This window comes from Streptomyces auratus (assembly GCF_050433025.1).
Lineage (GTDB): Bacteria > Actinomycetota > Actinomycetes > Streptomycetales > Streptomycetaceae > Streptomyces > Streptomyces sioyaensis.
Genome location: NZ_JBNGCB010000003.1, coordinates 1,536,829 through 1,594,499, shown reverse-complemented (window position 1 = coordinate 1,594,499; position 57,671 = coordinate 1,536,829). Strand labels below are relative to the sequence as shown.

The 57,671-nt window shown below is 68.4% G+C and carries 37 protein-coding genes, 1 tRNA gene and 3 rRNA genes (2 of these 41 only partly in view); 12 read left to right on the top strand and 29 right to left on the bottom strand.

Annotation, left to right across the window (positions count from 1 at the left end; genetic code table 11):
• The 3 genes from BKA18_RS26665 to BKA18_RS26655 form a co-directional block, all read right to left on the bottom strand.
• Positions 1 to 1,445 carry the 5' portion of a DNA translocase FtsK gene (locus BKA18_RS26665; protein WP_366046804.1) on the bottom strand. The gene continues 1,333 nt to the left of window position 1, outside the view, so only the first 1,445 of its 2,778 coding nucleotides appear in the window; its start codon is at positions 1,443 to 1,445; the stop codon falls past the left edge of the window.
• 92 nt (positions 1,446 to 1,537) lie between these two features.
• Entirely contained in the window at positions 1,538 to 2,197 is a 660-nt protein-coding gene (locus BKA18_RS26660; protein WP_006602731.1) for a response regulator, read from the bottom strand.
• 255 nt (positions 2,198 to 2,452) lie between these two features.
• Positions 2,453 to 7,975, bottom strand: a complete 5,523-nt coding sequence (locus tag BKA18_RS26655; RefSeq protein WP_366046803.1) for a HAMP domain-containing protein — start codon at positions 7,973 to 7,975, stop codon at positions 2,453 to 2,455.
• A gap of 306 nt (positions 7,976 to 8,281) precedes the next feature.
• On the opposite strand from BKA18_RS26655, the gene BKA18_RS26650 reads away from it, so the two are divergent.
• On the top strand, positions 8,282 to 10,912 hold the full coding sequence (locus BKA18_RS26650) for a SpoIIE family protein phosphatase (RefSeq protein ID WP_429638664.1): 2,631 nt from the start codon (positions 8,282 to 8,284) through the stop codon (positions 10,910 to 10,912).
• Between the two features lie 204 nt (positions 10,913 to 11,116).
• On the opposite strand, the gene BKA18_RS26645 is transcribed toward BKA18_RS26650, so the two are convergent.
• The 8 genes from BKA18_RS26645 to thyX all read right to left on the bottom strand — a co-directional run bounded on the left by BKA18_RS26645 (position 11,117) and on the right by thyX (position 21,444).
• Positions 11,117 to 11,192, bottom strand: a tRNA-Thr gene (locus tag BKA18_RS26645).
• Positions 11,193 to 11,255: 63 nt separating this feature from the next.
• Positions 11,256 to 11,933, bottom strand: coding sequence for a DegT/DnrJ/EryC1/StrS family aminotransferase (locus BKA18_RS26640; protein ID WP_366046801.1), 678 nt, complete (start codon positions 11,931 to 11,933; stop codon positions 11,256 to 11,258).
• Positions 11,934 to 12,049: 116 nt separating this feature from the next.
• Positions 12,050 to 12,166, bottom strand: a 5S ribosomal RNA gene (gene rrf, locus BKA18_RS26635).
• Between the two features lie 73 nt (positions 12,167 to 12,239).
• Positions 12,240 to 15,361: ribosomal RNA gene (locus tag BKA18_RS26630) — 23S ribosomal RNA — on the bottom strand.
• Between the two features lie 300 nt (positions 15,362 to 15,661).
• Positions 15,662 to 17,188 (bottom strand): 16S ribosomal RNA (locus tag BKA18_RS26625).
• The 16S, 23S and 5S rRNA genes sit together here, the layout of an rRNA operon.
• 602 nt (positions 17,189 to 17,790) lie before the next feature.
• A complete protein-coding gene (locus BKA18_RS26620) occupies positions 17,791 to 19,476 on the bottom strand; it encodes a ribonuclease J (RefSeq protein WP_235448089.1) in 1,686 nt (561 codons plus the stop codon).
• Between the two features lie 112 nt (positions 19,477 to 19,588).
• The gene (dapA, locus tag BKA18_RS26615; protein ID WP_093485450.1) at positions 19,589 to 20,488 is read right to left on the bottom strand and encodes a 4-hydroxy-tetrahydrodipicolinate synthase; all 900 of its coding nucleotides are present in this window, start codon (positions 20,486 to 20,488) and stop codon (positions 19,589 to 19,591) included.
• Between the two features lie 197 nt (positions 20,489 to 20,685).
• The gene (thyX, locus tag BKA18_RS26610; protein WP_366047322.1) at positions 20,686 to 21,444 is read right to left on the bottom strand and encodes an FAD-dependent thymidylate synthase; all 759 of its coding nucleotides are present in this window, start codon (positions 21,442 to 21,444) and stop codon (positions 20,686 to 20,688) included.
• Between the two features lie 232 nt (positions 21,445 to 21,676).
• On the opposite strand from thyX, the gene BKA18_RS26605 reads away from it, so the two are divergent.
• Together BKA18_RS26605 and BKA18_RS26600 are read left to right on the top strand one after the other, a co-directional pair.
• Entirely contained in the window at positions 21,677 to 21,913 is a 237-nt protein-coding gene (locus tag BKA18_RS26605; RefSeq protein ID WP_006602738.1) for a hypothetical protein, read from the top strand.
• Positions 21,914 to 22,013: 100 nt separating this feature from the next.
• Complete coding sequence (locus tag BKA18_RS26600; RefSeq protein WP_366047323.1) at positions 22,014 to 22,565, top strand: PH domain-containing protein; 552 nt, start codon at positions 22,014 to 22,016, stop codon at positions 22,563 to 22,565.
• A gap of 124 nt (positions 22,566 to 22,689) precedes the next feature.
• Here BKA18_RS26600 and BKA18_RS26595 read toward each other — a convergent pair whose 3' ends face one another.
• The 6 genes from BKA18_RS26595 to eccD form a co-directional block, all read right to left on the bottom strand.
• Positions 22,690 to 23,148: a hypothetical protein gene (locus BKA18_RS26595; protein ID WP_366047324.1), complete on the bottom strand. Its 459-nt coding sequence runs from the start codon at positions 23,146 to 23,148 to the stop codon at positions 22,690 to 22,692.
• 5 nt (positions 23,149 to 23,153) lie between these two features.
• A complete protein-coding gene (gene dapB / locus BKA18_RS26590; RefSeq protein ID WP_006602741.1) occupies positions 23,154 to 23,906 on the bottom strand; it encodes a 4-hydroxy-tetrahydrodipicolinate reductase in 753 nt (250 codons plus the stop codon).
• A gap of 37 nt (positions 23,907 to 23,943) precedes the next feature.
• Positions 23,944 to 25,323, bottom strand: a complete 1,380-nt coding sequence (locus BKA18_RS26585; RefSeq protein ID WP_366047325.1) for a M16 family metallopeptidase — start codon at positions 25,321 to 25,323, stop codon at positions 23,944 to 23,946.
• A complete protein-coding gene (locus BKA18_RS26580) occupies positions 25,320 to 27,551 on the bottom strand; it encodes a polyribonucleotide nucleotidyltransferase (RefSeq protein WP_006602743.1) in 2,232 nt (743 codons plus the stop codon). Before BKA18_RS26580 ends, BKA18_RS26585 begins: the two co-directional genes overlap by 4 nt.
• 294 nt (positions 27,552 to 27,845) lie before the next feature.
• Positions 27,846 to 28,133 (bottom strand): 30S ribosomal protein S15, encoded by a 288-nt coding sequence (gene rpsO, locus BKA18_RS26575; RefSeq protein ID WP_006602744.1) that lies wholly within the window; start codon positions 28,131 to 28,133, stop codon positions 27,846 to 27,848.
• A gap of 157 nt (positions 28,134 to 28,290) precedes the next feature.
• Positions 28,291 to 29,754 carry a type VII secretion integral membrane protein EccD gene (eccD, locus tag BKA18_RS26570; protein WP_040898202.1) on the bottom strand — a complete coding sequence of 488 codons (1,464 nt, stop codon included), beginning with the start codon at positions 29,752 to 29,754 and terminating at the stop codon, positions 28,291 to 28,293.
• 255 nt (positions 29,755 to 30,009) lie between these two features.
• Here eccD and eccCa point away from each other — a divergent pair, with 255 nt between their 5' ends.
• On the top strand, positions 30,010 to 33,969 hold the full coding sequence (gene eccCa, locus BKA18_RS26565; protein WP_366047326.1) for a type VII secretion protein EccCa: 3,960 nt from the start codon (positions 30,010 to 30,012) through the stop codon (positions 33,967 to 33,969).
• A 148-nt stretch (positions 33,970 to 34,117) separates the two neighbouring features.
• Here the strand turns inward: eccCa and BKA18_RS26560 are convergent, their stop codons facing one another.
• Both BKA18_RS26560 and BKA18_RS26555 read right to left on the bottom strand, forming a co-directional pair.
• Complete coding sequence (locus tag BKA18_RS26560) at positions 34,118 to 34,852, bottom strand: WXG100 family type VII secretion target (RefSeq protein ID WP_366047327.1); 735 nt, start codon at positions 34,850 to 34,852, stop codon at positions 34,118 to 34,120.
• Positions 34,849 to 35,157: a hypothetical protein gene (locus BKA18_RS26555; protein ID WP_366047328.1), complete on the bottom strand. Its 309-nt coding sequence runs from the start codon at positions 35,155 to 35,157 to the stop codon at positions 34,849 to 34,851. The genes BKA18_RS26560 and BKA18_RS26555 overlap by 4 nt, the downstream gene beginning before the upstream one ends.
• A gap of 246 nt (positions 35,158 to 35,403) precedes the next feature.
• On the opposite strand from BKA18_RS26555, the gene BKA18_RS26550 reads away from it, so the two are divergent.
• The 3 genes from BKA18_RS26550 to BKA18_RS26540 all read left to right on the top strand — a co-directional run bounded on the left by BKA18_RS26550 (position 35,404) and on the right by BKA18_RS26540 (position 39,477).
• Positions 35,404 to 35,811: a hypothetical protein gene (locus tag BKA18_RS26550; RefSeq protein WP_006602749.1), complete on the top strand. Its 408-nt coding sequence runs from the start codon at positions 35,404 to 35,406 to the stop codon at positions 35,809 to 35,811.
• Positions 35,812 to 36,187: 376 nt separating this feature from the next.
• Positions 36,188 to 38,386, top strand: coding sequence for an ATP-binding protein (locus tag BKA18_RS26545; protein WP_366047330.1), 2,199 nt, complete (start codon positions 36,188 to 36,190; stop codon positions 38,384 to 38,386).
• Entirely contained in the window at positions 38,383 to 39,477 is a 1,095-nt protein-coding gene (locus tag BKA18_RS26540) for an SUKH-4 family immunity protein (protein ID WP_366047331.1), read from the top strand. Before BKA18_RS26545 ends, BKA18_RS26540 begins: the two co-directional genes overlap by 4 nt.
• Before the next feature lie 64 nt (positions 39,478 to 39,541).
• Here BKA18_RS26540 and BKA18_RS26535 read toward each other — a convergent pair whose 3' ends face one another.
• Positions 39,542 to 39,841, bottom strand: a complete 300-nt coding sequence (locus BKA18_RS26535) for a hypothetical protein (protein WP_093489242.1) — start codon at positions 39,839 to 39,841, stop codon at positions 39,542 to 39,544.
• Between the two features lie 374 nt (positions 39,842 to 40,215).
• On the opposite strand from BKA18_RS26535, the gene BKA18_RS26530 reads away from it, so the two are divergent.
• Together BKA18_RS26530 and BKA18_RS26525 are read left to right on the top strand one after the other, a co-directional pair.
• Positions 40,216 to 40,545, top strand: a complete 330-nt coding sequence (locus BKA18_RS26530; protein WP_366047332.1) for a WXG100 family type VII secretion target — start codon at positions 40,216 to 40,218, stop codon at positions 40,543 to 40,545.
• A gap of 143 nt (positions 40,546 to 40,688) precedes the next feature.
• Positions 40,689 to 41,693 (top strand): WXG100-like domain-containing protein, encoded by a 1,005-nt coding sequence (locus BKA18_RS26525; RefSeq protein ID WP_366047333.1) that lies wholly within the window; start codon positions 40,689 to 40,691, stop codon positions 41,691 to 41,693.
• A gap of 622 nt (positions 41,694 to 42,315) precedes the next feature.
• On the opposite strand, the gene BKA18_RS26520 is transcribed toward BKA18_RS26525, so the two are convergent.
• The 7 genes from BKA18_RS26520 to BKA18_RS26490 form a co-directional block, all read right to left on the bottom strand.
• Entirely contained in the window at positions 42,316 to 43,662 is a 1,347-nt protein-coding gene (locus tag BKA18_RS26520) for a S8 family serine peptidase (RefSeq protein WP_366047334.1), read from the bottom strand.
• A gap of 97 nt (positions 43,663 to 43,759) precedes the next feature.
• Entirely contained in the window at positions 43,760 to 45,382 is a 1,623-nt protein-coding gene (locus tag BKA18_RS26515) for a hypothetical protein (protein ID WP_366047335.1), read from the bottom strand.
• Between the two features lie 61 nt (positions 45,383 to 45,443).
• The gene (locus BKA18_RS26510) at positions 45,444 to 45,761 is read right to left on the bottom strand and encodes a hypothetical protein (RefSeq protein WP_366047336.1); all 318 of its coding nucleotides are present in this window, start codon (positions 45,759 to 45,761) and stop codon (positions 45,444 to 45,446) included.
• A 2-nt stretch (positions 45,762 to 45,763) separates the two neighbouring features.
• Positions 45,764 to 47,020: a type VII secretion-associated serine protease mycosin gene (gene mycP / locus BKA18_RS26505; RefSeq protein ID WP_366047337.1), complete on the bottom strand. Its 1,257-nt coding sequence runs from the start codon at positions 47,018 to 47,020 to the stop codon at positions 45,764 to 45,766.
• A 220-nt stretch (positions 47,021 to 47,240) separates the two neighbouring features.
• Entirely contained in the window at positions 47,241 to 47,534 is a 294-nt protein-coding gene (locus tag BKA18_RS26500; RefSeq protein WP_006602760.1) for a WXG100 family type VII secretion target, read from the bottom strand.
• Positions 47,535 to 47,656: 122 nt separating this feature from the next.
• Positions 47,657 to 47,980, bottom strand: a complete 324-nt coding sequence (locus tag BKA18_RS26495) for a WXG100 family type VII secretion target (RefSeq protein ID WP_006602761.1) — start codon at positions 47,978 to 47,980, stop codon at positions 47,657 to 47,659.
• A 343-nt stretch (positions 47,981 to 48,323) separates the two neighbouring features.
• Positions 48,324 to 49,970, bottom strand: a complete 1,647-nt coding sequence (locus BKA18_RS26490) for a type VII secretion protein EccB (protein ID WP_366047338.1) — start codon at positions 49,968 to 49,970, stop codon at positions 48,324 to 48,326.
• 343 nt (positions 49,971 to 50,313) lie between these two features.
• Between BKA18_RS26490 and eccE the strand changes: the two genes are divergently transcribed.
• The 3 genes from eccE (at position 50,314) to BKA18_RS26475 (ending at position 55,461) form a co-directional block, all read left to right on the top strand.
• The gene (eccE, locus tag BKA18_RS26485; RefSeq protein WP_366047339.1) at positions 50,314 to 51,540 is read left to right on the top strand and encodes a type VII secretion protein EccE; all 1,227 of its coding nucleotides are present in this window, start codon (positions 50,314 to 50,316) and stop codon (positions 51,538 to 51,540) included.
• Positions 51,540 to 52,379 (top strand): hypothetical protein, encoded by an 840-nt coding sequence (locus BKA18_RS26480; RefSeq protein ID WP_366047340.1) that lies wholly within the window; start codon positions 51,540 to 51,542, stop codon positions 52,377 to 52,379. Before eccE ends, BKA18_RS26480 begins: the two co-directional genes overlap by 1 nt.
• Before the next feature lie 328 nt (positions 52,380 to 52,707).
• Positions 52,708 to 55,461, top strand: a complete 2,754-nt coding sequence (locus tag BKA18_RS26475; protein WP_366047341.1) for an SCO5717 family growth-regulating ATPase — start codon at positions 52,708 to 52,710, stop codon at positions 55,459 to 55,461.
• Between the two features lie 358 nt (positions 55,462 to 55,819).
• Here the strand turns inward: BKA18_RS26475 and BKA18_RS26470 are convergent, their stop codons facing one another.
• Both BKA18_RS26470 and BKA18_RS26465 read right to left on the bottom strand, forming a co-directional pair.
• Positions 55,820 to 56,767, bottom strand: coding sequence for a bifunctional riboflavin kinase/FAD synthetase (locus BKA18_RS26470; protein WP_366047342.1), 948 nt, complete (start codon positions 56,765 to 56,767; stop codon positions 55,820 to 55,822).
• 193 nt (positions 56,768 to 56,960) lie between these two features.
• A protein-coding gene (locus BKA18_RS26465; RefSeq protein WP_366047343.1) for a hypothetical protein crosses the window boundary here: on the bottom strand, positions 56,961 to 57,671 show its 3' portion. Its footprint extends 3,096 nt past the window's final position; the window shows 711 of its 3,807 coding nt (coding positions 3,097–3,807); its start codon lies beyond the right edge, outside the window; it ends in the stop codon at positions 56,961 to 56,963.

Sequence of the window (57,671 nt, the reverse complement as noted above, 5' to 3'; positions counted from 1 at the left end):
AAGCCGGTGACCGCGGCGTCGACCTTGAACTCCTGGAAGACGGTCGTCAGCGAGGTCACTATGGCGTCGTTCGCGGCGCTGCGGGTCTTGCCGGGGCCGCCGCGCGCGAGCAGGTCCAGCGAGGGCAGCGAATACGTGATGTCACCGGCCAGCTGGAGCTGCTCGGCGCGCGCCGGCAGCGCGCCGGACGGCTCGGGCGGGGCCTTGGTGAAGTCCGGGACCGCGGGCGTGTCCTCGGTCGCGGCTGCCTTCGGTGCCGCACCGCGGGCCGGCGGCACCGTCCCGCTCTCCCCCGCGGTGTCCTCGCCGTCCCGGCCGCGGATCTCCCCGGAGACGCTGCTGCTGAGGCCGGCGACGAGCGGTGAGGGCTGGACACCGTGCAGCACCGCGCCGTCCAGCGCCGCGGCGGCCGCGGCGGCGACATCCACCGCGTCCATCGGCCGGTCCTCGGCGGGCTGGGCGGAGGCCCGGCGCGGACGGCGCCGCTTGGCCAGGGCCGCTTCCTCTATTGCGTCCGGGTCGGATGCGGCCGCCGCGGGGCCGCCGCGGCGCCCTCCGCGCGCCGGCTGCTCGCGCCACTCGTCGGCGTAGTCCTCGTACTCCCCGGCCTCGTAGCCGTCCGCCTCGGCGTCCGCCGGGTGCACCACGCCCAGCCTGATGCCGAGTGCACGCAGCCGCTGCGGGATGGCGTTCACCGGCGTCGCGGTGACGACCAGCAGCCCGAAGAGGGTCAGCAGCGCCAGCAGCGCCACAGCCAGGGTCTGTCCGACGGTGAAGATCAGCGGCTTGGACGCCACCCACCCGAGATAGCCGCCGGCGTCCTGTATGGCGGCCAGGCCGTCGTCCCGGCCCGGCGATCCGCAGGCCATCGCGACCTGCCCCAGGACGCCGACGACCAGCGCGGACAGCCCGATGACGATCCGGCCGTTGGCCTCCGGCCGCTCGGGATAGCGGATGAGACGGAGGGCGATGCCGGCGAGCAGTATCGGCACGACCAGGTCGAGCCGGCCGAACGCACCGGTCACCAGCAGTTCGACGAGATCGCCGACCGGACCGCTGAGGTTGGACCAGGTTCCGGCCGCGATGACCAGCGCCAGCCCGAGCAGCAGCAGCGCCAGCCCGTCCTTGCGGTGCGCCGGGTCGAGGTTCTTCGCGCCGCGGCCCATGCCGCGGAACATCGCCCCGATGGTGTGCGCGAGGCCCAGCCAGCAGGCACGGGCGAGGCGGTAGATACCGCCGGTGGGTGACGGCGCCGGCTTGGCCGCGGACTTCTTGGCGGGCGCTCTTTTGGCCGGAGCCTTCTTCGCGGCGGTCTTCTTCGCCGGCGGCTTCGCGGGCGACTTCTTCGCAGCGGTCTTCTTGGCGGCGCCCGCGGTCCGTCCGGCGCGCTGCTTCGAGGGGCCCGCCGAACTCTGGGTTCCCTTGCCGGACGTACGTGAGGCCATGGCGACGAGATTACAGGCGAACACGGGCATGATACGAGCGCACGGCGCTTCACCCGAACGTGTCGCGCGCCCGTCTCATGAAGGGGCGTCAATCACCCCGCGACGCTGCCCGCCCCCGGCTCCAGGGCGTCCAGCGCCCTGCGCAGACCGGTCAGTTTGCGCTCCAGATGCGCCGCGGTGGCCACCGCCGCCGCGTCCGCCGTCTCGTCCAGCTGCTTGGACAGCGCCTCGGCCTGTTCCTCGACCGCGGCCAGCCGCGCGGAGAGCTCCGCGAGCAGCCCCGCCGACTCCTTCGCCTCGTCGGCGCTCGGCCGGCCGCCCTCCAGCTGCAGCCTCAGCAGGGAGGCCTGCTCCCGCAGTTGGCAGTTCTTCATGTAGAGCTCGACGAACACCGAGACCTTGGCGCGCAGCACCCACGGGTCGAACGGCTTGGAGATGTAGTCCACCGCGCCTGCCGCGTAACCGCGGAAGGTGTGGTGCGGGCCGTGGTTGATGGCCGTGAGGAAGATGATCGGGATGTCGCGGGTGCGCTCCCGCCGCTTGATGTGTGCGGCGGTCTCGAAACCGTCCATCCCCGGCATCTGCACATCGAGCAGAATCACCGCGAAATCGTCCGTGAGCAGTGCTTTGAGCGCTTCCTCCCCGGACGATGCCCGCACCAGTGTCTGATCGAGCGCAGAGAGGATCGCCTCCAGCGCCAGCAGATTCTCCGGCCGGTCATCGACCAGGAGGATCTTGGCCTTCTGCACCATGGCCCGTCCTCCTCGCCCCGGCATGGAACCGGACGCCGCCCCAGGGGACGACTCCGTCATGCCGCCCGTCCTTGTGCCGGTCATGGTAGCTGCACCCCGTCTGTCGCCACACCCTGTCACCGCGATGTCACTGTGCACATAGCAGAAACGCAGACAGGGACCAGAAGGTTCCCCGAATCCCAGGCTTCCACACGTCCACGGCAACACTGAGTCAGCACGCGATGATCCTCTTTCGCCTCCATACTGGACGCTCCGTCACTCCGCGCGCATCCATTGCTCCATGACCGACAACAGATGATCGGTATCCACCGGCTTGGTCACATAGTCGGAGGCCCCGGAGTCGATGCTCTTCTCCCGGTCGCCCTTCATCGCCTTCGCGGTCAGCGCGATGATGGGAAGCCCGGCGAACTGCGGCATCCGGCGGATCGCCGCCGTCGTCGCATAACCATCCATCTCCGGCATCATGATGTCCATCAGGACCAGGACGATGTCGTCGTGCTGCTCCAGCACCTCGATGCCCTCGCGCCCGTTCTCCGCATACAGCACCGAAAGACCGTGCTGCTCCAGGACGCTGGTGAGGGCGAAGACGTTCCGGATGTCGTCGTCGACGATCAGCACCTTCTCACCGTGGAAGCCGCCCTGGAAGGCCGGGTCCACCAGGTCCTGGCCGTTGCCGAGCCAGGGCTCCTCGGCCGGCTGCGGCGCGGCGGGCTGCGGCGGCGCCGGAGGCGTCACGGGCGCCGGCGAAACCGGAGCCGGAGTCGCCGGGCGGCCCGGCAGCTCGAAGCGGCGCTGGGGGCCCGAAACCGCCCGGCGGCGGCGCCGGTTGAGACTGCTGCCGGAGCCCTGCTCGAACTCCTGCTGCTCCTCGGCCTCCTGCCGTCCGACCTCCGTCTCGCGGGCCTCCGCGTCCATCGCGATCCCGCCGGCCACCAGCTGCGGGTAGCCCTGCGGCGGCAGCCCGCCCGGGTTGTGCGGCAGGTAGAGCGTGAAGGTGGAACCGCGGTTGGGCTCGCTCGCGGCATGGATCTCGCCGCCCAGCAGCCGGGCGATCTCCCGGCTGATGGACAGGCCCAGGCCCGTACCGCCGTACTTGCGGCTGGTGGTGCCGTCGGCCTGTTTGAACGCCTCGAAGATGACCCGCATCTTGCTGGACGCGATGCCGATGCCGGTGTCGGTGACCGAGAAGGCGATCATGTCCGCATCCGGGTCGCGCAGGGAACCGTGCTCCAGCAGCTGTTCCCTGATGGCCACCGGGACGTCCGCACCGGCCGGCCGGATCACCAGCTCGACGGCGCCGCTGTCGGTGAACTTCACCGCGTTGGACAGCAGATTGCGCAGCACCTGCAGCAGCCGCTGCTCGTCGGTGTGCAGCGTGGCCGGCAGCTCCGGGGAGACCCGTACGGAGAAGTCGAGTCCCTTCTCGGCGGTCAGCGGCCGGAACGTGGCCTCCACGTAGTCGACGAGCTGGACCAGCGCGATCCGCGTCGGGCTGACGTCCATCTTGCCGGCCTCGACCTTGGACAGGTCCAGGATGTCGTTGATCAGCTGGAGCAGGTCGCTGCCGGCGCCATGGATGGTTTCGGCGAATTCGACCTGCTTGGGGGAGAGATTCCCCTCGGCGTTGTCGGCCAGCAACTTGGCCAGAATCAGCAGGGAGTTCAGCGGCGTCCGCAGCTCGTGCGACATGTTCGCCAGGAACTCCGACTTGTAGCGCATCGAGACCGCCAGCTGCTCGGCGCGCTCCTCAAGGACCTGCCGGGCCTCCTCGATCTCGGTGTTCTTCACCTCGATGTCGCGGTTCTGCGCCCGTAGCTGCTCGGCCTTCTCCTCCAGCTCCGAGTTGGACAGCTCCAGCGCCTTCTGCCGGCTCTCCAGCTCGCCCGACCGCTCCTTGAGCTGCTCGGTCAGCTCCTGCGACTGCTTGAGCAGCACCTCGGTCTTGGTGTTGACCGAGATGGTGTTGACGCTGGTCGCGATCATCTCGGCGATCTGGCTGAGGAAGTCCTTCTGGATCTGGGTGAACGGCTGGAAGGACGCCAGCTCGATCACGCCGAGCACCTTGTCCTCGAACAGCACCGGCAGCACGATCACATTGGCCGGCGGCGCCTCGCCCAGCCCGGAGGCGATCTTGAGATAGCCGGACGGAACGTTCTCCACCAGGATGGTGCGCCCCTCCTCCGCGGCCGTGCCGATCAGCGTCTCCCCTGGCTTGAAGGTCGTCGGCATCCCGCCCATGGCATAGCCGTACGAGCCCATCAGCCGCAGCTCGTACGCGCCGGCCTCGCCGCCGTCCGCGCCGATCTCCCGGCTGTCGGGCTGCGCCGCGAGGAAGAACGCCCCGTGCTGCGCGGAGACCGCGGGCGAGAGCTCGCTCATGATGAGCGTGGCGACGTCCTTGAGGTCGCGCCGGCCCTGCATCAGGCCGGAGATCCGCGCCAGGTTGCCCTTGAGCCAGTCCTGTTCCTCGTTGGCGAGGGTGGTCTCCCGGAGCGTGGAGATCATGGTGTTGACGTTGTCCTGGAGCTCCAGGATCTCGCCGGCCGCGTCCACGTCGATGCGGACGTTGTGATCGCCGAGGGTGACCGCCGCGGCGACCGCGGCGATGGCGCGCACCTGACGGGTCAGGTTGCCGGCCATCTCGTTCACCGACTCGGTCAGGTCCCGCCAGGTGCCGGCCACGCCCCGCACCTGCGCCTGACCGCCCAACTGGCCTTCCGTGCCCACCTCGCGGGCCACTCTGGTGACCTGCTCCGCGAAGGACGACAGCTGGTCGACCATGGTGTTGATGGTGGTCTTCAGCGCGAGGATCTCGCCCCGCGCATCGATGTCGATCTTCTTGGTCAGATCGCCCTTGGCGATGGCGGTGGTGACCATGGCGATGTTGCGGACCTGGCCGGTCAGGTTGTTGGCCATCGAGTTCACGGACTCGGTGAGGTCCTTCCACGTACCGGCGACGCCGGGGACGCGGGCCTGGCCGCCCAGGATGCCGTCGGTGCCCACCTCACGGGCCACTCGCGTGACCTCGTCGGCGAACGACGACAGCGTCGTGACCATCGTGTTGACCGTGTCGGCGAGCTGCGCGACCTCGCCGCGCGCCTCGACCGTGACCTTCTTGGTCAGGTCTCCGTTGGCGACCGCCGCCGAGACCTGGGAGATGTTGCGCACCTGGATGGTCAGGTTGTTGGCCATCAGGTTGACGTTGTCGCTGAGGTCCAGCCAGATACCGGTGGCTCCCGGCACCCGCGCCTGACCGCCCAACTGGCCCTCGGTGCCCACCTCGCGGGCCACCCGGGTCACCTGCTCGGCGAACGACGACAGCTGGTCGACCATCGTGTTGACGGTCGTGACCAGTTCGAGGATCTCGCCCTTGGCATCGACGGTGATCTTCTTGGACAGGTCACCGCGGGCCACCGCGGTGGTCACCTCGGCGATGTTGCGCACCTGCGAAGTCAGGTTGTTCGCCATGAAGTTGACGGACTGGGTGAGGTCCTTCCACGTACCGCTGACGCCCTGCACCTCGGCCTGGCCGCCCAGGATGCCCTCGGTGCCCACCTCGCGGGCGACCCGGGTGACCTGCTCCGCGAACGAGGAGAGCTGGTCGACCATGGTGTTCAGGGTGTTCTTCAGCTCCAGGATCTCGCCCCGGGCGTCCACGTCGATCTTCTGCGACAGGTCACCGCGCGCCACCGCCGTGGCGACCTGCGCGATATTGCGGACCTGGGCCGTCAGGTTGCCGGCCATGCCGTTCACCGAGTCGGTCAGATCGCGCCAGACGCCTGCGACGCCCGGCACCTGCGCCTGACCGCCCAGCCTGCCGTCCGTACCGACCTCCCGGGCGACCCGGGTGACCTGCTCGGCGAAGGCGGAGAGCTGGTCGACCATCGTGTTGATGGTGTTCTTCAGCTCCAGGATCTCGCCGCGCGCATCGACGTCGATCTTCTGGGACAGGTCGCCTCGCGCGACCGCCGTCGTCACCTGGGCGATCTGCCGCACCTGCGACGTCAGGTTCCCCGCCATGAAGTTGACGGAGTCGGTCAACTCCTTCCAGGTGCCGCTGACGCCGTCCACCCGGGCCTGGCCGCCCAGCCGGCCCTCGGTGCCCACGTCCCTGGCCATCCGCGTGACCTGGTCGGCGAACGAGGACAGCTGGTCCACCATGGTGTTCACGGTGTTCTTCAGCTGGAGCATCTCGCCGGAGACATCGACGGTCACCTTCTGCGAGAGGTCACCGTTGGCCACCGCGGTCGTCACCTGGGCGATGTTGCGCACCTGCCCGGTCAGGTTGCGGAAGGCGGTGTTGACGGAGTCCGTCAGGTCCTTCCACGTCCCCGCAGCGCCCGGGACCGCCGCCTGGCCACCCAGCTCGCCCTCGACGCCGATCTCCCGTGCCACGCGCGTCACTTCGGCACCGAACGAGGAGAGCTGACCCACCATCGTATTGACGGTGTTCTTCAACTCCAGCATTTCACCGGCCACATCGACGGTGACCGTCTGGGACAGGTCACCGTTGGCGACCGCCGTCGTCACCTGGGCGATGTCCCGCACCTGCGCGGTGAGGTTGCGGAAAGCGGTGTTGACGGAGTCGGTGAGGTCCTTCCACGTGCCCGCCGCGCCCGGCACCTGCGCCTGACCGCCGAGCTGGCCCTCCGCGCCGACCTCGTTCGCCACCCGCGTCACTTCGTCCGCGAAGGTCCGCAGCGTCTCGGTCATGGTGTTGATGGTGTCGGCCAGCTGCGCGACCTCACCGCGTGCACTGACCGTGACCTTCTGCGACAGATCGCCGTTCGCGACGGCGGTGGTGACCTGGGCGATCCCGCGCACCTGCGCGGTGAGGTTGCCGGCCATGAGATTGACCGAATCCGTCAGGTCCTTCCACACCCCGGCGACGCCGGGGACCTGCGCCTGACCACCGAGTTCGCCCTCGGTGCCCACCTCGCGGGCGACGCGCGTCACCTCGGAGGCGAAGGAGGAGAGCTGGTCGACCATCGTGTTGACGGTGTTCTTCAGCTCCAGCATCTCGCCGGCGACATGCACGGTCACCTTGCGCGACAGATCACCCTTGGCCACCGCGGTGGTGACGAGAGCAATGTCACGTACCTGCGCCGTCAGCCGGGACGCCATGGTGTTGACGGATTCCGTGAGGTCCTTCCACGAACCCGACATTCCGCGCACCCGGGCCTGACCGCCGAGCTTGCCCTCCGTACCGACCTCACTGGCCACTCTCGTGACCTCGTCGGTGAAGGCGGAGAGCTGGTCCACCAGCCCGTTGACCGTGCGGCCGACCTTCAGGAATTCACCGCGAAGAGGATGCTCCGAAGAGCTGTCCGAACTGCGCGAGCGCAGATCCATCCGCTGTTCCAGGTCGCCCTCGGACACCGCCGAGAGCACCCGTCCCACCTCGGAGACGGGCCGTACGAGGTCGTCGACCAGGGCATTCGAGGCGTCGATGGCCGCCGCCCAGGAGCCCTCGGCGGCGCCGACCTCCAGCCGTTCCGTGAGCTTTCCCTCACGTCCGACGACCCGGCGCACCCGCGCCAGCTCGCCCGTGAGGTGCAGATTGCGGTCCGCAACCTCGTTGAAGACCGCCGCGATCTCCGACATGACGCCGTCGCCGGAAACCGTGAGCCGCTTGCGGAAGTTCCCGTCCCGCATGGCGACCAACGCGACCAACAGCCGATTCAGCGCAGCCGTATCCACCTCGGTCGTCCCGTTGCTCCGGGATCGTCCGCCTTTCGCGCGCGTGCTTGCGCCCCGCGCCGCTGCGCCAGACTCCACCGTGTCCCTCCCGCAGGGTCGACCGTTCTACCCGGGCTTTCTCTTGATACGTGCCCAGTGTTTCACCATGGCCCAACCAGGCCATAACAGTTCGGCAGCATCGCACACCCTCCCAGGGCACGATTAGGGCGGAAACACACGTGACCGGCATCCTCGGGTGCGGCGAAGGTAAGTAACCTGGCATACGGCTGTCCACCCGGCCCGGCCATGGCGCCCGGCCGGTGGCACAAGCACAACAGGTATTCTATTCGGAGGGGCGCCGCGACCATGGGGGAGCAGATCACCGACACACGCATGAGGAGACCAGTGATCACCGCGCGGGCCGCCGCAACCTTCGAGCCGGTCGGGCGCTCGGTCGCCACTGCCCGTGCATTCGTCCGCGACACCCTCCAGGGCTGGGGCTGCGCCGACATCGTCGACGACGCCGTGGTCCTGACCAGCGAGCTGGTCACCAATGCCGTGGTGCACGCCGGCACCGCCGCCGACGTGCTGTGTCTGCGCAATGACGCAGGGGTACGGGTCTCCGTCGCCGACCGCTACCCCGAGCGCGAGATCCCGCTCCAGAACGCCGGCCAGATCGTCGTCCACCCGGACCGCGAGGGCGGCCGCGGCCTGCTGCTGTGCGGCGCGCTGGCCGCCCGCTGGGGCGTCGAGTACACCGCCGCACAAAAACACGTGTGGTTCCAGCTCGACCTCCCCGAGCGCCCCGCCGGCACCCGCTCCGCCGGCCCGGCCCTGCCGGTGGACGCCCTCCCGGTCGCCGAGACCCGCGTCCGCGTCGCGGTGATCCAGATCGACCGCGGCGGCTGCATCAGCTTCTGGAACGAGGACGCCCAGGACCTCTTCGCCTACGACCCCGAGCAGGTCATCGGCAAACCGCTCACCGACTTCGCCGCCTGGCCGCACACCCCCGGCACCGGCACCGGCATCGTCGAGGCGCTCCAGCTCTCCCGCTGGGAGGGCTCCTACGGCATAAGGGGCGCCGACGGCCGGGTCGTCCCCGTCTACGCCTCCCACCTGCGCGTCCGCGACGCCGACGGCGAGGCCTCCACGGTCTGCCTCCTGGTGCGCGACCACGAGCGCGCCATCCTGCAGAGCCCCCAGCGCACCCCCGCGCCGGACTCCGCCACCCAGGCCGCCCAGGCGGAGGGACGCCCCTCCGACCCCTTCGAGGTCTTCATCGGCTCCCCGGCCCCCGACGACCTCGACGGCCTGCTCCAGCGCACCGTCGAGCGCGCCCGCGACATGCTCGACGGCGACGCCGCCTACCTCCTCCTGGCCACCGACGACGAGACCGAGCTGGAGGTGCGCGCCTCCACGGGCCTGCCCTCCGCCCGCCAGCGGTTCGCCCGCGTCCCCGTCGAGGCCGGATCCGGACGCTACGGCTCCGCCCGGATGCCCGCCGTCCACGAGGACCTCACCGCCGTCCCCGGCGCCGTACCGCTCCTCAGCGGCACGGGCATGCGCTCGGTCGTCACCGTCCCGCTGAAGGTCGAGGGGCGGCTCACCGGCTCCCTGGGCGTCGCCGCGGAGGGCGCCGGCCGGTACACGAACGAAGAGGCGCTACGGCTCCAGTTCGCCGCCGACCGGATCGCCCTCGCCGTCGAACGCGCCCGCCTGACCGAGCTGGAAAAGCTGCGCCGCGGCTCCCTCTCCTTCCTCGTCGAGGCCTCCGACCTGCTGGCCGGCACCCTCGACCGCGACCAGACGCTGGCCCTGATGGCCCAGATGACGGTCCCCACCCTCGCCACCTGGTGCGCCGTCTACACCGTCGCCGACCAGACCTCCGAGCCCGAGCTGTCCTACGTCCTGCACGAGGACGAGGACCGCATCGACGGCCTCAAGACCCTGCTGATGAAGGTCGACCCGCCCGAGCCGGTCCCCACCCCCGGGGCGCGCGTCTGGAGCGCCCCCAGCGACGCCGCACACGACGCCGCGCTGCGGACCTCGATGCGCAGCCTGGGCCTGGGCAACTCCGCCCGCCCCTCCACGGGCCCCGGCGCCACCCTCGCCACCGCCTCCGCCGTCGGCGGGGAGACCGTCGTGCTGCCGCTCGTCGCCCGCAACCGCGTCATCGGCATGCTCACCCTCGGCAAGCCCACCGAGGAGCACTTCCGCCAGGAGATCCTCGAACTCGCCGAGGACCTCTCCCGCCGGGCCGCCCTCGCCCTGGACAACGCCCGCCTCTACTCCGAGCGCACGGCCATCAGCCAGTCCCTCCAGCGCAGCCTGCTGCCCCCGGAGCTGCCCGACATCGCCGGCGTGGAGGTCGAGGTCATCTACCGCGCGGCCGGCGAGGGCAACGAGGTCGGCGGCGACTTCTACGACCTCTTCCCGATCCGCGACGGTGCCTACGGCTTCGCCATCGGCGACGTCTGCGGCACGGGCCCGGAGGCGGCAGCCGTCACCGGCCTCGCCCGCCACGCCCTCCGGCTCCTCGCCCGCGAGGGCTTCGGCGGCCCCGCCGTCCTGGAGCGGCTGAACACCGCCATCCTCGACGAGGGCGCCCGCAGCCGCTTTCTGACGCTCCTTTACGGCGAACTCTGGCCGCAGGACGACGGGAGTGCCCTGCTCAAGGTCGTCTGCGCCGGCCATCCGCTGCCGCTCCGGCTGCGCCCGGACGGCTCGGTCGAACCGGCCGCCGAACCCCAGCCCCTGCTGGGCGTCATGGACGACCTCGAACTCTACGAACAGACCGTCACCCTCGACCCCGGCGACGTCCTGCTGTGCGTCACCGACGGCGTCACCGAACGCCGCGAGGGCACCCGCATGCTCGGCGACGACGGCCTCACCGACGTCCTGACCAGCTGTACGGGCCTGACGGCCGGCGCCGTCGCCGCCCGCGTGCTGCGCGCCGTGGAACGCTTCGCCGCCGAGCCCGCCTCCGACGACATGGCCATCCTCGCCATGCGCGTCCCCGAACTCCAGGCGGGCTGACCACACCGGGACAGCGGCCGCGCGGGCCGGCAGCACCACCCGCCGGCCGCCCATGAAGCAGCGCCCAAGGCCGACTTCACCACCAGACGCCCAGGGCTCGGCATATCCAGCACACACCGAATCCCCGCACAATCAACACGCACCACCCAACACCGCATCCGAATACGACTAAGGCCCCCGCCATTTGGCGGGGGCCTTGTCCTCTGGAGCCCCAATACGGAATCGAACCGTAGACCTTCTCCTTACCATGGAGACGCTCTGCCGACTGAGCTATTGGGGCGCGGCAACGGAAAAGATATTACCCCAACTCCGCGACAGATTCGAACCGTCGACCACCACTGGCCTAAAAGGCCGGCTGCAGCAATCCGCCCAGCGCATTGCAGGCGCTCACCATCTTGTGCAGCTCCCGCCGCGTCATCCCCGGATGCACCGGCAGCGCCAGCGTCTCGTCCACCGCCCGCTCGGTCTGCGGCAGAAACACGTCCCGCCGCAGCCCCGGCATCCGGTACACCGGAGCCAGTACGGGCACCTTGCAACCCACGCCCTTGGCCCGCAACGCCCGCGCGAAGGCATCCCGGTCCGGCCGCCCGTTGCCCGGCACCCGCACCACATACTGCTCGTACGTGTGCCCCGCCGCCGGCGTCGGCGTCCAGACCCCGCGCAGCCTGCCGTCCAGGTAAGAGGCCTGCACCCGGCGCAGCTCCACGCCGTCGGCACGGGCCCCGGGCTCATCGTCCACCAGCACCAACAGGCCGTGACGCTGCCCCACTTCACGGATCCAGCCGGCGTCCGCCTGCCGCCCGAACCGGTTGATCGCCACGACGGCGACAGTCCGCCCGGTCACCACGTCGGCCACTGCGGCCGGGTCGAGGCAGTAGCTGTCGCCGTCCACATCGGCGAAGACCGGTACCGCGCCCAACTCCACCACGGCCCGAGCCACTTCTGCGTTCCCGTAGGCCGGCACCACGACCTCGTCACCAGCACGTACGCCGGCCGACTTGAGCGTTCCCACTGTCCGCATACAACGGATCCTGGTCAGCTGAGATGAACGTCGAGTTACGCTCATCACCCGAACATCAGAACAAAAAAGCTCCGGTCCCTGAACCACGAAGGTTCAGGGACCGGAGCTGAATGATTGTTCGGCGGCGTCCTACTCTCCCACAGGGTCCCCCCTGCAGTACCATCGGCGCTGAAAGGCTTAGCTTCCGGGTTCGGAATGTAACCGGGCGTTTCCCTAACGCTATGACCACCGAAACACTATGAAGATGACAACCCGGCAATGACACAGGTCGTTACTTCAGAACCTACACAGTGGACGCGAGCAACTGAGGACAAGCCCTCGGCCTATTAGTACCAGTCAACTCCACACCTTACGGCGCTTCCATATCTGGCCTATCAACCCAGTCGTCTACTGGGAGCCTTAACCCCTCAAGGGGGTGGGAGTCCTCATCTCGAAGCAGGCTTCCCGCTTAGATGCTTTCAGCGGTTATCCTTTCCGAACGTAGCCAACCAGCCATGCCCTTGGCAGGACAACTGGCACACCAGAGGTTCGTCCGTCCCGGTCCTCTCGTACTAGGGACAGCCCTTCTCAAGACTCCTACGCGCACAGCGGATAGGGACCGAACTGTCTCACGACGTTCTAAACCCAGCTCGCGTACCGCTTTAATGGGCGAACAGCCCAACCCTTGGGACCGACTCCAGCCCCAGGATGCGACGAGCCGACATCGAGGTGCCAAACCATCCCGTCGATATGGACTCTTGGGGAAGATCAGCCTGTTATCCCCGGGGTACCTTTTATCCGTTGAGCGACGGCGCTTCCACAAGCCACCGCCGGATCACTAGTCCCTACTTTCGTACCTGCTCGACCCGTCAGTCTCACAGTCAAGCTCCCTTGTGCACTTACACTCAACACCTGATTGCCAACCAGGCTGAGGGAACCTTTGGGCGCCTCCGTTACTCTTTAGGAGGCAACCGCCCCAGTTAAACTACCCACCAGACACTGTCCCTGATCCGGATCACGGACCCAGGTTAGACATCCAGCACGACCAGAGTGGTATTTCAACAATGACTCCACAACCACTGGCGTGGCCGCTTCAAAGTCTCCCACCTATCCTACACAAGCCGAACCGAACACCAATATCAAGCTATAGTAAAGGTCCCGGGGTCTTTCCGTCCTGCTGCGCGAAACGAGCATCTTTACTCGTAATGCAATTTCACCGGGCCTATGGTTGAGACAGTCGAGAAGTCGTTACGCCATTCGTGCAGGTCGGAACTTACCCGACAAGGAATTTCGCTACCTTAGGATGGTTATAGTTACCACCGCCGTTTACTGGCGCTTAAGTTCTCAGCTTCGCCATGACGAATCATGACTAACCGGTCCCCTTAACGTTCCAGCACCGGGCAGGCGTCAGTCCGTATACATCGCCTTACGGCTTCGCACGGACCTGTGTTTTTAGTAAACAGTCGCTTCTCGCTGGTCTCTGCGGCCACCCCCAGCTCAGAGAGCAAGTCTCATCACCGGAAATGGCCCCCCTTCTCCCGAAGTTACGGGGGCATTTTGCCGAGTTCCTTAACCATAGTTCACCCGAACGCCTCGGTATTCTCTACCTGACCACCTGAGTCGGTTTAGGGTACGGGCCGCCATGAAACTCGCTAGAGGCTTTTCTCGACAGCATAGGATCATCCACTTCACCACAATCGGCTCGGCATCAGGTCTCAGCCTTAACGTGTGACGGATTTACCTACCACACGGCCTACACCCTTACCCCGGGACAACCACCGCCCGGGCTGGACTACCTTCCTGCGTCACCCCATCGCTTACCTACTACCACCTTGGATCGGCGGCTCCACCACGTCCCTTTGTCCGAAGACTCCAGGCCGGCTTCACGGCCTTAGCATTAATGGATTCGATACTGGGCGTTTCAAAGCGGGTACCGGAATATCAACCGGTTGTCCATCGACTACGCCTGTCGGCCTCGCCTTAGGTCCCGACTTACCCTGGGCAGATCAGCTTGACCCAGGAACCCTTAGTCAATCGGCGCACACGTTTCCCACGTGTGTATCGCTACTCATGCCTGCATTCTCACTCGTGAACCGTCCACAACTCGCTTCCGCGGCTGCTTCACCCGGCACACGACGCTCCCCTACCCATCACGATCCCCGTTGGGGGTAATATCGCAATGACACGACTTCGGCGGTGTGCTTGAGCCCCGCTACATTGTCGGCGCGGAATCACTTGACCAGTGAGCTATTACGCACTCTTTCAAGGGTGGCTGCTTCTAAGCCAACCTCCTGGTTGTCTCTGCGACTCCACATCCTTTCCCACTTAGCACACGCTTAGGGGCCTTAGTCGATGCTCTGGGCTGTTTCCCTCTCGACCATGGAGCTTATCCCCCACAGTCTCACTGCCGCGCTCTCACTTACCGGCATTCGGAGTTTGGCTAAGGTCAGTAACCCGGTAGGGCCCATCGCCTATCCAGTGCTCTACCTCCGGCAAGAAACACACGACGCTGCACCTAAATGCATTTCGGGGAGAACCAGCTATCACGGAGTTTGATTGGCCTTTCACCCCTAACCACAGGTCATCCCCCAGGTTTTCAACCCTGGTGGGTTCGGTCCTCCACGAAGTCTTACCTCCGCTTCAACCTGCCCATGGCTAGATCACTCCGCTTCGGGTCTTGGGCACGCTACTCAACGCCCTATTCGGACTCGCTTTCGCTACGGCTTCCCCACACGGGTTAACCTCGCAACATACCGCAAACTCGCAGGCTCATTCTTCAAAAGGCACGCAGTCACGACTGCATGTGCAAGCACACACAGCGACGCTCCCACGGCTTGTAGGCACACGGTTTCAGGTACTATTTCACTCCGCTCCCGCGGTACTTTTCACCATTCCCTCACGGTACTATCCGCTATCGGTCACCAGGGAATATTTAGGCTTAACGGGTGGTCCCGCCAGATTCACACGGGATTTCTCGGGCCCCGTGCTACTTGGGTGTCTCTCAAACGAGCCGCTAATGTTTCAGCTACGGGGGTCTTACCCTCTACGCCGGACCTTTCGCATGTCCTTCGCCTACATCAACGGTTTCTGACTCGTCCTGTTGCCGGCAGACAACAGAAGAGAGATCCCACAACCCCAACCACGCAACCCCTGCCGGGTATCACACGTGACTGGTTTGGCCTCATCCGGTTTCGCTCGCCACTACTCCCGGAATCACGGTTGTTTTCTCTTCCTGCGGGTACTGAGATGTTTCACTTCCCCGCGTTCCCTCCACACTGCCTATGTGTTCAGCAGCGGGTGACAGCCCATGACGACTGCCGGGTTTCCCCATTCGGACACCCCCGGATCAAAGCTTGGTTGACAGCTCCCCGGGGCCTATCGTGGCCTCCCACGTCCTTCATCGGTTCCTGGTGCCAAGGCATCCACCGTGCGCCCTTAAAAACTTGGCCACAGATGCTCGCGTCCACTGTGCAGTTCTCAAGCAACGACCAGCCACCCACCACCCCAACCCGAAGGCTGAGTTCACTGGGGCCGGCATCACGAAGGGCGAGCAACGCTCGCACCCTCAGATACCCAACAGCGCGCCCGGCCCACTCGATCCATCACCACGTTCCACGCCGAAGCAGTACTAGTGACAACCAATCAAGTGCGCCGAATAGTCAACGTTCCACCCATGAGCAACCAGCATCAGACATTCGCTGATGTACTGGCCTCTGACCAACCAGAGGTTGGTAAGAAGTGCTCCTTAGAAAGGAGGTGATCCAGCCGCACCTTCCGGTACGGCTACCTTGTTACGACTTCGTCCCAATCGCCAGTCCCACCTTCGACGATTCCCTCCCACAAGGGGTTGGGCCACCGGCTTCGGGTGTTACCGACTTTCGTGACGTGACGGGCGGTGTGTACAAGGCCCGGGAACGTATTCACCGCAGCAATGCTGATCTGCGATTACTAGCAACTCCGACTTCATGGGGTCGAGTTGCAGACCCCAATCCGAACTGAGACCGGCTTTTTGAGATTCGCTCCACCTCGCGGTATCGCAGCTCATTGTACCGGCCATTGTAGCACGTGTGCAGCCCAAGACATAAGGGGCATGATGACTTGACGTCGTCCCCACCTTCCTCCGAGTTGACCCCGGCAGTCTCCTGTGAGTCCCCATCACCCCGAAGGGCATGCTGGCAACACAGAACAAGGGTTGCGCTCGTTGCGGGACTTAACCCAACATCTCACGACACGAGCTGACGACAGCCATGCACCACCTGTACACCGACCACAAGGGGGACCCTGTCTCCAGGGTTTTCCGGTGTATGTCAAGCCTTGGTAAGGTTCTTCGCGTTGCGTCGAATTAAGCCACATGCTCCGCTGCTTGTGCGGGCCCCCGTCAATTCCTTTGAGTTTTAGCCTTGCGGCCGTACTCCCCAGGCGGGGAACTTAATGCGTTAGCTGCGGCACGGACGACGTGGAATGTCGCCCACACCTAGTTCCCAACGTTTACGGCGTGGACTACCAGGGTATCTAATCCTGTTCGCTCCCCACGCTTTCGCTCCTCAGCGTCAGTATCGGCCCAGAGATCCGCCTTCGCCACCGGTGTTCCTCCTGATATCTGCGCATTTCACCGCTACACCAGGAATTCCGATCTCCCCTACCGAACTCTAGCCTGCCCGTATCGAATGCAGACCCGGGGTTAAGCCCCGGGCTTTCACATCCGACGTGACAAGCCGCCTACGAGCTCTTTACGCCCAATAATTCCGGACAACGCTTGCGCCCTACGTATTACCGCGGCTGCTGGCACGTAGTTAGCCGGCGCTTCTTCTGCAGGTACCGTCACTTTCGCTTCTTCCCTGCTGAAAGAGGTTTACAACCCGAAGGCCGTCATCCCTCACGCGGCGTCGCTGCATCAGGCTTTCGCCCATTGTGCAATATTCCCCACTGCTGCCTCCCGTAGGAGTCTGGGCCGTGTCTCAGTCCCAGTGTGGCCGGTCGCCCTCTCAGGCCGGCTACCCGTCGTCGCCTTGGTAGGCCATCACCCCACCAACAAGCTGATAGGCCGCGGGCTCATCCTTCACCGCCGGAGCTTTCCACACACAGACCATGCGGTCGTGTGTCATATCCGGTATTAGACCCCGTTTCCAGGGCTTGTCCCAGAGTGAAGGGCAGATTGCCCACGTGTTACTCACCCGTTCGCCACTAATCCACCCCGAAGGGCTTCATCGTTCGACTTGCATGTGTTAAGCACGCCGCCAGCGTTCGTCCTGAGCCAGGATCAAACTCTCCGTGAATGTTTACCCGTAATCGGGTGAAACACACACGAGAAGAGTGGAACGACCAGACGGAATAGGTCCGGTCGTTCACAGCGTCCTCGCTGTGTGTGCCATCCGCACCACATGGGCGGGATGGACTTTCAAAGGAACCTCATCCACCGAGGTGGACGGGGTATCAACATATCTGGCGTTGACTTTTGGCACGCTGTTGAGTTCTCAAGGAACGGACGCTTCCTTTGTGCCTGTTTCACCAGGCTCTCCGGGCGCTTCCCTTCGGTCTTGCGTTTCCGACTCTATCAGATCCTCGCGGGCCCGATTTTCGCCGGTGCGTTTCGACCTTTCGGCTTCTTCGCGTTTCCGACTCTACCAGACTCGATTTCGTTCCGTTTCCGGTTCGAATTCGGTCCGATTTCCCGTCGGAGGGGGTTTGCCTTTCGGCTGACCCGACTTTATCAGATTGCTCTGGGCCGGAATTCCACCCAATGTTGCGAGGCTCCGTACGCACAGGCGTGCGGCGCGCTTCCCGCTCAGGTGGAGCCGTAAACGTACTGGAGCGGGGCGCCTGGATGCAAATCCAGGCGCCCCGCTCCCACTTGGGCACGTTTGTACGAGCCTGCGTGTCAGACCTCGACGACCACGGGGAGGATCATCGGGCGGCGGCGGTAGTTGTCCGACACCCACTTGCCGACCGAGCGACGGACCAGCTGCTGGAGCTGATGGGGCTCCGCGATGCCGTCCTGGGCCGCCTTCGCCAGGGCCTCGTCGATCTTGGGGATCACGGCCGAGAAGGTCGCGTCGTCGATGCCGGAACCGCGGGCCTGCAGATGCGGGCCCGCGACGATCTTGCCGGTGCTGCTGTCGACGACCACGAAGACCGAGATGATGCCCTCGTCGCCGAGGATGCGGCGGTCCTTCAGATGGGTTTCGGTGACATCGCCGACCGAGAGGCCGTCGACATAGACATAGCCCGCCTGGACCTTGCCGGTGATCTTGGCGACGCCCTTGACCAGGTCGACCACGACGCCGTCCTCGGCGATGACGATCCGGTCCTTCGGTACGCCGGTCAGGGCGCCCAGCTCGGCGTTGGCGCGCAGATGGCGCCATTCGCCGTGCACCGGCATGAGGTTCTTCGGCTTGCAGATGTTGTAGAAGTACAACAGCTCGCCGGCCGAGGCATGGCCCGAGACGTGGACCTTGGCGTTGCCCTTGTGGACCACGTCCGCACCCCACCGGGTGAGGCCGTTGATCACGCGGTAGACCGCGTTCTCGTTGCCCGGGATGAGGGAGGACGCCAGGATCACGGTGTCGCCCGGGACGATCCGGATCTGGTGGTCGCGGTTGGCCATCCGGGAGAGGGCGGCCATCGGCTCGCCCTGGGAACCCGTGCAGACCAGCACGACCTCGTCGTCGGGGAGGTCGTCGAGGGTCTTGACGTCGACGACCAGGCCGGCGGGGACCTTCAGATAGCCCAGTTCCCGGGCGATGCCCATGTTGCGGACCATCGAGCGGCCGACGAAGGCGACCCGGCGGCCGTACTCGTGCGCCGCATCGAGGATCTGCTGGATGCGGTGCACATGGCTGGCGAAGCTGGCCACGATGATGCGCTTCTGGGCGTTCGCGAACACCGTGCGCAGCACGTTGGAGATGTCCCGCTCGGGCGGGACGAAGCCCGGGACCTCGGCGTTCGTGGAGTCGGAGAGGAGCAGGTCGATGCCCTCCTCGCCGAGCCGCGCGAAGGCGGGGAGGTCGGTCAGGCGGCGGTCCAGCGGCAGCTGGTCCATCTTGAAGTCGCCGGTGTGCACGACCATGCCCGCGGGGGTGCGGATCGCGACGGCCAGGGCGTCCGGGATGGAGTGGTTGACCGCGACGAATTCGCAGTCGAAGGAGCCGATCCGCTCGGTGTGTCCTTCCTTCACCTCAAGGGTGTAGGGGCGGATGCGGTGCTCCTGAAGCTTGGCCTCGATCAGGGCGAGGGTCAGCTTGGAGCCGATGAGGGGGATGTCCGGCTTCTCCCGCAGGAGGTAGGGGACACCACCGATGTGGTCCTCGTGGCCGTGCGTGAGCACGATGCCGTCGATGTCGTCGAGGCGGTCCCTGATGGACGTGAAGTCCGGCAGGATCAGGTCGATTCCGGGCTGCTCCTCCTCGGGGAAGAGCACTCCGCAGTCGACGATCAGCAGCCGGCCGGCGTATTCGAAGACCGTCATGTTGCGGCCGATCTCGCCGAGGCCGCCGAGGGGGGTGACGCGCAGGCCGCCCTTGGGAAGCTTGGGCGGGGCGCCGAGCTCAGGATGCGGATGACTCAAAAGACTCTCCTCACCACACGCGCCACGCTGCCGTCGAGGCACGTGGCGCGCATGACATTCGTGCACTTGCTATAAGGCGGTTGTTGGTCCGTATTCAGTTGTGAAGTCTGTGTCAGAGCTGTACCCCGCCGGCGGCGAGATCGCGCGTGAGCTGCTCGGTCTCCTCGGCGGAGAGCTCCACGAGCGGCAGGCGCAGCGGACCGGCGGGCAGGCCCTGCAGGCCCAGCGCCGCCTTGGTCGTGATGACGCCCTGGGTGCGGAACATGCCGGTGAAGACGGGCAGCAGCTTCTGGTGGATCTCGGTCGCCTTGGTGACATCACCGTTGAGGTGGGCGTCCAGGAGGGCGCGCAGCTCGGGGGTGACGACATGGCCGACCACGGAGACGAAGCCGACCGCGCCGACCGAGAGCAGCGGGAGGTTGAGCATGTCGTCGCCGCTGTACCAGGCGAGGCCGGAGCGCGCGATGGCCCAGCTGGCGCGGCCGAGGTCGCCCTTGGCGTCCTTGTTGGCGACGATTCGGGGGTGCTCGGCGAGCCGGACCATGGTCTCGGTGTTGATCGGGACGCCGCTGCGGCCGGGGATGTCGTAGAGCATGACCGGCAGGTCGGTGGCGTCCGCGATGGCGGTGAAGTGCCTCAGCAGGCCCTCTTGCGGGGGCTTGCTGTAGTAGGGCGTCACCGCGAGCAGGCCGTGGGCTCCGGCGTCCTGGGCGGCACGGGCCAGCTCCAGGCTGTGACGGGTGTCGTTGGTGCCGGCTCCGGCGACGACAAAGGCGCGATCGCCGACCGCATCGACCACCGCGCGGACCAGCTGGGCTTTCTCCGCATCGCTGGTGGTCGGGGACTCTCCGGTGGTGCCGTTGACGACGAGACCGTCGTTACCGGCGTCCACCAGGTGGGCAGCCAGTCGCTGTGCGCCGTCGAGATCGAGAGCGCCATCCGCCGTGAAAGGCGTGACCATGGCGGTCAGCACCCGCCCGAAGGGGGTCTGCGGTGTGGAAGTCGGAGCCATGGGTCCCACGCTACTCGTAGCTCCCCACAGGATGCGCCTCTGGGGAGCAGGGATGTGGACACCGGCACTGCCTGCTCGGGGGTTCAAGCAGTGCCGGGTCCGTCTGTTCAGCGTAGATGAACTTCATAAAATGCCGCAATCCGGACACTTCGCACCGCTGTCCTGCGGGCGTCGGCATCCGGCCTCCGGCCTGGGCCTTACGGAGCGATCCGGCCGTTCGCATTGAATGCGCCGTACGTGAGCGGCATGAGGGTGGCCCAGTGGGCCTCCATCTGCTCGCCGACCATTTCGATCTCCCGCTGCGGGAAGGAGGGGACCTTCGCCTGCTCGTGCTGGGTGCGCAGCCCGAGGAAGTGCATCAGGGAGCGTGCGTTGCAGGTCGCGTACATGGAGGAGAAGAGGCCGACGGGGAGGACCGCGCGGGCGACCTCGCGGGCGACGCCGGCGGCCAGCATCTCCTGGTACGCCTCGTACGCCTGACGGTAGGAGTCCTCCATGACACGGCCGGTCAGGTCGTGCTGCGCCTGGGTGCCCTCGACGAATTCGTACTTGCCGGGGCGGCCCTGCTGGACGAGCTTGCGGGACTCGCCGGGGACGTAGAAGACCGGCTCCAGCTGGCGGTAGCGGCCGGACTCCTCGTTGTACGACCAGCCGACGCGGTGGCGCATGAACTCGCGGAAGACGAAGATCGGGGCGCTGATGAAGAACGTCATGGAATTGTGCTCGAACGGGCTGCCGTGCCGGTCCCGCATGAGGTAGTTGATCAAGCCCTTGGAGCGCTCGGGGTCCTTGTGGAGCTCCTCCAGGGACTGCTCGCCGGCCGTGGAGACGCGGGCCGCCCACAGCACGTCGCTGTCCGCGGCGCTGTGCTTGACCAGCTCGACCGTCACCTCGCTCCGGAAGCTGACGGCTGCACTGTCGGGGCTCTCAGTGCTCTCGGCGGGGGTCTGGGACACCGGCGGTTCCTTCCAATCGATCCTCGTGCGCGACCAGAGTACGGCCCGCCACTGACAGCCCAGAAGATGCCGCATGATGCCGCGTTAGCCACAAAAGGGACGCTCTATAGCAGCGCTCGGAGCGGCAGTTGATATTTTTCACAGAAGTCCCTGAAAACGGGCACCAATCGGACCGCACAGACGTCTAACCCTGTGACAGTGCCCACTTCGAGGTTCCTAGGAGAGCCCGCTCATGTTCCGCCGGCGAGAGCCCGTCCCGTTCGCCTTCGTTGCCGAGGCAGACCGGTTCCGCAGCAATGTCACTCCCCCGCCGCGTCAGCGCGCCTCCCGTGCGCAGCTGCTCGGCCAGTCTCTCATCACGCTGACAGTCGTGGGCGGCCTGGCCGGCGCCCTGCTGTTCGGCGTTCCCGCGCTGCAGCAGGACAGTTCCACCTCGGGCCGGGTGCATCAGTCCGAGGCGCATCGCTGATCGGGCGGGCGGAGTGTGCCGCAAGTGGTTCCGCTCCGCCGGTCCCGATAGCCTCACCGGTCACAGCTACCGTCAGCGTGCCCATGAGTGAGGTTCAGCCGTGCCCCTGCCCTTCCTGACGGCCGACCGCGAGCTCGACACCCGTGCCGCGGAGTACGCCGCGCTGCCGCATGACGAGCCCGACCACTGGCGCCGTCCCTACCGCCCCGGACCGTGGCGGGTGGGGACGGCGGCGGTGTTTTTGCTGCTCGCGTCGTTCGTACTGCTCTCCGCGATGATCATCGCGATGGCCGGCTCGCTGCCCGGCGCCGTGGTCTGTGTCCTGGTGGGGGCGCTGATGATCGCCTTTGCGCTCCGGCTGCTGCGGGTCGGCATCTGGGTCAGCGCACACGGTCTGCGACAGGTGAACCTCCTGCGGACGGCGACCGAGCCGTGGAGCGCCATCGCCTCGGTGCGTACCCGCCAGCAGCCGGTGCGCTGGCTGGGGCTGCCCCGGACGGTGCAGGGTCAGGCGCTGATCGTCGAGCGCACCCAGGGCGCCCCGCTGCGGGCGCTGATCACGGACCACAACGGCGACTTCCTGTCCCGCCCGGAGGCCTTCGAGCGGGCCGCGGATGTGCTGGAGGCGTGGGCGGCGGAGTACCGCGTCTGAGCCCCGGGGCATCCCGGCGGTACCGGATGCCGGCCCGGCGAGGGCCCCGCACGGCCGCCAACCGGTGCCACCCGGGCCCCACCGGCCCGGAGCCGCGCCGGCCATGACCGGCCGGACGCGGGTCTCAGGTCGCGGTGGGCACGGCCTTCCCGTCATGCAGCGCGATCGCCCGCTGCATCGCCTTGCGGGCGCGCGGGGTGTCCCGGGCGTCGTGGTACGCGACCGCGAGCCGGAACCACGCACGCCAGTCGCCGGGCGCGTCCTCCGTCTCGGCCTGCCGCCGGGCGAACACCGCGTCGGCGGCGTCCCGGTCGATCCGGCCGCCGGCGGTCCGCTTCAGCTCGTCGGCCGGCAGCCCGCCCTCGGCCTCCAGCGCATCCGCCAGCCGGTGGGCATCGCGGGCGAAGCGGGTGTTGTGCCGGAGGAACCAGGCACCGATGCACGGCAGCGCGAAGGCCACCGCCCCCATGCCCATGGCCGCCGGCTCGCCGGTCAGCAGGAGAAGTACGCCCTCCAGCGCCACCACGCCGAAGACGAGGACCAGCACGGTGGCGAGGAAGAAGTACGTGATCTTTCCGCCCATGCCGGTCAGCCCAGGTCGAGGAAGTTTTCCAGGCCCACGGTCAGGCCCGGCGTGGTGACCACACGGCGTACGCCGAGCAGGATGCCCGGCATGAAGCTGCTGTGGTGCAGGGAGTCATGGCGGATGGTGAGGGTCTCGCCCTCGCCGCCGAACAGCACCTCCTGGTGCGCCAGCAGACCGCGCAGCCGTACGGAGTGCACGGGGATGCCGTCCACGTCCGCGCCGCGGGCGCCGTCCAGCGCGGTGCTGGTGGCGTCCGGCTGCGGGGCGCAGCCGGCCTCCTGCCGTGCCGCGGCGATCAGCTGGGCGGTGCGGGCCGCGGTGCCGGAGGGGGCGTCCGCCTTCTTCGGGTGGTGCAGCTCGACGACCTCGGCGGACTCGAAGAAGCGGGCCGCCTGCTGGGCGAACCGCATGGTCAGCACCGCGCCGATGGAGAAGTTCGGGGCGATCAGCACACCCGCCGACGGCGCGGCGGCCAGCGAGGTACGCAGCTGCGCGAGGCGCTCGTCGGTCCACCCGGTGGTCCCGACCACGGCATGGATGCCATGGCGCACACAGAAGTCGAGGTTGCCCATGACCGCGCCGGGGTTGGTCAGCTCGACCACGACCTGGGCGCCGGCCTCGACCAGCCGCTCCAGCTTGTCGCCCCGGCCCAGCCCGGCGACCAGCTCCATGTCCTCGGCGGCCTCGACGGCCCGTACGGCCTCGGCGCCGATGCGCCCCTGAGCTCCCAATACGGCCACGCGCAGCTTGCTCATCGTTTCCCGTCTCTCTCTCGGTGGTATCGCAGCGGGCCTATGCGACGACGTCGTCCAGCCGGGCCGCCTGCCGGTCCTTCAGGGCACCGATGACGGACAGCGAAGGCCGTGTGCCCAGTACATCGCGGGCCACCTCGCGCACCTCGTCCGGGGTGACGGCCGCTATCCGGGCGAGCATCTCGTCGACCGACATCTGCTCTCCCCAGCACAGCTCACTCTTGCCGAGGCGGTGCATCAGCGCACCCGTGTCCTCCAGGCCGAGGACCGTGGATCCCCGCAGCTGGCCGATCGCGCGGCGGATCTCGTCGTCGGTGAGGCCCTGCGAGGCCACCTGGTCGAGTTCGTCGCGGCAGATCTTGAGGACGTCGTGCACCTGGCTGGGGCGGCAGCCGGCGTAGACGCCGAACAGCCCGCAGTCGGCGAAACCGGAGGTGTAGGAGTACACGCTGTAGGCCAGGCCGCGCTTCTCACGGACCTCCTGGAAGAGGCGGGAGCTCATCCCGCCGCCCAGGGCGGTGTTCAGCACGCCCATCGCCCAGCGCCGGTCGTCGGTGCGCGCCATGCCGGGCATTCCGAGGATCACATGGGCCTGCTCGGTCTTGCGGTTGAGCAGGTCGACGCGGCCGGCGGTGCGGATGCCGCGGGAGCCGGAGCGCGGCGCGACGGGGACGGCATCCGCCCGGTCCAGGGCCCCGGCCTGCTCGAAGGCGCGGCGGACCTGGCGGACGACCTTGGCGTGGTCGACATTGCCGGCGGCCGTGACGACGAGGTGCGTGGGGTCGTAGTGCTTCTTGTAGAAGCGGCGGATGCGCTCGGGGGTCAGGGCGTTGACGGTGTCGACGGTGCCCAGCACGGGGCGGCCGAGCGGGGTGTCGCCGAGCATGGTGTGCGCGAACAGGTCGTGCACACAGTCGCCCGGGTCGTCCTCGGTCATCGCGATCTCTTCGAGGATGACCCCGCGCTCGGCGTCCACGTCCTCGGCCTCGACCAGCGAGCCGGTGAGCATGTCGCACACCACGTCGATGGCGAGCGGCAGATCGGTGTCCAGCACCCGCGCGTAGTAGCAGGTGTACTCCTTCGCGGTGAAGGCGTTCATCTCGCCGCCGACCGCGTCGATGGCGGCGGAGATGTCCAGCGCGCTGCGCCGCTCGGTGCCCTTGAAGAGCAGATGCTCCAGGTAGTGCGTGGCGCCGTTGAGGGTGGGGGTCTCGTCGCGGGAGCCGACGTGCGCCCAGATCCCGAAGGTGACGGAGCGGACCGACGGCAGCGTCTCGGTGACGATCCGCAGACCGCCGGGGAGGGTGGTCCGGCGGACCGTGCCGGCGCCCGCGGTGCCCTTGAGAAGCGTTTGGGTACGGGCGACGGCCCGCCCCTCCGAGGAGGTGCGGGCCGTCGTCGTGTGCGTACGAGACGTCACTTGTCGGTGTCGTCCTTCGTGTCGTCCTGCGCACCCTTGTCGGTGTCCTCTTCCTCGATCACGGGGATCAGGGAGAGCTTGCCGCGCTGGTCGATCTCGGCGATCTCGACCTGGACCTTGGCGCCCACCGCGAGCACGTCCTCGACGTTCTCCACGCGCTTGCCACCGGCGAGCTTGCGGATCTGCGAGATGTGCAGCAGGCCGTCCTTGCCCGGGAGCAGGGAGACGAACGCACCGAAGGTGGTGGTCTTGACGACCGTGCCCAGGTAGCGCTCGCCGACCTCCGGCATGGTCGGGTTGGCGATGCCGTTGATCGTGGCGCGGGCGGCCTCGGCGGCCGGGCCGTCGGCGGCACCGATGTAGATCGTGCCGTCGTCCTCGATCGTGATGTCGGCGCCGGTGTCCTCCTGGATCTGGTTGATCATCTTGCCCTTGGGGCCGATGACCTCACCGATCTTGTCCACCGGGATCTTGACGGTGATGATCCGCGGGGCGTTCGGGGACATCTCGTCCGGGGTGTCGATGGCCTCCGTCATGACATCCAGGATGTGCAGACGGGCGTCGCGGGCCTGCTTCAGCGCGGCGGCCAGGACCGAGGCGGGGATGCCGTCGAGCTTGGTGTCGAGCTGCAGCGCGGTCACGAACTGCTTGGTGCCGGCGACCTTGAAGTCCATGTCGCCGAAGGCGTCCTCCGCACCGAGGATGTCGGTGAGGGCGACGTAGTGGGTCTGGCCGTCGATCTCCTGGGAGATCAGGCCCATGGCGATACCGGCGACCGGGGCCTTGAGGGGCACACCGGCGTTCAGCAGCGACATGGTCGAGGCGCAGACCGAGCCCATGGACGTCGAGCCGTTGGAGCCCAGCGCCTCGGAGACCTGGCGGATCGCGTAGGGGAACTCCTCGCGGGTCGGCAGGACCGGCATGATGGCGCGCTCGGCGAGCGCGCCGTGGCCGATCTCGCGGCGCTTGGGGGCACCCACGCGGCCGGTCTCACCGACGGAGTACGGCGGGAAGTTGTAGTTGTGCATGTAGCGCTTGCGGGTCACCGGCGAAAGGGTGTCCAGCTGCTGCTCCATGCGGAGCATGTTGAGGGTGGTGACGCCCAGGATCTGGGTCTCGCCACGCTCGAACAGGGCGGAGCCGTGCACCCGCGGGATCGCCTCGACCTCGGCGGCGAGCGTACGGATGTCCGTGACGCCGCGGCCGTCGATGCGCTTCTTCTCCTTGATGACGCGCTCACGGACCAGGGTCTTGGTCAGCGAGCGGTACGCGGCGGAGATCTCCTTCTCGCGGCCCTCGAACTCCGGCAGGAGCTTCTCGGCGGCCAGGCCCTTGACGCGGTCCAGCTCGGCCTCGCGCTCCAGCTTGCCGGCGATGGTCAGCGCCTGGGTGAGCTCGTCCTTGACGGCCTTGGTCAGCGCCTCGAGGACGTCGTCCTGGTAGTCCAGGAAGATCGGGAACTCACCGACGGGCTTGGCGGCCTTGGCGGCGAGGTCCGACTGGGCCTTGCACAGGACCTTGATGAAGGGCTTGGCGGCTTCCAGACCCGCGGCGACGACCTCTTCGGTCGGGGCCTCGGCGCCGTCCTTGACCAGCTGGATGGTTTTCTCGGTGGCCTCGGCCTCGACCATCATGATCGCGACGTCGCCGTCCGGGAGGACGCGGCCGGCCACGACCATGTCGAAGACGGCGTCCTCGAGCTCGGTGTGGGTCGGGAACGCCACCCACTGGCCGTTGATCAGCGCGACACGGGTGCCGCCGACCGGGCCGGAGAAGGGCAGACCGGCCAGCTGCGTGGAGCAGGAGGCGGCGTTGATCGCGACCACGTCGTAGAGGTGGTCGGGGTTGAGCGCCATGATCGTCTCGACGATCTGGATCTCGTTGCGCAGGCCCTTCTTGAAGGACGGGCGCAGCGGGCGGTCGATCAGGCGGCAGGTGAGGATCGCGTCCTCGGAGGGGCGGCCCTCACGGCGGAAGAAGGAACCGGGGATCTTCCCGGCTGCGTACATCCGCTCCTCGACGTCGACGGTCAGCGGGAAGAAGTCCAGCTGGTCCTTCGGGGTCTTGGAAGCGGAGGTGGCCGACAGCACCATGGTGTCGTCGTCCAGGTACGCCACGGCGGAACCGGCGGCCTGCTTGGCCAGGCGGCCCGTCTCGAAGCGGATGGTGCGGGTGCCGAACGAACCGTTGTCGATCACGGCTTCGGCGTAGTGGGTCTCGTTCTCCACCAGGAATATCTCCTCGTCTGCGTCCGCTGCCCGTATGGCGGCGGACCGTCCTCGGTGGAGCGCCGGTACGGGCCGGTCTTCGATCGAAGCACCCGGAGCGAGGGACGCAGGGCGTCCATGGATCGTCCGGGGGCCACTACCGAGGACCGGCGGCCAGGAGGCGCTCCTACCGCGTTCAGTTTTGCGATATGGCACCAGACTACAAAGCTTCCGTCCACCATGAGGTGGCGTGGGCATCCGGTGCCTATGGCAAAGGGAGCGGCCCCCGGCGGGAACCGCTCCCTCTACGGCGTCCTACTTGGCGCCCGCCGCACCGCGGCGGATGCCCAGGCGCTCGACCAGCGCGCGGAAGCGCGTGATGTCCTTCTTCGCCAGGTACTGCAGCAGGCGGCGGCGCTGGCCGACGAGCAGCAGCAGACCACGGCGGGAGTGGTGGTCGTGCTTGTGGGTCTTGAGGTGCTCGGTCAGGTCCGAGATGCGGCGGGAGAGCATCGCGACCTGGACCTCGGGGGAGCCGGTGTCACCCTCCTTGGTGGCGAACTCGGCCATGATCTGCTTCTTCGTAGCGGCGTCGAGCGACACGCGGTACTCCTCTGGGTTTCGGTCCGTGAGCGCCCCTGGATTTGCTTCACAGGGGATCTTGGATGACTCGACCGGACCGTCACACAGCGTACCAGCTGGAAAACGGCCCCCCGACCGGGTGGTCGGGGGGCCGTGGATCCGGCGGGCGGGCGGCCGGCTAGCTGCCGGTGAGGCCGCGCACCTTGCCGTAGACCTCCAGGACCGCCAGGCACAGCGGCACCAGGGAGAGCAGGAACAGACCGTCGAAGATGTCGAAGATCCGGCCCCAGAAGGGGGTGACACCCTTGCGCGGGACGATCAGGCCGACACCGACGAGCAGGGCGGCGCCCGCCGCGATGCTGCTGGAGAACCAGACGGTGCGGATGTTCAGCGGACCGGAGTCCTGGAAGCGGAGCAGGTCGACGAAGATGTCCGACGGCGGGTTCAGCGCGATGCCCAGGATGAGCAGGACGATCGTCAGGATGCCGGCGATGGTCAGGCAGGCGACCTGCGCGGTGTAGTCGAAGAGCCGGGCGCGGAGCATGATCGTGATGCCCGCGGCCAGCGCCAGCAGCTGGGCCCACATGTTGTCGGAGAAGCCCAGGACGACACCGGCCGAGCCGACGACCAGGGCGGCGCAGCCGGCCACGAGGCCGAGCAGCAGTTCGTGGCCGCGCTTGGCCTGGTTGGCGATCTTGACGAAGTCGACGGACTCGGTCTCGCCGCCGTTGTCGTAGGAGCCCTTGGCGATCTGGTCGGGCGACTTGTAGCCGATGGGCAGCCGCGCGAAGCGGGCGGAGAGGCCGGGCAGCCAGGCGACCATGGCGATCGAGACGACGGCGGTGACGGCGGCGACCTCGCGGGGCGCGGCGTCGGTGAGGATCGCGGCGAAGACCGCGAGGGTGCCGATGGCGGCCAGGAACGCGGCGGCGACAAAGGGTGCGTCACCGCGCGGCAGCAGGACCACCAGCAGGACGGACGCGATCAGGACGACCACGCAGCCGACGAGGAGGTGCAGCCGGCCGGGTCCGCCGCCCTGCTCGACGGGGAAGATGCCCGAGCCGGCGAGCAGCAGGTGCGGCAGGGAGGCCAGGCCCAGCGCGATGGAGGAGCCGTGGTCGTCGTAGACGCGGGCGCGGACGCCGGCCAGCGCGACGAGGACGATGCCGACGACACCGGCGATGATGCCGGGCAGGCGGTGCATGTCGCGGTTCAGGGGGTTCGAGAACCACAGGGCGAACGCCATCATGACGAGCAGCAGGACACCGGCGGAGAGGCCGACGACGTGCATGAGGTCGTCGCTCCAGCGGCTGCGGTTGCGCTTGACCGCGGAGGCGACGGCGTCGGAGACGTCATCGAAGACCGGCAGCGGCAGCGACTCGGCGAACGGCTTCAGCAAAAGGAGGTCGCCGTCGAGGATCTGCTGCTGCGCCAGCGACTGGCCGGCGTCGAGCACCGTGCCGTCGCGGCGTACGAGGTGATAGCCGGTCGGTGCGCCTTCGGCCTGGGACTGCCCGGAGAGCCGCAGGATCTCCGGATAGATGTCGACGAGTGCGACATCCTCCGGCAGAGCCACATCGATCCGTGCATCCGGCGCGGCGACTGTGACCCGGCAAAAGCCGGTGCCAGTGCTCGTGCTCACCTGGCGGTTCCCCCTATCCGTTGGGCGTTTTGTCGCGTCGCGCGCCCTATATAGAGAGCCGTCACTCGGGGCTGTGGGCACGCTCGCGATGCGTCAGCGTACCGTCCAATTCAGCGAGTGCCCCACCCACCCCGAGACTTGACGGTTAACAGTAGGATCAACGCCTGGTTCGGGCCAAGCACTTGGCTCGGGGGGACCGTCGAATCCAACGGGGGCGGTCCGAGACTGCGAGATGCATGAAGGACTGATGCCTCGGTGAGCGTTGTCATCGTTAAGCGCCCGCCCCGCGCGCTGCCACCTGAAGTTCCCTCCGAGGAGGTGACACTCGAGGCACCTCCGGAGCTTCCCCGTGAGGGCGAATCAGAAAACATGCTGATGACCCTTATGCCCATGATGGGTATGGCGTCTTCGGCGGGATTCTTGTTCATGGGCAACCAGCCGTTCATGAAAATCATGGGCGGCTTTATGGTGGCGTCCACCCTGGCAATGGCGATCGTGCAGATCGTCAAGGCTCGCCAAGGGCCTTCCGGGCAAATGCTTCAAGAGCGACAGGATTACCTCAAGTACCTGACGCAGAAGCGAAAAGAGGTGCGGCGCACCGCCCGAAAGCAGCGGGACGCGCAGCTGTTCACTCACCCCGATCCGAGCCAGCTGTGGTCCATCGTGGCCGAGGGCAAACGGGTATGGGAGCGCCGGTCGACCGACCCGGACTTCGGGCAGGTACGACTGGGCCTGGGGCCGCAGCAGTTGGCCACCCCCCTGCGGGCGCCCGAGACCGCTCCGGTCGACGAGCTGGAGCCGCTGACCGCGCATGCGATGAAGGAATTCCTCGACAAGCACGGACAGTTGGACAGCCTGCCGCTGGCGGTCTCGCTGCGCGCCTTCTACCACCTGACCGTCTCCGGTGACCCGGACACGGTCTACGGCGCCTCGCGCGCCATCATCGCCCAGCTGTGCACCCTGCACTCGCCCGAGGACCTGGTGGTGGCGGTGGTCGCCGCGCCCGGTGCGCAGGCGGAGTGGGAGTGGACGAAGTGGCTGCCGCAGGTGCAGGACAAGACCACCGACGGCGCGGGGACGCGCCGGCTGGTCGTCGGTGACCTCGGTGAGATCGAGGAGCTGCTGGCGGAGAACCTGGACGGCCGCGGGCGGTTCAACCCGCAGGGCACTCCGGTGACCGACACCCCGCATGTGGTGATCGTGCTGGACGGCGGCGAGGTGCCGATGGACTCGGTGATCGCCGGGGCCGAGGGCCTGCAGGGCGTCACCATCCTCGAGGTCGTCCCGGGCGATCTGGACGAGATCCGCGGCGGTCTGGCCGTCCAGGTGTGGCCGGGCAAGCTGGTGCTGGAGTCGGCCGGCGGTGCGGTCTACCACGGTGTCTGCGACACCCTGTCGATCCCCGAGTCGGAGGCGCTGGCGCGCCAGCTGGCCCCGCTGCGGGCGGGCTCGGGTGCCGACGGCGAGGATCCGCTGCTGTCCTCCATGGACTTCACCGACCTGCTCAACATCGGCGACGCCGGTGCCCTGGATGTGTCGCGTACGTGGCGGCCCCGGACGCTGGCCGAGCGGCTGCGCGTCCCGCTCGGCGTCGACCGCGACGGCCAGCCGGTCATGCTGGACATCAAGGAAGCCTCGCAGCAGGGCATGGGCCCGCACGGACTGTGTGTCGGTGCGACCGGTTCCGGTAAGTCCGAGGTGCTGCGCACCCTGGTGCTCGCCCTCGCGGTCACGCACTCCTCCGAGACGCTGAACTTCATCCTCGCGGACTTCAAGGGTGGCGCCACCTTCACCGGTATGTCGGAGATGCCGCACGTCGCGGCGGTCATCACCAACCTCGGTGAGGACGTCACCCTGATCGACCGCATGCGCGACTCGATCACCGGTGAACTCCAGCGCCGTCAGGAGCTGCTGCGCTCCGCCGGCAACTACGCCAACATCACCGACTACGAGAAGGCGCGTGCCGCGGGTGCCCCGCTGGACCCGCTGCCCTCGCTGGTGATGATCATCGACGAGTTCTCCGAGCTGCTCGCCGCCAAGCCCGACTTCATCGAGATGTTCATCCAGATCGGCCGGATCGGCCGTTCGATGGGTGTGCACATGCTGCTCGCCTCGCAGCGTCTGGAAGAGGGCAAGCTGCGGGGTCTGGACACCTTCCTGTCCTACCGGCTGGGTCTGCGGACGTTCTCCGCGGCCGAGTCGCGGACCGCGATCGGTGTGCCGGACGCCTACCACCTGCCGAACGTCCCCGGTTCCGGCATCCTGAAGTACGACACCGAGACGATGGTCCAGTTCAAGGCCGCGTACGTCTCCGGTACCTACCGCGGCCCGGGTGCCGGCGGTGGCGGCGGCCGCGGCGGCCGGACGAACCGGCTGCCGGTGCCGTTCACCGCGGCCCCGGTCGTCGAGCAGATCATCGAGGAGCCGATCGCCGTCGAGGCGGCCGAGCCGGAGATCGACGACGCGCTGGCCGACACCGTGCTGGACGTCATGGTCCAGCGGATGCAGGGCCAGGGCCCGCCGGCGCACCAGGTGTGGCTGCCCCCGCTGGAGGAGGCGCCCACCGTCAATCAGCTGCTGCCGGCGCTCGCGGTCACTCCCGAACGGGGCGTGCACGCGGCGGAGTACACCGCGCTCGGCAAGCTCGTGGTGCCGGTCGCGCTGGTGGACAAGCCGTTCGAGCAGCGGCGTGACGTGATGTACCTGGACTTCTCCGCCGGTGCCGGTCACGGTCTGGTCGTGGGTGGTCCGCAGTCCGGTAAGTCCACGCTCATCCGGTCCGCGATCGCGTCGTTCGCACTCACCCACACCCCGGCCGAGGTGCAGTTCTACTGCCTCGACTTCGGTGGCGGCGGCATGCTGACCATGGAAGGCCTGCCGCACGTCGGTGGTGTCGCCTCGCGTCTGGACGCGGAGAAGGTGCGCCGTACGGTCTCCGAGGTCGTCGGCATCCTCAACGAGCGCGAGGAGTTCTTCCGGGCCAACCACATCGACTCGATCGGGACCTACCGCCAGCGGCGGGCCTCGGGCGCCTACCCCGACCAGAAGTGGGGCGACGTCTTCCTGGTCATCGACGGCTGGGCGACGTTCAAGACCGACTACGAGCAGATGGACCCGGTGATCCTGGACATCGCCGCTCGGGGTCTCGGTTTCGGTGTCCACCTGATCATCGCCGGTGCGCGCTACACCGAGGTGCGGCCCGCGCTGCGCGACCAGCTCCTCAACCGCGTCGAGCTGCGTCTGGGCGACCCGATGGAGTCGGAGTTCGACCGCAAGCGCGCGGAGAACGTCCCGATGGGCAAGCCGGGCCGCGGTATGTCCCCCGAGAAGCTCGACTTCCTGTCGGCGCTGCCGCGTCTGGACGGGATGAGCGACCCGGAGACGCTCAGCGAAGGCATCGCGAACCTGGTGTCGACGGTCAGCGAGCACTGGCAGGGCGAGCCCGCCCCCGCGGTGCGGATGCTGCCGACGATGCTGCACGTCAACGAGCTGCCCAAGGGCAACGACTACCCCGACCACGGCATCGCGATCGGTGTCGACGAGACCACCCTCTCGCCGGCGTTCATCGACTTCGAGACCGACCCGCTGCTGGTCATCTACGGCGAGAGCGAGTCGGGCAAGTCGTCGCTGCTGCGCCTGCTGACCAAGCAGATCGCCGAGCGGTACCCCTCCGACAAGGCGCTGATGGTGGTCTCCGACTACCGTCGCGCACTGCTCGGCGAGGTCCCCGAGAGCCATCTGTACAAGTACTGCGCCGCGGGACCGCAGTTGCAGGAGGTCATCACCGGTCTGGCCGGTTCGCTGGGCCGCCGGATGCCCGGGCCGGACGTCACGCCGGAGCAGCTGCGCAACCGCAGCTGGTACGACCTGCCGGACGCGTTCGTGATCGTGGACGACTACGACCTGGTGGCGACGAGCAGCGGCAACCCGCTGCAGCCGCTGCTGGAGTACCTGCCGTTCGCCCGTGACCTGGGTCTGCGCCTGATCATCGCGCGCAGCTCCTCGGGCGCCGGACGGTCGTCGTTCGAGCCGGTGATGCAGCGCACCAAGGAGCTCGGTGCGCAGGGTCTGATCTTGTCGGCCGATCCGGCCGAGGGTCCGCTGATGGGCAACGTCAAGGGCCAGCGCCTGACGCCCGGCCGGGCCATGTTCATGACGCGCAAGCGCGGTGCACAGCTGGTCCAGACGGGCTGGCTGCCGACCAGCGGCGGCTGACCGGGGCACAGCACGACGGCGGTGGGGCGTTCCTCCTGGGAGGGGCGCCCCACCGCCGTTTTGTCACCGCCGTTTTGTCACCGCCGTTTCGTCTGCGTGCCCGGTGTGTACGGGCCGGTGGCTGTGGCCGGTGGCCGGTGGCCGCGTGTCAGCCGAAAGCGCCGTGCTGGGTGACGTCGGGGCCGGGCGGGCCGGGGGTTCCGGCGGCGGAGGCGGAGCTGTCCTTGGCGGCGCCCGCCGGGGCGGCGGCCGTCCCCTTCTTCTCCGCCCCGGCCTTCGGCTCGCCGCCCGGGGCCGGTTCGGCACCGGCCGGCCGGCTCCGTACGCCCTTGGCAAGGCCCTCGCCGCCGCGCGTCTTCGCCTCACCGTCCCGCGCGGGGCCGAACGGGTCGGGCCCCAGCGGTGCGGCGGAGGTGTCCCACTGATGCCCCGCGGCCGGGCCCTGGCTCCGGCCGCCGCCCCCGCCGCGCTTGCCGAAGGCGCCGCCGAGGCCGTTGGCCAGCTGGCCGAGCGCCATGAAGCCGTAGGCGGTCTCGTTGCCGGACGAGGACTGCGCGGCGCCGGCGGACTGGTCCACCGGCGGTGCGCCGTGGTCCTTGCCGTCCCCGCCGGCCGTGCCGTCCTTGTCGTCGGGGGAAGCGGCGGCAGCGGTCTCCAGGTCGGCGGCGGCCAGTTCGAAGGCCGGCAGCGACTCGTCCACGGACCGCTTGAGGCGGTGCCACTCCGCGGCGAACGCCTCGCCGGCCGGGCCCTGCCAGTTGGCCGCGGCGGCGGTGCCGACCTTCCGGTCCAGGTCGCGGACGAGGCCGTCGAGGTGCTTGCCCATCTCCCGCCAGCCGGCCGCCGCTTCGTGCAGGGCCTCGGGGTTGCGCCGCTCGCTCACTTGACGCTCCGGATCATCTCGTCCAGCTCTTCCTCGGTCGCCTGCACCTGGGCAACGGTCTCCTTGATCCCTCCGCCGACCTCGGCGAGCCGCTGCTGGAGCTGGACGAGGGCGTGCTCGGCCTGCTCGTACAGCTCACGGAACGGCCGCGCCGCCTCCTCGCTGCCGAAACCGTCCCGCAGCGCCTCGGCATCCGCCCGCCGTCTGAATGCGGCCAGCTGCCGGCTCAGGTCTTCCGCACGTACCTCGAAGGCTGCACCCAGTCTGTGCAACTCCTCCGTACTGAGCCGGACTTCGTCGGACATCATTTCTCCCCGAATTGAATGACAGCTGCCTGCCAACCTGGCCCCAGGTCTAGCACACCCGCAATAGGCCGGAAGCCTTGCCGAAGCGGGCACCGGCAAAGAGCGGAATGCATACGGAGCAATATGCGGCAATACCGACAACACCCGCCTTGACGGCCAGTTCACACCCGTCATCACCCGTCATTAGACTCAGGACGCCGGTGCCGCACACGCGGTTGCTGTGCCATCACGTTCAAGGGGGCAGAGATGAGCAATGAGCGGCAGATCCAGGACGAGGACCTGATGGACGTCGCCCAGGATCCGGAGCAGGCGCACCGGCTGCGCAAGGCGCTGAAGGTCCTGGCGGACAACCCCAACGTCGGCGGCAAGCTCCAGGAGATGGCCCGCGAAGTGCTCTCCGGCCGGATCGGCATGAAGGACGCCATCGAGACGCCGGGGTACATGGACGCGCTGGGCGACCGGATGAACGAGATCCGGCGGGCCGCGGAGAACCAGACCATGGCCGAACGCGAGGCCTCGCGCGAGAAGTTCGCCGCATGGCAGAAGGAGCAGGAGGCCAAGGAGGACGCCGAGCGCGCGGAGCGGGACGGCCCGACGGGCAACATCGTGACCGCTCCCCGGCGCGGCGGCCGCGGCGGCGGGCACCGGGGCTGACCGGAGCACCGCGCGGACGGTGCGCGGCGGCCGGCCCGGCAGCATGCCCGGCCGGCCGTCTTTTTTCTTTCTCCGGATTCGGTGCACCACCCCCGCGGCGTCGACACGTCGGAAAGCAGATCAGCCGCCGGAATAACCGGACAGATCTGCTTTCTTTCCCCACAAGGTGATCCCGATTTCTCCACACCGGATCTCCAGGGCCGCGCTTCGGAGGCCGCCCGGCACGCTCACTCACGCCTCCGTCCGTCCGACATGTTCCCGTTCCGGAACGGCGGACCCCGTGCGGTCTTGAGCATCCGGCCCGGAACATAAGATCGAGCCGGTACGTGCAGGAATCCACAAAGGTGGAGCCGGGATCGATGGGGACGAGGGAGTCATGAGCGCCTCAGAAGAAGGAATCGCCGGGGCGAGCGGATATGCACCGCATCCGTACATCGGCGGCCGCACTTCCGTGCTCCGTGCGCTCGCGGCGTGGCGTATGCGGTGGCCGGGCGCACCGCGCGTCATCGTGCTCACCGGAAGCCCGGGCAGCGGCCGTTCGCGCCTGCTCACCGGCTTCCTGATGCTGTGTGACCCCCGCTTCCGCAAGCAGTTGCCGCTGGACGCCATGGACCCGGCGACGGTGCCGCCGGACCTGCCGGCGCCCGCCGTGCCGAGCCCCGAGGGACGCACCGCGGCACAGCTGCTGGCGCTCCTCGCCGACCACTTCGAGCTGGGCGCGGCCCGTAGCGAAGACATCTGCACCGAACTCGCCGCCCGTGAAGAGCCGGTGACGATTGTGGTGCCGGATGTCGACCGGGCCGGACCGGTGCGCGCGGCGGACGAGCCGGCCCGCGTCGTCCGGGACGTCCTCAAGCCGCTCGCCGCCACCACCACGGTGCAGTTGCTGGCCGATGTGCCGCGCGGGCTGGCCGCGGAGCTGGCGGCGGCGCTGCCGTCCGGCCAGGTGCGGCTCATCGATCTCGACGACCCCGAGTGGGCCGACCCCGAGGGCCTGGTGCGGCACGCCGAGGCCGCGCTCAGCCTCGGGCCGCCGGAACTCCCCTTCTGCACCGATCCGTCGACCCGCCGGGCGCTTGCCGAGGCCCTGGCCGAGCGCGCGAACGGCAACCGCCTGACGCTCCAGCTCGCCGTGCAGTCGCTGGTCATGCGGCCCGAGGGCGTCGACCCGGCGGACCCGTCGATGCTGCCCGGCAGCGTCGGCGAGGCGCTGGATCTGCATGCCCGCCGGCTGGGCTCCGACCCGCAGACCCTGCGGCTGATGCTGGCGCCGCTCGCGTTCGCCGAGGGCGCGGGGCTGCCCGTCCAGCTGTGGGGCGCGCTGGCCGACGCCGTCGCCGAGCGGGACATGAGCCGCGATCTCGCCGACGGCATGCCGCTGGCCGCGCCCTTCCTCCAGCCGTCCGAGGGCTCGGAGAGGGATGAGGCGAACGACGGGAAGACCGGCAGGGCGAACGTCGGGAAGGCGGACGGTGCGACGGTCGCAGACACCGCCGACGGCGGCCGTACGCTGCTGCGCCTGCTGCACCCGGGGATCGCCGAGGAGATCCGCGCCGGCCTGCCGGACATCCCGGGCGCCCAGACCAGGATCGCCATGGCGCTGCTGGACGCGGTGCCCCAGCAGGACTGGTCCCGCGCCGACCCCTACCTCCGCGACCACCTCGCCGCACACACCCTTGAGGCCGGACTGCTCCCCCAACTCCTCACCGACCCGGGCCTGTTCGCGCACGCCGACCCGGTGGCGATGCGGGCCGCCATCGAGGCCGTACCGCTCGACCGGCTGGGCGCACCGGCCCGGACGTACCTGCGCACCGCGCCGCTGCTCACCCGCTCCCAGGCACCGGCGGGCCTGCGGGCCGCGTTCCTGGAGTCCGCGTTCGTCGAGGACGGGCTGGCTCCGTACGCGGAGGCGCTGCACCGGCTCGGCTTCCCCCTGCCCTGGCGCACGCTGTGGAGCGTGCCGCTGACCGGCGTCCGCGCGGTGACGACGGGTGCCCTCCCGCCGGCGGACGCGGACGGCGCACCGGCGGCGGCCGCGCCCCCGGACGGTACGACGGGCGCTGCGGCAGCCGGCGCGGAGACCGGCGGCGGCGTCGGGCCCGGGCCGGCGTCCGGCGCACCCGCTTCCCGTCCCGTCGCCACCTTCGTCGTTCCCGAGGGAACCCCCGGCTCCCGTACGGCCCCCGGCCCGGACGGCGACGCCTCCGAGGGCGGGGCCGCGGGGGCGCTGCTCGTCCACGACCTGCTGCGCCCCGGGTATCTCGACGCCGATCCGGCACGCGTACGGCCTCCCTCCGAAGAGGCCCGGGCGGCCGCGCCCTTCGCGTGCACCCCCGGCCGCGACTCTCTGCAGGTCTGGGCGCGCGCAAACCGGGAGGTGGTGGCCACCCTGGTCTCGGACACCCCGATCACCGGCGCCGACCTCTCCCCGGACGGCGTGCTCGTCGTCGCCACCGAACGCGGTGTCACCGCCCGGCAGATCCTCGCCGCGCCGGCGGCTCCCACCGTGCCGGCCCAGCGCACCGGCGGCGCCGACTCCGCTGCGTCCGACGGCCTCGGAGGGCACCACTCGTGAGCAACCAGGCGCAGGAGGGCCGGACGTACCAGCAGCACGGTACGGGGGCGGGCACCGCTCGGGCGATGCCCGCCCAGCCGCCGGTCACCGGCCCCGGCAACACCGCCGTCGCGACCTACCCCGACCCGGCGACCGGCGAGGAGACCACCCTCGCCCGCGTCTCGGCGCCCGGCGCACCGCCCGTCGAGTTCCAGCTCCATGACGAGCTGCGGCGGCTGGGCGTACGGCCCGCGGACGTCCGCGCGTTCCACACCGATCTGCGCTCGGCCCTGCTGCCCGGCGGCTACCCCGCCGACTTCGTCCTCCGCACCTTCCCGAACGCCGCCTTCTCCTGCACCGAGGGCTACGGCATGCGCCCCGAGGAGCGCGCCGAGGGCGTCGCCGGGCTGCTGCGGCACGTCGAGCTGATGCACCGGATGACGGGCCGGCCGGCGCCGCCGCGCCCGCACCGGCTACCGGTGCCGCAGGACGTGGCGGCCGCCCCGGCGGTACGGGACGTGGCCCTCGGCAAGCACCTCGTGGAGGTCTTCGGCCCCGACGGCGTCCACCGCCCGGACGCCGACGACCTCGCCGCGACTCCGCTGCCCCAGACCACCAGGAACACCCTGACCTGGTCCGGGCTGCCCACCGCGGTGCCGTTCTTCTTCACCGCCGACCGGCCCGACACCCCACCCGCCGGCGGGCTGTTCACCGATGTGGCGACCCACCTGCGCACCACCGGCACCCAGGCCCGGGAGCAGACGCTGGCGACCCTCACCGGCTACGTCCGGATCGGCACGGACGGGCTCTACACGCTCGCCGTCCAGTGCGTCGCCCCGGAGAAGAACCAGAACCTGCTCGGTACCGTCTGGGCCGTCCAGCCGACCTCGGGCGGCGGCCGCTTCGTCAACCGGACCCTGTCCGCATATCTCCGCTCCCTCGCCCTGCTGGTGACCACGCGCCGGCAGATGCCGGGCATGGACCCGTACGCGGCGGGCGCGGCGGTCGCCGCCTTCCAGGAGCAGATCGCGGCCATCGACTCCTGGGCCCTGGACGACGACGGCAACTGGTGGTCGCTGGTCATCGAGCAGATGTGGCACGGGTTGTTCTGAGCGTGCGGGGAGGGGGCGGCTCTACCGAGCCAACGGAGGGGGCCGCCTTGGAACGGGGCCCCGCTCAGGGCAACAGCAGCCAGTCCGCGGCCAGTGCGGCCGCCAGGCCGAGACCCAGCAGCCAGGTACCGAGCCGGGTACGCCCGTGCCGGCTGAGCTCGATCACCACGCCGCAGAGCACCAGCGCGGCCCCGTACACCCCGACCACCAGCACCGACGTACGCGACGCCAGGCGCACCACGAGCACCACCGCCATCGCCACCATCAGCACCGAGGCCAGGACGATGCGTATCCGCCTCGCCTGACGCGGCGTCAGCCCCACACGACTGTCGGGCAGGGGCTCTTCATTGCCGGGCATGTCCATGAGCCGGAATGCTACGGGACCGTTGATCGTCCGCACCCGCCACTCCCCCTGCGGACACCCGCCCCCAGCCACCCTCGACGCCCCGCCGGCTCCACGCCACCGGCTCCGGGCGTCACCGACTCCGGGCGTCACCGACTCCGCGCGTCACCGACTCTGGACGTCACCACTCCGGCGACCGCTCACCCCACACCCAAGTGCCACCAATACCCGCAGGAGGGTCAATTCCCCTGCCCCACAAGGCTGTTCGATGTCAAAATGCCCACGCTCCCTCCACACTCCTTGCCTTGACGCGCCTGGATTGAGATCACCTAGGGTGGAATCACTAAAGACGCGACAGATATCTGCGCGGTATACACGGCAGCACGGGGGCAAGAGTGGCAGGCAAGGCATTCGACGTAGATCCGGATGTGCTGCGCACACAGGGCACTGCCTTCGTCCACATCGGCAGCGATTTCTCCAAGGCGTCGAAGAAGCTACAGGACGACCTTGAAGGCCTCGGCAGCCCGTGGGAGAACTGCGACTTCGGCGACATCTTCGAAACGATCTACACGCCCATCCGGGACGGCATGTTCGAGTCGATGGACTCCTTGGGCGAGCACCTCGAAGGTATCGGCGACAAGTTGCAGCACATGGCCGGCTCGTACACCCAATCCGACGAGCAGGGCATTCACGCCATCAGCGCCGTCGGCCGCCCGGCCATCTGAACTCCGGCCCGCCGCACCCCACTCGCGCCGACGGCGGCCTGCGCCTCTCTCCTTCCCACTTCCCATTTTCTCTCTCCATTGCTCCGCAATCGGTTAAAACTGCACGGGGGACGATCACTGTGTCATTGACGCTGCCAAGCGAGGTGGCTTGGGTCCTGGACCTCCTCGGCTACAACTGGCCGGACGCCGACGAGGACAAGCTCCATGAGTGCGCCCAGGTCTGGCGCAACTTCGCCGAGTCCGTCAACCAGGCGTCCACCCAGGGTTCTTCGGCAGCCAACGAAGTCGTCTCCGCCAACTCCGGCGAGGCGATCGAGGGCTTTTCGCGGGAATGGGGTTCTTTCTCCGGCGGCGGGGACGGCGGGGACAACTATCTCCGCGATGCCGCCGCGGCGGCGGAAGTCATCGCCGTCGCCTTCGACGCGGCGGCCATAGCCGTCCTCGCCGGAAAGATCGCGGTCATCGTCCAGCTCGTCATGCTGGCCGCCGAGATCATCGCGGCCCAGGCCGCCGCACCCTTCACCCTGGGCCTCTCCGAGATCGGCGCCGCGGGCGCCACCCAGGCGACCCGCCTGATCGTCCGCCAGATCCTCGACAAGATCAAACGCGAGGTCATGGAAGCGGCCACCAAGGCCATGGAACACGCCACCATGGACGCCATCAAGAAGATGGCGAAGAAGGCCGTTTCCAAGGAAGCCCGCAAACTGGCGACGGACTACGTCAAGAAGACGGTCAAGGAAACCGTCAAGGACAAGGTCGTCGACCAGGCGAAGGAGATCGCCAAGGACAAGATCGTCGAAGAGGGCAAGAACAAGGCCAAAGAGGCCGCCACGGAGATGACCCAGAACGTCGCCCAGCAGGGCATCGAGAGCCACTTCGGCGCCCGCGACGGAATCGACTGGGGCGAAACCGCAGACATCGGCAAGGGGAAGGCCGGCGAATACGTCGACGGCCTCAAGGAAGGCGCCCAGGAGTACAAGGACGGCGTCACCAGCCTCGCCGACCCCGGCACCTACATCGACCACGCCAAGGAAGACCTCACCAACCGAGGCCTGAACGCCGCCCAACGCCACACCGACCGCCACACCGGCGGCGCCGCCACCCGCCACCAGGACGTCACGGACGAGGTCCGCTCGGTGTTCGGGTGACACCGGCCGATACGACGAGTCGGCAGTGAGGCGAGGAGCGACGGCCCCAGGGTGTGCAAGCCCGCCCCCTCGCCCCTCCTCACCGAAGAGGTGGCGAGGCATCACAGCCGACAGCGCGGCGTCGCCTCACCCATCGCAGGACAGCAGGTGGGTGAGGCGACGCCGCGCACGTCCCGGTGCCGGATGCGTGCGACCACAGCTACCGGTGCAGCGTGAGGGCGACCATGGCGTAGGTCTTCTCACCCTGATCATGTCCGCGGAGCCGATGGCCGTCATGTAGAGCCGGCCGGTCCGCGCCATGGGGCCTGGCGGAGAGAGCGAGGGAGGACTGCCGGATTCCCCTGGCTCGCCTGCTGGGGAACCGTCGGAGATCTTCAGGACGTGCGTGGCGCCCATACCGCCCCTCACCCCGGGCATACGGAGAACGGGCCCAGGCCCCGCAAGAGTTCCACCACATCAAACAACTTGGGTCCGCAGCCTGATGGCTGCGGACCCAAGAAGCGTTTGCCGACTGCCTGTCGCAAGCTGACGCATGTCCCGTCCGACGGGGATCGGGCCATTCCTGCTCGAAACAGCCGCAGTCAGAAACCTGACGGCATCATGCGCTCAATTCCGGTGGCCCTCAATGACCCGGCGGCTGGTTCGGCGGTACCGGCGGATAGCCCTGAGCACCGGGCTGCTGCTGATACGCACCCGGCTGCTGATACGGAGCGGGCTGCTGCTGGTACGGACCCGGCTGCTGCGGGAAGCCGGGGCCGCCATAGCCACCAGGGCCACCAGGGCCACCAGGCGGCGGTCCGTTACGGCCGTTCTTCTTCTGCCGGACAACGACAATGACAATGACCGCGACGACAATGAGTACACCAGCCGCGATACCCACGATGGCACCCACACCAAGACCCTCGTCCTTCTCGCCACTTGCCTGCTGGCCGCCACTACCCGCGCTCGCACCGCCCACACCCGCGGACGAATCCGCCTTCGGCGTCTTCAGCGGACCGTTCTTGGAGCCGGCAGGGATATCGGCAGTCAGCGCCTTCAACGGCTGAATGAAGCCATATCCATAGTGTGGGTCGGGAAGTTCAAGGCCCTTCTTACCCGGCGGCAGGCCGGCGGACTTCACGAGCCGGTTGGCGATCTGACCTGCGGAGAGATCAGGGAACTTCGAACGCAGGAGTGCCGCAGCGGCCGAGACATAGGCAGTGGAGTCGGACGTACCGTCCGCCAGTCGATATTGTCCCGCAGTAGCAGAAGCGGATGTGATCTCTACACCTGGCGCCGAAAGCATCAGTCGGCTACCAGAATTGGACTTTGCCCATACCTTCCCGGTCTTGTCCACCGCACCCACGGAAACGACACCTGGAGTGGAAGCAAGCTCGCTGAGCTTACTCTCTCCGTCGTTTCCTGCACCGGCTACAACCAGGACATCCTTCTGGACAGCATAGGCAACGGCTTGCTTATCGGAGTCGGCGAGGCCGGCAGGGTTGATCGATAGGTTGATGACGGAGGCATCATGATCGACTGCATACCTAATCCAGTCGCTAAGGCCACTGTTGTCTACTCCGACTCCGACCTCCGGAGAAGCAACGGGAAGAATCTTCGCATCCGGCGCCAGTCCCATGACGCCATCAGCACTACCGGTCCCGTGCCCATGCCCAGCAATGAGTGACGCCATACCAGTTCCGTGATCGCCCGTGCCCTTGCGGTCACCGCGTCCACCATCAATAAAACTCTTCCCCGGCAGCACATTGCCCTTCAGGTCTGGATGACTGCCGTTAACGGGATCATCGATTACCGCGACCGTGACGCCCTTCCCTGTGGACTCCTTCCAGATACTCGCGGCGTCGAACGCCTTGAGTGGCCACTGATCATCCCTGTTCTGATCAGCCAAAGCGGCCGGGGCGGCGCTGAAGAGCAGTGCTCCCGCCACCACCGCGCCGCCCACCGCACGCAGCGTCCGCGTGAAGCTCATGCCGTACACCTCTCCGTAGCGACGGTGGGGCCCGCAGCCCGAGGACTGCGGGCCCCACCTCGATTCCGCCGAGCACCCTATCTGGACTGACAGGTCCCTACTCGATGACCTTGGGCGCCACGTTGCGCTCCGGCGTCCAAGTCTCCTCTTCTTCTACCAGGTAGTCCGGGCGCTGGCCGTTCTCTCCGCCCTTGTCCTTACCCTTTGCCCCGTGAGCACCATGCGCGCCGGCCATCCCTGCCGGGCGGCGACCGCCAGAAGCACCCTGCTGCGTGCCGCCACGACTGCGGTGCAAGCCAGATCCTCCTTGCCCCCCGGCTCCGAGCTTGCCGCCCTTCCCGCCGACGACACCGCCCTTCTGGCGTGCCAACGCACTGCCCTTACCGCCAGCGCCAGCGCCCTTTGCGCCAGCACCCTTGCCGGCGCCAGCGGCTCCACCCATGCCGGGCATGCCGGCGCGGCCGCCCCGCGCGCCCGCGCCGGCGCCCGCGCCCCCGGCACGAGCGCCACCGGCGCCGATACCCCCGACCATGCCGGGTGCGCCAGAGCCGCCGACGCCGGGACCAGAGCCCGCGCCGACGCTTCCGGAGCCGCCGCCCAAACCGCCAGTACCCACGCCGCCACCGACGCCGCCACCACCGGCGCCTCCAATGCCCGGACCGGTTCCTCCTTGGAGACCGTCAAGTCCTGTCCCAACGTGTGGTGCAGGAGCCTTAGGAACGCTGCCGACGCCACCATCGATGCCGTGCGGCCGCGGCGGTTCCATCGGCTGCGGAGTTGAGTACCCGCCGCCCTTCATGCCCGGCATCTTCCCGGTAGGTGCACCTGTCTTCGGAGTGGATGGCATCGGGCCAAAGGCGCCGATGCCTGGGATCGCACCACCGCCACCATCACCGTCGTGGTCCGGCGGCTTGATGCGGTCGTCATCAATTCGGCTTGAGCCCAAGGCCTTCGCCCCCGCCCGGTACGTCGTCCCCAACTGCTCCATATAGTGAGCAGCCTGCAGCTGACGCTCCTTCCCCAGCGACAAGCTGGTGCGGTTCTTGTTCATGGCATCCCAGATGCTCATGTTCGGGTTCTGGAGGTCTACCTTCAGCTGCGAGTCATCCCGACCATCGCCGCCGACCATCCCACCGACAAGGCCGCCGACCAGGGCACCGCCTCCACCCGGCATGATGCTGTTCCCGATCGCTGCGCCCTTGCCCACGCCCGAACTGGCTTTATCGGCGAGCCAGTCTTCCTTGCTCTCCCACCCGCTCGGCTCCTTGACCTCGTCGACGAACTTCTGGACGTCCTTGAGGTTGTCGCCGATCTGTCGCAGGACCTCGCCGGTGTTGTGCGGATACAGCGCGAGATTCGCGAAGTTTTCGCTGATCTTTTGCGCCGAGGCGGCAAACTGATCGGCAGAAGAGCCGTGCCAGGTCTGCAGGACCTTCTGCACGGCATCATCGAAGTGCTTCTTGATGCCTCCGTCCCAGCCTTCACCGACTAGTGCAACTCGGACGTCCCGCCAGCCCTTGGCGACATTGCCAACCTCTGTCGGGTTGGCCCCCGCCACCATCTGCTTGAGGTCGTTGAGTCCCTTCTCAGTGAACTGAGGACGGCTCGCGATGACGTCGTGGCCGACTTCTTGAGCCTCCCCCGACCCCTTGGCAGCCCTCTTAGGTGGCTCCGGCACCTGGACCTTCGCCGGCTTGAACTCAGTGTCCTTCGACGCCATCTGCTGTCCCCCACTCCGTCATCGAACATGCCTGTCTGTCACTACGATCCGCCGGCTGACGTCACTTACCGGACATGGAGATCGAGTTGTCCGCTTCCGCGTCCTGGTACGCGCCCCTGACCTTGTGCGACTTCTTCCCGAAAGTGTCGACGAGGCCCTCGACCATGTGCATCATCTTTTCGATCTCGCCCTTCATCTTCGCGTGAGCGCCATAGAGTTCGGCCTCTTCCTTGAATCCCTCGCCCAAGGAGCCCTTCGGAAGGTAGGTGCTGTTCGTGGCCGTGCTCTTTGAGTCACCCATCTCCTTGAGGACATGGTTGAGCTCTTTGATGACCTGGTCCAAGGCATCCAGATCAACCCCGTACTGCCCATGAGCCATGGTTAGGCCTCCCCGTGTGTTCGCAAACCAGTCTTACGCCGCCAGTCGCGGAGTGCGATGGCGGAGCCAACTACCGTGCCGACGGCGAGAAGTCCGCCGCCGACAATGTAGATGGAATAGCGGGCGCGTCGGTCCTCGGGGCTTTCGCCGAGGGCGACGGCGACCGGATGGATGTTGGAGCCGTCAGCCACGTTGGAGGGCTTGTCCGGCTTGGGCTCTCCGGTGGGCACCGTGTCGTCGTTGAGGGCCGCCACCGGATCGACGACGCCCCAGCCGATGAAGTCGTTCCGGTTCGGGCGCACGCGCTCGGCGGTCTTTTCGAGCTGCCAGATGAGCTGCTGCGGAGTCCACTTGGTGTGCTTCGCCTTGAGCAGGGCCGCGGCTCCCGCGACGTAGGGAGCGGCGAAGCTGGTGCCCTGGTCGACGCAGTTTCCGCCGTCGGGGACGGTGGAGACCATGTCGACGCCCGGCGCGGCGATCTGGACGAACTTTCCGGACTGGGAGAAGGGTGCCCGCTCGTTGTTCCGGTCCGAGGCGGCGACTGCGAGGACGTTGGGGTATTTCTCCGAGTAGGCCGCGGGCCACATGTCCTTCTCGCCGCCGTCGGCGCCGCCGTTGCCGGCCGAGGCGACGATCAGAACCTCGTGTGTCTCGGCGTACTTGACCGCTCGCTCAAGGGTGGGCAGCAGGCGCGGATCGGCGGCGGTTCCCTGCGAGATATTGATGATGTCGACGTTCTCGTCCACGGCCTTCTTGATGGCCGTCGCGAGGCTGTCGGCGGTGCCGGGCTTTTCCTGCGAGGTCTGCTGGAAGGGGACGACGGTTGCCTCGGGCGCTATTCCGTAGAAGCCGGAACCCTTCATGGGGCGGGCGGCGATGATGCCTGCCACTTTGGTGCCGTGGCCGACCTTGTCGTCGTTCGGCTTTCCCTTGACGAGGGAGATGCCTCCGCTGCCGATCGCGTCCTTGATCTGCGGGTTTTGCGCGTCGATACCGGTGTCGACGACGCCGACCCGGATTCCCTTCCCCTTTCCGTACGCCCACATCTGATTGGTCAGTATGCGCTGCAGCGACCACGGGGTCTCTTTGATGTAGTCGGCGCCGAACTTGCACTCACCGCTGTTGAGCGGGACGTTCTCGTCCGCGACGGCCGGTGCGGCGGTGGCGCTGGACAGGCCGACGATGCACGCCGCCGTAACCAAGGCGCCCGTCGTTCGGCGACGGTGCCCGGCTCGATGACCAATGGCGCGAGATCCCACGGGTTGTCTGCTCTCCATGAAGGGCGGAAGGGGAGGGGCGAGGAGTGAGAAGCGGAGTGAGGAGTGGGGGGTTGGGGAGTGAGGCGTGGAGGAAAGCGGAGGGCGGCTTGGACGGCAGAAGGGCGAGCGCACTGAAGCAGCGCGCTCGCCCTCATTGACCACTGTGCGAGCCGTCGGGGCTGCTCAGCCGATCGCTATCCGTACGTGTGCCGACGCGAGGTCAGCCCGCCCAGATACCGGAGTTCTTGTGCTCGGTGGCCTGGTAGTTCTGAGCGGCCTGGTCGAGCGCCTTGGCGATGGCCTCGAGCGTCGAGTGCAGGGATGCCGCGCGCTGGTCCCACTCGCGCTGGCGGGCCTGGTAGCCCTCCTGCGCCGCACCTTCCCAGCTGGCGGCGATCTTCTTGACGCCCGCCTCGAGGTCGTCGAGCTGCTGGCGGATGTTGTTGGCCGTCCCGCGCACGTCGGAACTGGCCTGCGAGATCGTCGCGAAATTAACGAGGATCTGGCCTGACATGGTGTCTCCTCAGGAGTTGATGATGCCGGGTCGATTCATGCCGCAGCGGGCCGACGGGAGTGCCCGACTGGCCCGTGCTGCGGCCGCTGAGCCGCTGCGCCGCACGGAGCGGCGCGGCTCCATCATCCGAACGGGGAAGCCGAAGCGGAGACGTGCGAAATCGACTGGGCCTGCTCCTCTTCGGAGGCGGAGTAGTTCTTCGTGGTCTCGTCGATCGCTTCCTTGATCTCACCCAGAAGCTGGTTGAGACGGTTGGCGTCCTCGTTCACCTGCGACTGCAGCTGGTTGTACGAGGAGGCCGCAGCACCCTTCCACCCGGACGTGATGGTGTCGACGACCGTGTTCAGGCGCGAGATCTCGCCCTGGATCGACTGGTTGACCGAGGAGATCTTGCCGCTGAACGCGACCATCTCCTCCTCGGTGGTTGTGTACTGCTGACCAGCCATAGTCAACGTCCCCCATGAGACTTGTACGTCGTACCGCGCCGCACCGACGGAGCCGGCTTGCGTGGTGGGCATCTCCTGCTGACGCCTTCGACCACTTTAACCACTCCACACGTCTGTTCCCAACTGGGGGAGAGCTCTTGTTGCGGGATCACCACATAGTCAACTCGCCCGCAGGGAAACCGCGTTCGGGGAATTCGGGCAGATGCGGTGCTATCGGTCAGAGTGGGAAATCCTGACCACAAAGGCCTGACCGCAAAGAGAAGATCGCAGGAACCGGAAGTCGCGATTTGGCGGGAGGCCGGGGCGATACTCCCGTGAAGGGTATCGGCCCGGCCTCCGTACGTCACGAAGCCTGCGGCTTATGGGCGCTTTGAACGTCCAGCGACGGGCCCGCGGAGAGGAGTTCGGACCAGGTCTTCAGGATCAGCGGCGGATGCGCATCCTTGTAGCCGAGGCGGAGTTGTGACTGGCCGCCCTCCTGGTTGGCCTTGCCGGCCTTCTCCCCGTCGTTGTTCTCGGGCACGGAGTAACGCAGACCGGTGTCGGTCACCAGGAACAGACTGCCGAACTTCGCGGAAGGCGTGGAGGCCTGGCGGTACAACAGCCCGTTGCCGGGGGTGACATACGAGCTGGCACCCGGAGCGATCTTTGCGGGATAGTCCCTGCCGACCCAGGTCTGCATGTTGGGCACGCCGTTCGGGAATCCCAGCTTTTTGTTCGCCTCGCCCGGGTACTTGGTGCTGGTGCCCTTGTAGACGCTGCAGGAGACCCCGTTGTCCGTGGGGTTGATCAGGCCGCCGGTCTGCGAACCCTCCTTGAAGTTGTTCGCGGCGGAGACGGTCTCGGTCGGCCACGGCATGTCGATATCGGTGCCCTGGATCTTGCCCAGGTAGGTCTCCGCGCGGCCCTCGGCGTCCTGCTTCAGGGTCATGCTCGTGGTGGACACCTCCACGGGCTTCATCGCGGTGCCGTCCGGGTGCACGTCCTTGGCGTTCTGGCCCTCGAGGAGGAGGTTCGCCACGAAGTCGGTCACCTTGTAGACGCCGTCCGCCTGGACGACGTACTTCTGCTGGCTGTCGCGCGCCTGGAGGACCGTGCCGATGGTCCGCACGCTGTCCGGGACGCCCATGGCGGTGGTCCGCTTGCCCGCACCGGAGATACGGGGCATGGCGATCGGGACCGGGCTCTTGATGAGGGTGTCCATGAACTGCTGGGAGACCTTCTGCGGTTCGGCGGAGTCGCCGAAGATGATGCGCTGGAGGTCGCTGTTGGCCTTCGTCGGGCCCTGCGCCGGCGCGATCTTCCCGCCCAGGGTGGCGTCGAACTGGAAGGCCACGCCCTTCTCGTCGACCAGCCACCGCTGCCCCTTGGGGTCCTCGATGTAGAGCGCCTGGTCGTTGTCGAGCTTGCCCTTGCCCTCGACGAGGTCCTTGTCCTTGCCGCCGAGGACGAACACCGTCTGCTGGGGCTTGCTGTTCTCGCCGCTGCCGGGACGGTCGCACACCGCCCAGACCTTCGGCTTGTCCACCTCGTCCTTGCCGGGAAGGCGGTCGGGCGCATACGGAATACCGACGGCCGGACCGTGCGGAAGTTTTCCGTCGAGCTCGGAATCCTTGACCTGGACGACCTGGAACTTATTGGGATCGAGGAGAAGTCGGGCCGAGGCGAGGTTCAGGACGGGGTGCAGCAGCTTATGACTTTTCCCGTCGGCGTCCGTGTTGGGAAGAACAACATATCGCGTGGTGGAGTCGGACCCGACAATGACATTGGCCCCGACCGTGTCCCATCCCTGCGGGGCAACAGGCTTGAGAATGCCGCAGGCTCCGAATCCCACGAGCACCACGACCCCCATCACGATGCTCGGCACCACCGCCTTGAGCGGCTTGGGGGCACTCTCGATCGAACCGTTCGGCAGCGGCTTCAGAAATGCCGCATTCGTGCGCTTTCGAGCGAACGAATACGCATTCAGCTCGTCCCGACGTGATGCCATTGTTGCTTTCTCTCCCCGCGTGTTGGATCCACATCGACCACCCCCGGCACTCTCGCCGCAGCGCCCTCTACTATGCCGTGTGTCGATCGACCCGTACGGTACGGGTGCCACCTTCCAACGCACCAGTCTCAGCGGCGACCGATACGCCTAGAGCCACACCACCAGTAGAGGAGCAGGCCGGGGGATGTCCAGCGCCACCAGGGCTCGACGCCGCAATGGGCGGCAACAGCAGCAACAGCCTTCTGCTGCACCGCAATCCGCGGGAAATGCTGGCCAAAACGGTACAGCTCAGGGCAACAGAGGAAATGGCGGCCGGGGTTCTTCGGCCCGCCCGGCCGGTCCGGTGGCACCGCGGCTGCGCCAGCAGGCCGGAACCATCGGCGGCGTCCGCGTTCAGCAGCTGGCCATCATCGAACTCGCCGTGGCACTGGTGTTGGTGGGCTGGTCGATCCACCCGGCCGCACTGACCGCGGCGATCGTGATCGCGGCAGTGCTCGTCATTTTCGCGCTCGGCCGCCGGCGGCGGATTCCGCTGCCGGAATGGATCACCACCGTGCGGGCAATGAAGCGCCGCGGCAAGAACAGCGCCTCCGCACTCGCGGCCACCCAGGGCGTCGACCCGGCCTTCGCCCCCGTCGTGGAGTGCGAACCGGCGCTGCAGACCTACGAGTTCACCACCGAGGCGGACCAGCGGGCCATCGGCTTCGTCGGCGACGGGACGTTCCTGACGGCCCTCGTCCAGGTGGACGCCCGGGACGAGCCGCTACGGCCGCAGCGCGGCACCCACATGCTGCCGCTCGATGTGCTGCACACCGCGCTCGATGTCGAGGACATCCACCTCGAATCGGTGCAGTTCGTCCAGTACACCCAGCCCGCGCCGGCCCCGCACCTGCCCGAACAGGCCGTCGCGGCCCGCTCGTACGCGCCGCTGCAGGCCCAGACGCAGACGCCGGCCCTGCAGCTGACGTGGATCGCACTCAAGCTCGACCCCGAGCTGTGCTCGGAGGCGATCGAGGCCCGCGGCGGCGGGATGGAGGGCGCCAAGCGTTCGCTGCTGCGCGCCGCCGACCAGCTCGTCAGCCGGCTGACCGCGCACGGCGTGCGGGCCCGGGTGCTCGACGAGCGCGAGGTCGTGGCCGCGATCGGCACCGCCGTGTGCGTCAGCCCGCGCGCCGCCAACGGTGCGATGGGGCGCGACGGCCGGGCGGCCCGCCGCACCCAGGAGACGACCCGGGCCATGCGCTGCGACGACCGCTGGCACTCCACGTACTGGATCGGCCGGTGGCCCCAACTGGGGCAGGGCGGCGCCCCGTTGGCCGCCGTCACCCAGCTGCTGACCAGCACCAGGGCGATGGCCAGCACCTTCGCGCTGACCGCCACGCACGGCGGCGGCCACGCCCCGGCCATCTCGGGTTACGTCCGTCTTTCCACCCGCAGCGAGAACGAACTCACGGCCGCGCAGAGCGAGTTGGAGCGTCGTTCCGGTTCCGTGAAGGTCGGGCTCGTCCGGCTCGACCGGGAACAGCTGCCCGGCCTGCTGGCCACGCTTCCCCTCGGAGGTACCCGCTGATGGCCTCTCCCACCTATCAGCCCCGCGTCAACACCAGCGGCAACGGCTGGCGCAATACGACCGGGGGCGCCGACGGCAGCCGCCGGCCCTCGCACCAGCAGCGTCCGGAGGAGGAGCAGGCGGGGCCGGCCGGCCCGAAGCTGCGGCCCGGTTTCGGTCTGCGCGGTCCCCGGCGCAGCCCGCACGTCCTGACGCCCGAGTCGCTCGCCTCGCTGACCCTGCCGGTCGGTGACGACGGCGTGATCATCGGCATCGACCCGCAGAACCAGCCCGCCGTGCTGAGCCTGCTGCGCCCGGCGCCGATGGACATCGCCCTGGTCGGCAGCGTGTGGATGGCGCAGGTGCTGGCGCTGCGTACGGTCGCCACCGGCGCCCGGGTCGCGGTCGAGACGGCGCGGCCGCCGGTTTGGGGCCAGATGGCACAGGCCGCGGGCGGCGGACAGCAGTGCGTGTCGGTGCACGAGGTACGCCAGATCGCACCCCAGGGACCGTCGGTTTCGAGCCCCGTGCTGGTCGTGAGGGACATGGGTGCGCGGCCGCCGCGCAATCAGCTCGCCCCGAGCCCCTGGCAGTCGGTGCTGACCGTGCTGCCGTTCCTCGGGCCGCGCTCGCCGCAGATGCTCAGCCGCGCCGATCTGGTCGGTCTGCAGCGTCTTTCGCCCGAGGAGGCGGACGTTGTGACGCGAATCATGCGGCTTCCGGAGCAGGTCGGCGCGGTGCTGCCGACGCTCAGCGACAACGCCATGCTGTGGTGCTCGCGCGAGGGCCACCAGTTCGTCATGACCCAGCCCACGGACGCCGAGACCAACCTGCTCGGCGGGCCGCGCCGGATGGACTGACCGGCATCACGGGCCGGTTGCCCGCCTCGCGCACGGCGCGGCGCGGGCAGCCTGCCGCGGGCACGACTTACGGGCGCATCCACGGGTGCGCCCGTAAGTGTGCCGAAAGGGCCCGAAGACGACATGACGTCGACTGCCGCTGTGTGCCGACTGTTGATTAGGCTGTGGGGGAGCCGCAGGAGCACAGCACGACGGCAGTCGATACGGGGACGGGCCAGTTAGTGTGGGCGCAACCCCGGGTGGTGTGTTCCGACTTCCGCTACATCCGATCGATCCGCCTGTATCCGGTCCTGCCGTTCAGGTGCGTGGCAATACACCAGGAGGCACAGTGAACGAGCAGGAGGCTTTCCGTCCGGACGGAAACGATCCTGACGACGACCAGTCCGAGTTCGACCTGACCGGTGAGTTCAAGATCGACTTCGCCGCGCCGGCCTGGTACGCGAGCAACGACACCAGTGGTGGCGGCGCGGGTGCTGCGGCCTCCCCCGCGGCTCCTCCTGCGTCTTCGTCCACCACTGGGCCCACCGGGGCCCAGCCGCCCGTCGGGCCCCCCACGGGCCGGCCACTGGCCGGGCCCGCGGACGCCGCACCGCCCGGATTCCCGACGCTGCGCCCGCAGGACGCGGGCAACGAGGCGCCGGTCGCCGCTCCCCCGGTCACTCCGGAGGCGCCCGCGCCGGCCGCGAACGACGGTGCCGCTGCCGGTAATCGGCGCGCCGGCACCGGTGTCGACCCGTCGGCCTCGCTCTGGGACGACGACGAGGACGACGCGGAGCCGGAGGCCGCCGACGCGTCCGAGCCGGAGGCCGCACCCGCCGACCCGGCACCGCTGACCGAGGCCGCGGCTGCGTCCGACGCCCCCGTGGAGGGGGGTGCCCCGGCTTCCGAGGCCACCGCTGTGGCACAGCCTGCCCCTGTGCAGCCCGCGCCCGCCCAGCCCGGTCCCGAGGCCGCCGCACAGGGTGCCCAGGCCGTGCAGGGCCAGCAGCCGCAGCAGGGGGTGCCGCAACAGGGCATGCCCCCACAGGGCGTGCCTCCGCAGGGCGTGCCCCCACAGGGTGTGCCGCAGCAGCACGGCATGCCCCCGCAGGCGGCCCCGCAGCAGACACCGCCGCAGGGCGTACCGCAGCAGCAAGGCCCCCAGCAGGGCGCACCGTGGGGTGCGGCCGCCGACGGCCGGCCGCAGGGCGTACCCGCCCAGGGCGCGCTGCCGCCGCTGCCGCCGGAGTTCCAGCCGGCGGACCCGCAGGCCCAGGCGCAGGCCGCTCAGCAGGCGCAGCAGGGCCGACCGCAGGCGCCCGTGCAGCAGCCGCAGCAGCAGGCACCGCAGCATCCGCAGGCCGGCTATCCGCAGGGCCAGCAGGCGCAGCAGGGCGGCTACCCGCAACAACAGCAGGGCGCACCCGCGCCGCAGCAACAGCCCGCGTACGGCTATCCGCAGCCGGCGTACGGCTACCCCCAGCAGGGTCAGCAGCCGCAGCAGCAGGCCGCCCAGCAGCCCCAGGCGGCCACGCAGCAGCCCGCGTACGGCTACCCGCAGACCGGCGCGCAGGGCTACCCGCAGCAGGGCCATCAGGCACAGCAGGCGTACGCCCAGCAGCAGGCCGCCCAGCAGGCGCAGGCTCAGGCCCAACAAGCCGCGCAGGCACAGCAGGCAGTCCAGGCCCAACAGGCCGCGCAGGCACAGCAAGCCCAGCAGGCACAGCAGGCCCAGCAAGCGCCTCAGGCGCAGCAGACCCCGTACCAGCCGCTCCCCGGGCAGCAGGCCGGCGACCCGAACGCCGCGGCGAACTACGCCTCGTACTCGCAGCCGGGGCAGCAACAGCCGCAGCAGCGGGCCGCCCCCGGCGCGCCGCTCGGCTACAGCGCCGCCGTGGAGCTGACCTCCGACCGGCTGCTGCGCAACCAGCCCAAGAAGCGCAAGCCGGGTGCCAATGCCCAGCCGTCCAAGTTCAAGCTGGGCGCGAAGAAGGAAGAGGCGGAGCGGCAGCGCAAGCTGGAGCTGATCCGTACGCCGGTGATGTCCTGTTACCGGATTGCGGTGATCAGCCTCAAGGGCGGTGTCGGCAAGACCACGACCACCACCGCCCTCGGCTCCACCCTCGCGTCCGAGCGGCAGGACAAGATCCTGGCGATCGACGCCAACCCGGACGCCGGCACCCTCGGCCGACGGGTGCGCCGCGAGACCGGTGCGACCATCCGTGACCTGGTGCATGCGATCCCGCATCTGCACAGCTACATGGACATCCGCCGGTTCACCTCGCAGGCCCCCTCGGGCCTGGAGATCCTCGCCAACGACGTGGACCCCGCGGTCTCCACGACGTTCAACGACGAGGACTATCGGCGGGCGATCGACATCCTCGGCCAGCAGTACCCGATCATCCTCACCGACTCGGGTACCGGTCTGCTCTACAGCGCGATGCGCGGAGTGCTCGACCTCGCCGACCAGTTGATCATCATCTCCACCCCGTCCGTGGACGGTGCGAGCAGCGCGAGCACCACCCTGGACTGGCTGTCCGCGCACGGCTACGCCGATCTGGTGCAGCGCGGTATCACGGTCATCTCCGGCGTCCGCGAGACCGGCAAGATGATCAAGATCGATGACATCGTGTCGCACTTCGAGACCCGTTGCCGCGGCGTGGTGGTCGTCCCCTTCGACGAGCATCTCGCCGCCGGTGCCGAGGTCGACCTCGACATGATGCGGCCCAAGACCCGCGAGGCGTACTTCAACCTCTCCGCTCTGGTGGCCGAGGACTTCGCGCGGGCACAACAGGCGCAGGGGATGTACCCGCAGCAGCAGATGGGCGACCCGTACGCCCAGCAGCAGATGGGCGGCGATCCGTACGCCCAGCAGCAGTACGCCCAGCAGGCACAGCCCCAGCAGGGCCAGCCGCAGCAGCCGCAGCAGCCGCAGCAGGGTCAGCCGCCGGCCGGCTACCCGCCGCAGCAGGGCGGCTGGACCCAGCAGCCCGCCCAGCCGCCGGCGCACTGGCAGCAGCAACAGCCCGCTCCGGACGCCCCGCAGCCCGAACAGCAGGGCGGCCTGGGGCCGGGGTGGCAGCAGCAGCCGCCTCCGCAGTGAGGCGCGGGCAGCGCGCATGAAGGGGGCGGGACCCGGCACGTGTCACGTGCCGGGCCCCGCCCGTACCACGTCATCCCTCGGACGAGTGACCGACTCTCGGCTGAACTGCGCCTGAAATCGGCCGAGTTGATGCTTGCGCGGCACTGCATGGGCCTGCCCCGAAGAGCTTCCGCGGGACTACCCTGCCCACCCGGCGAAGGGCTTCCGCAGCACTACGCATCCCACCCGGCGAAGGGCTTCTGCAGCGCTACGCCGGCTCCCCAGGAAGGGCTACCGCAGCACTACACCCGCCCACCCCCCGAAGGGGGGTGGGCGGCGGGGAAAAAATGCCGGTGGGAAAAAGCGGCGGGAAGTACGCCTACTCCGCCCCCGCAACCAACCCCCGAGCCACCTTCACATCCACAGCCATCCGCTCCAACAGAGCATCAAGGGTGTCGAACTTCTCCTGCCCCCGGATATAGGCAATGAAGTCCACCCCGACATGCAGGCCGTACAGATCCAGGCCGACGCGGTCGATGGCGTACGCCTCGACGGTGCGCGTCTTGCCGTCGAACTGCGGGTTGGTGCCGACCGAGATGGCGGCCGGCATCGCCTCGCCCTCGACCTGCAGCAGCCCCGCGTAGACGCCGTCGGCGGGGATCGCGGTGTGCGGCAGGGTCTCCACATTCGCCGTCGGGAAGCCCAGTTCGCGGCCGCGCTGGGCGCCGCGTACGACGACGCCCTCGACGCGGTGCGGCCGTCCCAGGACCTCGCTCGCCCCGGCCACATCGCCCTCGGCGACCAGCCGGCGGGTGAGCGTGGAGGAGAAGGCCTCGCCGCCGCCCGCCGCGCCGCGCTCGTAGAGGTCGATGACCTCCACCGTGTAGTCGTAGGTGGACCCGAGTTCGGCGAGGGTGGCGACATTGCCGGCCGCCTTGTGCCCGAAGCGGAAGTTGGGGCCCTCGACGACGACCTGCGCGTGCAGCTTGTCGACCAGCACCTTGGCCACGAAGTCGGCCGGCTCCAGCGTCGAGAACTCCTTGGTGAACGGGAGGACCAGCACGGCATCCACCCCCAGCCCCGCCATCAGCTCCGCACGCCGGTGGTGCGGCGCCAGCAGCGGCGGGTGGGTGCCGGGGCGCACGACCTCGCTGGGGTGCGGGTCGAAGGTCACGACCACCGCGGGAATCCCCAGCTCACGGGCGCGCGCGACGGCCTTGCCGATGATCAGTTGGTGGCCGCGGTGCACTCCGTCGTACGAGCCGATGGTGACGACGCTGCGCCCCCAGCCCTCGGGGATGTCCTCCAAGCCACGCCAGCGCTGCACTCTGCCCGCTCCTCGCCCGAACCCTGTCCGTCCTGTGCGCCAATTCGGCATGGCGCAGGTCTAAGACTGCCATGCCGGGGGTGATGCTCCACGCGAAGGGGGGTTCAGGGCGGCCCTGCGGACCGGATCCGCCGCAGGCCACCGGCGTCACCGGCGGATGCGCGGGCGACCGGCGGCCGGACCGGCCGCGCGGTCAGCTGTGGCATCCGGTGAGCGTGGCACGGGCGCCGGGGCCCACCACCGCCGCCCACTCCCCCGGCTCGTCCGCCACCCAGTCCTGCACCCGCCGGGCGAAGCCGGGCACCCGCCGGCCCAGCTCCACCAGCTGCCGGTCCAGGCGGACGGCGCCCTGCGGCGTGCGGACCAGCAGCATCGCGGTGCGGTGCACCAGCTCCCGGGTGCGTTCCGCCGGCCGCCGTTCCGCGCCCTCGGCGGCCGCCCGGAGCAGCGCCTCCAGCACCCGGGTGTCCGGCTGCGTTCCCTCGCATTCGCCGTACCCGCCACGCACCGCCGGGTACGACGCCTCCTGCGCCAGCAGCGCATCGAGCAGCTCGCGGCGCAGCGGGGCCGAGTCGCCGGAGCCGGGTTCGGCCACCACCGCCGCGAGCGCGCACCGGACCGGTGCGGGGTACCCGGTCAGCAGCTCCACGGCGAGCGGGCGGAGCGCGGCGCGGGCGGCCGGCCCCCGTTCGAGGCGGCGGTCGAGGAACTCCGCGACCGGCCGCGCCACGCGCTGTGGGCAGTGCCGGGCGCAGTCGCGGACGAGGTCGGCGATGCGGGCGACGAGGTCCGGCGCGTCGATACGGGCGAGCATGCGCAGCAGCGCGTCCGCCACCGGCGGGCCCTCGCCGCCGACCAGCCGGGCCCGGAAGGCGTCCAGCACCGCTCCGGTGTGATCGGTGAG

Coding starts and splice junctions, on each gene's coding strand:
- BKA18_RS26660 (WP_006602731.1), bottom strand. CDS start 2,197: ATGGTGCAGAAGGCCAAGATCCTCCTGGTCGATGACCGGCCGGAGAAT.
- BKA18_RS26640 (WP_366046801.1), bottom strand. CDS start 11,933: ATGCGGACAGTGGGAACGCTCAAGTCGGCCGGCGTACGTGCTGGTGAC.
- dapA (WP_093485450.1), bottom strand. CDS start 20,488: ATGGCTCCGACTTCCACACCGCAGACCCCCTTCGGGCGGGTGCTGACC.
- BKA18_RS26605 (WP_006602738.1), top strand. CDS start 21,677: ATGTTCCGCCGGCGAGAGCCCGTCCCGTTCGCCTTCGTTGCCGAGGCA.
- BKA18_RS26595 (WP_366047324.1), bottom strand. CDS start 23,148: ATGGGCGGAAAGATCACGTACTTCTTCCTCGCCACCGTGCTGGTCCTC.
- dapB (WP_006602741.1), bottom strand. CDS start 23,906: ATGAGCAAGCTGCGCGTGGCCGTATTGGGAGCTCAGGGGCGCATCGGC.
- BKA18_RS26555 (WP_366047328.1), bottom strand. CDS start 35,157: ATGTCCGACGAAGTCCGGCTCAGTACGGAGGAGTTGCACAGACTGGGT.
- BKA18_RS26550 (WP_006602749.1), top strand. CDS start 35,404: ATGAGCAATGAGCGGCAGATCCAGGACGAGGACCTGATGGACGTCGCC.
- BKA18_RS26545 (WP_366047330.1), top strand. CDS start 36,188: ATGAGCGCCTCAGAAGAAGGAATCGCCGGGGCGAGCGGATATGCACCG.
- BKA18_RS26535 (WP_093489242.1), bottom strand. CDS start 39,841: ATGGACATGCCCGGCAATGAAGAGCCCCTGCCCGACAGTCGTGTGGGG.
- BKA18_RS26520 (WP_366047334.1), bottom strand. CDS start 43,662: ATGAGCTTCACGCGGACGCTGCGTGCGGTGGGCGGCGCGGTGGTGGCG.
- BKA18_RS26515 (WP_366047335.1), bottom strand. CDS start 45,382: ATGGCGTCGAAGGACACTGAGTTCAAGCCGGCGAAGGTCCAGGTGCCG.
- BKA18_RS26510 (WP_366047336.1), bottom strand. CDS start 45,761: ATGGCTCATGGGCAGTACGGGGTTGATCTGGATGCCTTGGACCAGGTC.
- BKA18_RS26500 (WP_006602760.1), bottom strand. CDS start 47,534: ATGTCAGGCCAGATCCTCGTTAATTTCGCGACGATCTCGCAGGCCAGT.
- BKA18_RS26495 (WP_006602761.1), bottom strand. CDS start 47,980: ATGGCTGGTCAGCAGTACACAACCACCGAGGAGGAGATGGTCGCGTTC.
- BKA18_RS26490 (WP_366047338.1), bottom strand. CDS start 49,970: ATGGCATCACGTCGGGACGAGCTGAATGCGTATTCGTTCGCTCGAAAG.
- BKA18_RS26480 (WP_366047340.1), top strand. CDS start 51,540: ATGGCCTCTCCCACCTATCAGCCCCGCGTCAACACCAGCGGCAACGGC.